The organism is Pseudonocardia wallangbongensis, assembly GCF_054486945.1.
The window spans coordinates 452345-508321 of the sequence record NZ_JBRERS010000005.1 but is presented as its reverse complement, the minus strand read 5'-3'; the positions used below and the strand labels follow the sequence as shown (position 1 = coordinate 508321).

Genomic DNA, 55977 nt, shown 5'->3' with positions numbered 1-55977 from the left:
GCGGCATCCTCGGACATCGCCAGCTCGGCCGGAGTCCGGAGGACCGACAGCGCGGCGTCACGCGGCAGCGCCCACACAGTGTTAGCCGCGACGTGCTGAGACGACAGCAGCGGAACACCACCGAGAAGACGGCGGTGCGGAGCCGTGGGGTCCGGCTGGAGCAGTGGCCGGTTACTTCCGGTCGCCTCCTTCAGGTTCGCCAGACGGAGAACCGTATCAGGGTGACCGACGAACGCAGTCACGATCCGGCCCTGCTGCTCAGCGATCGACATAGCCTCGTTGAACGGATCGATGTTCGCGAAGGCAGTAGATTCGACTACCGTCGAAATCCCCGTCACATCGTTCAGGCCGTTAGGAGCCTCAGTGGAGGCCGGGCTACCGAAGAACGCCTCATCGATCTTCTGAGCAAGGTCACGAACCATGCCAGAGTGGACGATGAACAGAGCCTGCCCGGAGGAGTCGTCGGCAAGCTCGCGAGACATCTTGTTGAGAGCTGCAATCTTAGGTGGCGTAACGCTCACTTCGGTGGTGGTCGGGTCTGAGAGCGCGATATCCGCGCCCTCGGCGGTCCACTCGGCGTTAGGCGTAGCGGTCACGACCGGGACCCGGTACTTGGCCGAGTCAGTGAAGACGTTCGTAGTCACCTCGGGGCGCAGCGCCACCGACGTGTCCTGGAGCGGCTGCCAATAGACCGAACCGTGCTCATCGGGGGTAAGTGCAATGGTGGTGGGGCCACGATTGAAGGCCATAATAGATTTCTCCTGAAATAGAAATGCCCGCTGACCTGATGGTCAACGGGCTAAGCCGATTATTGGGGGAGGGAGCTAGTCCAACGGCTCGTGCGTTGACATCAGCAGAGCCTCAGTCTCGACGGTGCGAACGCCGTACTGATCGATCTCCTGATACGTGACCGTGACTGCACGGCCGTGAGCTGCCTCCAGGGCAGCAACCGCCGCAGGGTCAGGCTCAGACCTCGGGATGATGTCGCGTGGTGCGACACATCCGAACGCGTGCACTACGGCACCGTCCATCGGCTCTGCGTCGTTGAACGGGTTTCGCTGGTACTCGGACAATCTCTATCCCTCCAAAGTGAGTGTGCGGCAACGTGCCGCGTAGCGTGAGGCTTCGAGCCTCAAATGATCGTGTTAGTTAAGCGGTAAGCAGCTCGGCGCGATACCGAGCCTTAGCGCGACTCATCGCGCGGTTGTTAGACGTGCGGGTGCAGTGACGGCACCTCAGGTAGCCGTAGCTGTCTCGGTACGCCCATGCGGCAGTCTCGCGCCTGGCGCGACCACACCTGAACGTTTCCATGGTTGACCTCCAGGGTCGTGACAATGACAGTGACAAACAGTGGTATATAAAAAATACCCCGGGCCTTTGCAGGCCCGGGGTACTCGAACACACCACAGGGAGGCGAACCTCCCAAATCGACCGGGAAAGTGGACCGATCGGAGACTAATATCAGCACGGTAAGAACCTCACGGGGCCAGACTGGGGAACCAGTCCCGTGAGGGAGCAAAACCGTGCAGTGGAGGACACGGGCGCTCTAACCGTGGAGAAGGATAAGCGAGTAGATAGCGGCTTCTACACCCAGTAGTAGGTGTCGTCTGACCCAAATGACGACAGTCCTGTGACGGAGGACACTCGGTCGGGGATCAGCGCTACAGGCGCCGAGAGGGGACTCCAGTGCCCTATGCAGCCACAATATTCTTAGTAGCTACGTTATCGCAGGTAGGGCCTAGGAGGATCGTCGTTAGGGTGAGCGCGCACCGTATCCTCGGTCGCTTAGCTCTCTCCTTCCCCCTCCCCAGGTTTAGAGGTGTCCCAAATGGCAATGTGGGACAGTGGTGTGACCAAGGTAACCCATTCAGACGGACTGGTTCCACTCGGAGGACGAGACGGTGATCCCACCTGCACGGCCCTGGCGTCCCTTGACGAGATCGTTCTTCTCGATGTCTTCCAGGTACTCCGATGCCTGCCAGTACGCAGTAGGCGTCGACGTGACCTTGTCCTGGACGATGTCCATTGCTGCCCAGTACGGCAGCTCGACCTTGTCCGGGTCGAACCGGTGCACTAGAGGCCGCTTCTTGCCGCTAGTTTCGCCGCTGCGGACCTTTCGGGCGTTCCTGCGCCTCTTCGTACCGGCGGCGATGTAGCGGCAGCTCTCAGAGCAGTACAGTGGCCAACGGGCCTTCACGTCCGCCGGCCGACGCTCCACGCAGAACCAGTTGCGGCACCCGGGACGCTGGCACTCACCGGTGTACACGGTCGCGTCGGCGCCGAACCGGTCGCAGACGCCGTGCGTCGTGCGCCACCTCGTGTGTTCGGGCCGGTTGTACCTCGCGAGGATCGCGAACCGCTTCCGTTCCGCGCTCGTCAACGTCGCAGGGTCGATCGTTCTTCGCTTGACGGGGTACTTCCGCATGTCCGGTCTTGGCACGATGACCGGATCGCTCGTCTCAGCTCGTTGCCCTAGCTTATTCTTCGTCAATATCCGTTCTCCCAGTTTGGTTAGGACGATTCGACCTATCCGGAACGTCCTTCTAGTGTTCAGGGGTGAACATCCCCGCCGTGTCCGGCGGCCCCAGAAGGGCCGACGGCCCTTCACCTTCTACGTAGCTACTTCTATGTAGCTACTTCTACTTAGTTACTTATACTTAGTAGGACGTTTTGACCCTACCGATGGGACAGAACGTCCCTACGGTAGGGACGTTTCGACCTATCCGATGGGACGATCTGACCCAACCAGACGTGCAGTCCGTAGGGACAGAACGTCCCTACCAACTCAGTCGGACGGGATCGTCAGGCGGTAGTGGTACGCCCGGCGGGGCAGCGGGTCACCGATCAGGGTCAGAAACCCGGCGGCTTCCAGCTCCGCTACGGCCTTCCTAACGGACTTCGTGCTGGCAAGGTGCATCCACTCCGCCACGGTCGCCTGCGTGGCGTACAGCTCACCCGACTTCCAGCACCGTTGGCAGATGACGAGCCCCGCGAGGAGCGCGTTCGCCGAGAGCTGCTGTCGAGTCGTGTCGTGCAGCGCCTTCCGGTAGTCGGCTTCCCGCTCGGGAGTCCTGGTTGCCTTAACGGCCTGAGGTCTGCTCCGGGGCTCTGCGTCGCGATAACCAAGGTTATCACCCTCGGCATCGTCGTTCAGTGCTTCTACGGCGACCTCAGGCGGCAGTGCGGACGGATCACGCTTACGTCGGTTCACGACTGGCCGAGCATCACTACTGATGCCGGTCACCGTATCGACGTTGCTTGCCAGCACGAGTGCGAACTCGTCCAACAGCCGCCCGGCCGCTGCTGGGTCCTTCCACCTTGGACCGCGAAGTTCGAGACTGTCAGTCCAAGTTTCTAGGCCCGCCTGAGCGATCACCTGCATTGCAATGTCGACCACGCGCGCCGACAGGTCCGCAACGTCGGGATGCCTGTTCACCTTCACTGGCATACGCACCTCGGCTAGGACTTCGGCGACCCTGACGACCTCGGCAGGCACGGTGTGTGGCGCGTACCGCTCGTGCAGCGCCGCGAACCACTCCTCGGCCGTAACGGTCCTAACGGCGGTCATCGGGTGCCCTTCGCGGCAGCTGCGTCAAGCAAGACTTCCCGTAGCGCGGACCGGGACGTGTACACGGTCCCCTTCTGGTCCACATCGGTCGGCATCCCGAGGTCCGCGATCACGCTCGTAAGCCGCCGAAACGGCATATCCGCATCCTTGACCAGGTGCCACAACGGCAACCGGTCCTTCTCGTTAATATCCATTATCCTTCTTTCCCGTTCCCCCCTCGGGTCAGTTCCCGAGGGGTGCTCTTGGGTGCCGGCCTCTCTTCCGGCGCGTTCCTCTCTCGATAGAGCGGGGGTGCACTGTGCACACCCTTGCCTAGTCCGGTAAGCCGAGTTCTCCGATCCGTTCGATAGCGCGGATGTCAGCCTCGGCCGCGATCTCCCGAAACTCGGCATCCGAAATGATGCCCTCTACACTGTTTGCGACTGCGACGTACATGTTTTTCCCCAGGGTCTCCCAGAGGATGAACCCGGGCGTTTCGTAATCGTTCCCTCGGATCGTCGCCTCAGCTGCGAGCGAGAGCAGCTCGGTAACAACTTCACGGTAGCGGTCTTCCACGTCGGCTTTGCCCTTTCTGGCGTCTGCGAGCGGATCGCCGACTAACGGCGATCACTAGGAACTCCGGGTATCGGGCTAAGCCCTAAGCGAGACGCATCGCCGGATCGTCGGCTCCGCTCATCCTCTGTCCCTTGCGGGCGGGGGCTCTGAGCCGGACGACAACAACGTATCGAGACTGGATCATGATTCGCCAGGGAGTGTGATACGGACGACATTGAACAGCCTTGCAGCCAGTTAGGCGCCGTGCTAGCAGCCTTACGCCGGCTTGCGGCTAGTGCTTATTCGATCCGGGCCCTAAGCGGTGACCAGTTGGACCGGAAGTACGCCCCGGTTCTAGCGCGACTAGCTAAGCGCAAGGACTACCGCCAGACCTACCGTTCGGTACGCTGCGAGGATGGTCGCAACCACTCGCCTCCTGCTGGAGGCAGCGCACGGAACCAACGATCCCGCTGTCCTAACGGAGGCTGCTAAGGGCTCCGGGTCGGTCACTACCGACCAGGTCCGGGAGATCGCTAAGGCTAAGCTCGCGGACTACAAGACGGACGAGCTGGACCGAGCCGTTAGCGTGGTCACAGGTGCAGCTAAGGGGATGAACATCCAGGTGCGGTAAGGCGAAAGAAGGCCCCGGTACCCGCTAGGGTCCGGGGCTCTCTCGTTCGTGGCTCTCAGACGTTCTCAGCGTTCGGGACACACTCAACGGCCGTGCTCTCGTGCACGTCCTCTCCGAGGGTCGGGTTTGACGGCCGGGACCTCGGTTCATGATCGGTCGGAACGTACACACCATCCACGAGCACGACCGGCCCGCCGAACTCGTCGGCCATGAACGGAAGATGAACGGGTCCAGCCATAGCGCCGGGCACTGTCCGGCGTAGAATGTCCAGGTTCGTGCCGATCGAAACCGTAACGTCCCCGTCCTCACCCCGGGCCGCGTTCATCCTCATTCCCAACTTTAGCAGAACGGCGCGCTTCTCCTCCGGAGTCTCCGCGGCGGCGAGAGTTTCACCCCATTTTCCGCCAGTAGCTACCAGCTCGTAGCGGGCAGGCTTGTTCGGCATCTCCCGGTAAGCCTTCCGGCGCTCCGTGAGAGCGGCGAGACGAGTCCGGTAATCCGCGACTTCGTCCGGATCATCTTTGTCAACAATCCCGTTATCCCACTCCCAGCGGAGCCCCTTGATCGTCTCCTCTACGTCTTTAAGCTCTGCTCCGGATCCCTCCGCGGGGAAGAAGATTTCCTCCTGTACCGGCTCGTCCCCGATAGTCGCAGTGACGTAATCGAGCGCGAGGGATTCGACCCGCTTAGCCGGGATGTTCTTGCCGGGGCACTTGGGACCACCCTCTACGGGGTGCGTAGCGGCAGAGCAACGCCAGTAGGTCCGTGCTCCCTGAGCCGTGGTCACAAAATACATCTTGCTACCACAGATAGCGCAGAAAATGATATCCAAGAGAAGCTTCTTCTTCCCACTGAAAGAACCTACGGGTTGCTTCCGCGCGTTAGAGAGACGTTGCTGCAACCGGTCGAAAAGCTCTTCGGCGATGATCGGCTCCGCCCGCCTGATCGGACTTCCGTCCTCGCCGCGGACGACACGGCCTTTGTAGACGGTTTCACCGAGCATCGTCCGGGACTTGAACATCTGCAATAGCGTGCCGGAACGCCACTTGCCGTGTGCTCCTCGCGACTTCTGCGGAGTCGGGACGCCACGAGCGTTCATCTCGGCTGCAACCGCGCCGAGAGACTTACCCGACATGTAGATGTCGACAAGTTCCCGAACGAGAGCCGCATTAGCTTCGTGGATCGCGAGCACGTACCCGAGCGGCTTATCCGGATTGGCAGGGTTAGGGATCGGCTCCGTCTTGTAGCCGAACGGGATAGGTCCGCCGCGGAACCGGCCGATCATCCTTAGCTTCTTCTGCGAGGAAACCTGACGATCAACGATCGCTTGTCGCTCTGACGCTGCGGATTCCGCAGTGAACGCGAGCTGAATGTCCGTAAGGAAGTCACGCTTCCGCGTATCGATGTGGTCAACGATCGTGATAATGTACTTGCCGTGATCCTCCATCCAATCAAGGAGTGCTTGCTTCGGCCGCTGTCCACCTCGAGAAATACGGTCCCACTTCCATGCGACCATAGCTTCCCACTCGTTCATCTTTGGCGGCTTAAGCCACGGCCCCAGGTCGGGCGTGTTGAACGGGTCGACCTTCCCCGAAACGTCTACATCCTCCGCGTAGCCGACGACTACCGCGTCATTGTCAGCCGCCCACTTCTCGATATCCTCACGCTGCCGCTCTACCGACGTAGAGGCGTCCGTGTCCCGTGAGAGCCGCACCCGTCCGAGAACCCGTAGCGTCACTGTGTCGTCTCCTCCGTGCCGTGTGAAACCGTACTACGCGGTTGTCGAAGTACACGAAGACGTCGCGGCCCGCGGGCTCGGTGACGCCGGCGGACGCCGCCGTGAACTCACCGACCGGCGCGGCCCCCGCCCGCCACGCCCGCAGCTTGGCCGCCCACGCGTCGAGGGCCTCGGCGGTGTAGCCGCTGGTGTAGAGCTCGGTGTCGCCGTGCAGCCGCACGTAGACGAAGTCCGCGGTCACGTCCTCCAGGTGCGGCCACGTCCCCGCCGTGTCCGCCACCACGAGGCCGACGCCCTGCGCCCGCAGCAACTCCACGAGCTCGGGCCGGCCGAACGACGGGTGGCGCACCTCGAGCGCGTGCCGCAGCGGCCGGTCGGCGTCGGCCTCGGTGTGTGCCCGGCCGTCGAGCCGCTCGTCGTGCCGGGTCGCCAGCTCGGCCGCGGCGCCGGTGCTGCGCGGCAGCATCGCGAGGAAGGGCTCGATGCGCTCGGGGTCGAAGGGCATCCGCGGCGGCAGCTGCCACAGCACCGGGCCGAGCTTCGGGCCGAGCGCCAGCACCCCGGAGGCGAAGAAGTTGGCCAGCGGCGTCCCGACGTCACGCAGCTGCTTCAGGTGGGTGATGAAGCGCCCGCCCTTCACGGAGAACACGAAGCCGTCCGGCGTCTCGGCGGCCCAGGCGCGGTAGGACTCCGGGCGCTGCAGCGAGTAGAACGAGCCGTTGATCTCGATGCTGCTGACCTGGCGCGAGAGGTACTCCAGCTCGCGGCGCTGGGCAAGGCCCCGCGGGTAGAACGTGCCGCGCCACGGCGGGTAGCGCCACCCCGACGTCCCGACCCGGGCCCCGGCCACCCGCACGAGCATTCCAGGGCAGGGGCAGGATGGCCGCGTGGACGCACTGATCGTGACGGGCGCCGCCGGCGCCCTCGGGCACGCCGTGGTGGCGGAGTTCCGGGCCGCCGGCCGCCCGGTGGTGGCCCTGGACCGGCCAGGAGAACGGCTCGACGCGCTCGGCGGGCAGGACGGCGTGCACGCGATCCCGGTCGACCTCGCGAGCCGTGCCGCCGTGCACGCCGCGTTCGCCGAGGTGGACGCGCTGCCCGTCGCCCCGGACGCGCTGGTCGGGCTCGCCGGCGGGTTCGTGCCGGGCTCCCTCGCCGAGGTCGACGAGGAGCAGCTCGACGGCCTGTGGCGCTCCAACTTCGGCTCCGCGCTCTGGGCCGCGCAGGCGGTTGCTCCGCGGCTGGCGGCCCGCGGGGGCGGCGCGATCGTCACGGTCGGGTCGCGCACGGCGATAGCCGGCGCCGCGCCGGTGGCCCACGCCACGAGCAAGGCCGCCGTCGTCCGGCTCACCGCGCTGCTGGCCGAGGAGCTGCGGGCCGACCGCATCCGGGTCAACGCCGTGCTGCCGTCGACGATCGACACCCCCGCCAACCGCACCTGGATGACACCGCGCGACATCGAACGGGCCGTCGCACCGGAGGCGATCGCGAAGGTCATCGCGTTCCTCTGCAGCCCCGACGCCGCCCCGATCAGCGGCGCCGCGATCCCGGTGTACGGCGATGCCTGACCTGCGGACGGCCGTCGGCGCCGTGCTCGACTGGCCGGTCGACCACGTCGCGGCCGCCGTCGTCAACGGGTCCGGGGTGCGCGCCACCGCGGGCGACACCGACCGCACCTTCCCCCTGGCCTCCGTCACCAAGCCCCTCGCGGCGTACGCCCTTCTCGTCGCCGTCGAGGAGGGGGCGGTCGAGTGGGACACACCGGCCGGCCCCGAGGGCTCGACCGTCCGCCACCTCGCCGCCCACGCCTCCGGTCTGTCGTTCACCGACGGCGTGCAGCAGGCGAAGCCGGGCACGAGGCGGATCTACTCCAACGTCGGGTTCGAGGTGCTGGGCGAGACCGTCGCCGAGGCCGCCGGGATGCCGTTCGACCGCTACCTGCACGAGGCGGTGCTCGCCCCGCTCGACATGGCAGGTACGCGCCTCAATGGTTCCCCCGCCGCGGGCGCCGTCTCCACGGCCGCCGACATGGCCCGGTTCGCCACCGAACTGCTGTCCCCCACCCTTGTGCACCCCGACACCCTCGGCGAGGCCACCACCGTCGCCTTCCCCGGCCTCGACGGCATCCTCCCCGGCTACGGGCGGCAGCAGCCCAACGACTGGGGACTCGGGTTCGAGATCCGCGACGGGAAGTCGCCCCACTGGACCGGCGCCCACAGCTCGCCGCGCACCTTCGGCCACTTCGGCCAGTCCGGCACGTTCCTGTGGGTCGACCCCGATGCCCAAGCGGCATGCGTGGTCCTGACGGACCGCGACTTCAGCCGCTGGGCGGTCGAGGCCTGGCCGCCGTACACGGACGGCGTGCTGGCGGCCCTCTAGAACCTCGCGGAGCTCCGATGACCCTGAAGTTCCTGATGATCGCGCGGATTCCGGACGGCGGGCTCCCCGACTTCGACGCCTACGAGGCCGCTGTGCTCCCGCTGCTCGCCGAGCACGGCGGCCGGCTGGATCGCCGACTACGGTCCGCCGACGGTGGGGTGGAGGCACACGTTGTGACGTTCCCCGGTCGTGCGGAGTTCGACGCGTATCGGGCCGACCCTCGACGAGCAGCGGCGGCACCGCTGCTCGAGGCCTCCGCGGCCGTGATCGAGCTGCACGGGGTCAAGGACGTCGGCGGCTGAGAGTTCGCGACGTCGGCAACCATGATCAGCGCACGCGGTTGCACGGCCGCACCGTTGCGGCTTCAACACCGCATGCGGTGATCAGGATCTGTCGTGTCGGTCAAGAACGGGCGCCCTCGTCCGGACCCGCAGTGAGGTAGGGCTGCGCACGCCGGTGCGCCGTGCTCTGCGGGATGCCGGTCAGCCGGGCGATCGCCGGCCAGGAGAGCTGGTGCGTGTCGTGCAAAGCGGCGAGCAGGCGCCCGGACCACTGCAGCGTCTCATCGCGGGTGGCCTCCACCCGTCGCGCAGCGTCGACCAGCTCGTCCTGCGACAGCGCGGACAGATCCCCAGCGAGCAGCCTGGGGAGATCCTCCGCTCGCTCGCCGCTCATCGGCCGGACCCTAGATTGACAACCTTCCCATTAATGGGAAGATGTGACCGTGGTGACCAGGAGCACTGCGCCAGCGAACGTTGTCTACTCCGTCCACACCGCCCGGCCCGGCGAGACCGGGGCCGTCGAGATCGTGTTCACCAGCGAGCAGGAGGCCCGGGCGTACGCGCGGGACCGGTCGCGGGACTGGCGGATCACCTCGGCCAGCGTCACCCGCTTCACGGTGGGCGAGCTCGGCACGAGGTGTCCGGTCGGTTGGTACGTCGACGGGGCGGAGCAGCGGGAGCACTGGAACCGGCAGCTGTACCCGACGGACGGCAACGACCCGGCCACATGATCATCGGTCGGGCAGGTCTGATTGGGGCTTCCAGCGGGCCTGCGGGCCAACTTCACGGCGAGGGCTGACGGCCGCCGATGCAGGTGGGCGAGCAGCGGGTCGACGTGATCGTCGTCATGCCCGGATCCATCGGCTTGATCGGGAATCATCCGCGGGGGTCGCCCGTTGTACAGCTCGTCCGGACCGGGCGACCTGTGTCCCCGGGTCTCAATAATCAAGCGCCTTCACGGAATACCGTTCGGCTGGAGCCGTGTCGTGCCACGCGCCGCGAGGCGACCAGCGCTCGGTCCGGACACCTTCCCGAGCCGGGAACAGAACCCGGCCAGGGATGGTTGCAGGAGATGTCCGACGCCGGGCGACCCGTGTCCCCGGGTCCCAACCATCTGCCGCCCTACGAGGTGTGCCTCGCGCCGTGAGGCGACCGGCGCCCGGCTCGGACAGCTCCCGCCCCTCCGACTTGCCGCGTCCGGTGTTCCCGCCGCCGTCGACGTGGCTGCCCGGGCGGCGCTGCCCCCGACAGCGCCGCCCCCCCACATCCTGAGCTCCACACCTCCGACTGCAAGGGCGGCGAGCGCCATGAAGGGCGACCGGGTAGAGATCGTCATCGACGCCGGGAGCGGCACCACGCGCACCTATGAGATCGACGCCACACGCGCCGGTCGCAAGGTCGGCATCACGCACGGCCGCGGGGTCGTCGAGGTCAGCGAGATCACGCGTGGCGGGAGCACCGTGCGCACGGCCCGCTTCCTCGCCAACCGCGTCCTGGCGCTCGTCGAGCACCCCGCGGCCGACAACCCGGTCGCGGACGAGCTCGTCCCCGCCCTACGCTCGGTCTGACCCTCGACATAGGCAGACTTTCGCACTGATGTCCTCTCCCGCGGCCCGATCCGCTGACGCGCGTCCCGAGCCGGCCGACCCGTCGGGTGAGCCGCGGCGCACCCGACGTCCCCGGCGCCGCAGGCCGCGCGCCCGGAGCGAGGCCCCCGCGGTACCGACGGAGGAGCTGCCTCCCGTCGACGACGCGGAGCTGGACGGGCTCGCCGAACGTGTTCCCGCCCTCTCCCTGCAGGACGCGCATCGCATCGGCCGGCGCCTCGACACGGTGCGCCGCACCCGCGACGCGACCGCGCGGTCCCGTGCCGCGGCGGGGATCAAGGATGCGGTCGAGACCGCCGAGCGGCGGATGGCCGCGCGCCGGGCCGCGGTGCCCACGATCCGCTACCCCGACGCCCTGCCGGTCAGCGCCCGCCGCGACGACATCGCCGCGGCGATCCGCGACCACCAGGTCGTGATCGTCGCCGGGGAGACCGGTTCCGGGAAGACCACGCAGATCCCGAAGATCTGCCTCGAGCTGGGCCGTGGCGTGCACGGGCTGATCGGGCACACCCAGCCGCGCAGGCTGGCGGCGCGCACCGTCGCCTCCCGCATCGCGGAGGAGCTGGGCACGAATCTCGGCGACGCGGTGGGCTGGAAGGTGCGGTTCACCGACCACGTCGGCGAGAACACGCTGGTCAAACTGATGACCGACGGCATCCTGCTCGCCGAGTTGGCGGGCGACAAGATGCTCCGGCAGTACGACACGCTGATCATCGACGAGGCCCACGAGCGCAGCCTCAACATCGACTTCATCCTCGGCTACCTCACCCAGCTGCTTCCCCGCCGCCCCGACCTCAAGGTCGTCATCACCTCGGCCACGATCGACGTGGAACGGTTCGCGAAGCACTTCGACGCGCCCGTCGTCGAGGTGTCCGGGCGCAGCTATCCCGTCGAGGTCCGGTACCGGCCGGTCGTCGACCTCGACGACCCGGACCACGACCCCGACCGCGACCAGGTCGACGCCGTCGGGGACGCCGTGGCCGAGCTGCAGCGCGAGGGCGGCGGCGACATCCTCGTGTTCCTGCCGGGCGAGCGCGAGATCCGCGACACCACCGATGCGCTGGCCAGACGCGGCTTCCGGAACACCGAGCTGCTCCCCCTCTACGCGCGGCTGTCCACGGCCGAACAGCACCGGGTGTTCGCCGCCCATCCGGGGCGCAGGGTCGTGCTCGCCACGAACGTCGCCGAGACGTCGCTGACCGTCCCCGGAGTCCGGTACGTCATCGACACCGGCACCGCCCGCATCTCCCGCTACTCGCGCCGCCTCAAGGTGCAGCGGCTGCCGATCGAGAAGGTCTCGCAGGCCAGCGCCAACCAGCGGGCCGGCCGCTGTGGCCGCGTGGCCGACGGCATCTGCATCCGCCTCTACAGCGAGGACGACTTCGACGCGCGCCCGGAGTTCACCGACCCGGAGATCCTGCGCACCAACCTGGCGTCGGTCGTGCTGCAGATGATCTCGCTCGACCTCGGTGAGCTCACCGAGTTCCCGTTCGTCGAGCGGCCGGACCCGCGGGCCGTCGCCGACGGGATCGGGCTCCTGCAGGAGCTGGGCGCCCTCGACGACCGCAAGCTCACGGCCGTGGGCCGGGCGCTCGCCACGCTGCCGGTGGACCCGCGGCTGGGCCGCATGCTCGTCGAGGCCGATCGCAACGGCTGCCTGCGCGAGGTGCTGGTCATCGCCGCGGCCCTGTCGGTGCAGGACCCGCGCGAGCGCCCGGCCGAGCAGCGCCAGGCCGCCGACGCCAAGCACGCCCGCTTCGCCGGGGAGTGGACCGCGGACGGCTCGACCCTCGACGCCGGCGGCTCGGACTTCCTGTCCTTCGTCAACCTGTGGCGCTACGTCGCCCAGATGCGCGAGGAGCTGACCGGCAACAGGTTCCGGCGGCTCCTGCGGGAGGAGTTCCTGCACTTCCTGCGCATCCGCGAGTGGCAGGACCTGCACTCCCAGCTGCGCCAGGCGGCCCGCAACGCCGGGCTGACCCCGAACGACGTCGACGCGGATCCGGATCGCATCCACATGGCTGTGCTGTCCGGGCTGCTCTCGCAGGTCGGGCTGCGCGACGACGGCCCCGAGCGCGGGGACCGCAGCAAGGACCGGCGGAACACCGGTCGGGAGTTCCTCGGCGCCCGCGGCGCCCGGTTCATGATCTTCCCGGGCTCGCCGCTGGCCAAGAAGCCGCCGCGCTGGGTCATGGCGGCCGAGCTGGTGGAGACGTCCAGGCTGTTCGCGCGCACCGCCGCCCGGATCCAGCCGGAGTGGATCGAGCCCCTGGCCGGGCACCTGGTCAAGCGGACGTACTCCGAACCGCACTGGTCCCGCAAGCGCGGCGCCTCGGTCGCCACCGAGCGCGTCACGCTCTACGGGATCCCGATCGTCACCGGCCGCGCCGTCGACTTCGGGCGGATCGGCCCCGAGACCTCACGTGACCTGTTCATCCGGCACGCCCTCGTCGAGGGCGACTGGGAGACCCGCCACCGCTTCTTCCACGCTAACCGCGAGCTCCTCGAGGACGTCGAGGAGCTGGAGCACCGGGCCCGGCGGCGGGACCTCGTCGTCGACGAGGAGACGCTCGTCGAGTTCTACGAGGAGCGCATCCCGGCGCACGTCGTGTCCGGCCGGCACTTCGACTCGTGGTGGAAGAAGGAGTCGCGCAAGCACCCCGACCTGCTCGACTTCACCGAGGAGATGCTGCGCACCGCGCAGGCGGCCGACGTCGACCGCTCCGCGTACCCGGACCAGCTGGAGGCGGGCGGCCTGTCGCTGCCGCTGTCCTACGCGTTCGAGCCGGGCGCGCACAGCGACGGCATCACCGTGGACGTGCCGGTGGCGGCCCTGCACCAGATCGACCCCACGCCGTTCACGTGGCAGGTGCCGGGCCTGCGCGAGGAGCTGGTCACCGCGCTGATCCGCACGCTGCCGAAGGGCCTGCGCCGGCTGTACTCCCCCGCCCCCGACCACGCCCGCGCGGTGCTCGCGCGCCTGCAGGCCGGCCGGGAACCGCTGCTCGACGGCCTCGAGCGCGAGCTCGGCCGGATGCGGAACGTCGAGATCCCGCGGCAGGCGTGGGAGCTCGACCGGCTGCCCGAGCACCTCACCGTGACGTTCCGGGTGGTGGACGAGGCCGGGCGCGAGGTGGCGAGGGGCACCGACCTGGAGGCCCTGCGGCGGGAGCTGGCGCCGAAGGTCCGGGAGGAGCTTGCCGCCGCGGGCGTCGACATCGAGACCACGGGCGCCACCACCTGGACGTTCGGCCCGCTGCCGCGGGAGCACCCGATCCGGCGTGGCAGCCACACGGTCACCGGCTACCCGGGGCTGATCGACCGGGGCACGAGCGTCGACGTGCGGGTCTTCCCCACCGCGGCCGAGCGCGACCCGGCCCACCACCGCGGCGTCCGCAGGCTCCTGCTGCTGGAGACCCCGACACCGGTGCGGCAGGTGCAGCGCGACCTGGACAACGCCGCGAAGCTCGCGCTCTCCCGCAACCCGCACGGCTCGGTGGCCGCGCTCCTCGACGACTGCGTCACGGCCGCCGCCGACCACCTCATCGCCGCCGCGGGCGGCCCGGCGTGGGACGACCGGTCCTACACCCGGCTCCGGAAGCTCTTCGCCGACCGCCTCGCCCCCACCACGCTGCAGGTGCTGCAGGCCGTGCGCGGGGTGCTCGTGGTCTGGCACCGCGTGCAGGCGCAGCTGTCCGACCTGCGCGCCCCCGTGCTGGCCGCGGGCGTCGCGGACATCACGGCGCAGGTCAACGCGCTGGTCGGCCCGAACTTCGCGACGGCCGCAGGCGCCGCCCGGCTCGCCGACGTCGCGCGCTACCTGCAGGCGGTCGAGCGGCGCATCGAGAAGCTGCGCGCCGACCCGGCCCGCGACGCCGAGTGGACCGCGCAGGTCCGTGAGGTGGCGGACGAGTACGCCGCCGAGCTGGCCGCACTCCCGCCCGGTGTCGAGCCGGGTCCGGAGCTGCGCGAGATCCGCTGGATGATCGAGGAGCTGCGGGTGGGCCTCTACGCCCATCCCATGCGTACCCGCTACCCGGTGTCGATCAAGCGGATCCAGAAGGCCATCGACGACTTGCCCCTGGGCGGAGGGCGAGCAGGTTCATCGCCTTGAAGGAGATCGGCACCCCGTCGTCCTGGTTCAGCAGCTCGACCTGTGTGACGACCATGCCGCGGTCCGGTTTGGAGCGGGACGGCCGCGCGTCGAGCACGGTGGCGCGCACCCGGACGCGGTCGCCGGGGCGAAGCGGCACCTTCCAGCGCAGCTCGTCGACGCCCGGGGACGCGAGGCTCGCGACGCGCGAGAGGTAGTGGTCGGCGAGGAGCCGCATCGCGAGCCCGCCCGAGTGCCACCCGCTGCCGATCAGCCCGCCGAACGGGCCGTGCAGCGCGAAGCCCAGGTCGGTGTGGATCGGCTGGGGATCGAACTGCTCGGCGAAGCGGAGGATCTCGTCCTCCCGCACGTCGAGGTGGCCGTACTCGTACTGGGCACCGGCGACGTAGTCGGAGAACCAGCGGTCCTCGATCGGCGCGGTGAAGTCGGCGGTGCCGAGCGATCGGGTCATGCCCGCATGATCGGCCAAGAAATGTTCAACGTCGACTGAACCGTCCGTGCATTAGCGTTCGGGCGTGGAGTGCGACCTCACCACCGTCGCCCGCGCCATCGCCGACCCGACGCGGTCGGCCATGCTGCTGCGGCTGATGGACGGTCGCCGGCACACCGCGCGCGAGCTCGCCGACGCCACCGGCGTGTCCCCGTCGGCCGCGAGCCCGCACCTGCGCCGGCTGGTCGAGGCCGGGCTCGTGAGCGTCCATGTGATGGGCCGGCAACGGCTGCACGCGCTCGCCTCCCCGCAGGTCGCCACGGCGATCGAAGCCCTCGCCGCGGTCTCCCCGCTGCTGCCGGTCGAGTCGCTGCGCACGGCGCGCACGGGCAGCAGGCTGCAGACGGCCCGCGTCTGTTACAGCCACCTCGGCGGGGCGCTCGCCGTCTCGATCGCGCGCAGGCTGGAGGCGGACGGCGCGCTCGACGATCTCGACCACCCGCTCCTCGTCGCGCTGGGGATCAGGGACCTGTCCGGGTTCCCGGGCCCGCGGGTGCGCGCCTGCACCGACTGGACCGAGCACGAGACGCACCTGGCCGGGCGGCTGGGCAGCGCCCTGCTGGCCGGTCTGCTGGACCGCGACTGGCTGCGCAGGCGCCCCCGCGACCGCGCCCTGAACATCACGGAGACGGGGGCGGCGCGGCTCGCTGCGCTCGGGATCACGATGTGATCGTCGATCGAGTGCACCCTGCGTCGGCGTGGAGGATGCTGCCGAATCGCCGGTGGGGCGGTGCTCGGTGGTCAAGGGCAGATGGTGGCTGGTTGATCTCCGATCACGACCATCAGCCCTTGGTCGGTTGGGCGAGATGACGACCCGCTGCGACCTGGCCGCGGATCATCGTCGACGGCGGGTGACCGCTCCCAGGACATCGATCGATCCATACTTCACGCAACCCTCGATGCGCATCCCACACGCTCGACAGGAAGCGCGCCCCGGATCGAGCGCGCTCGGCATCGGCTCGCCAGCGGCACCCGCACGGAACCGGTGATCCAGAACGGCGACGCGGTGGCACTCGCCACGTTAGGGTGCCGATCATGCGCGAGCCCGATCCGACCAGGCCGTCGCCTCCCGACGACAGCTACCTGCGCTCGCTCACCGCGGCCACCGAGCGCGCCGTCCGCGATGCGGAGCCGATCAGGTCCGAGCACCCGGGAGCGGCGGAGGACGTCCGGGCGGCCGTGCTCGCCGCGGCGCGGGAGCACGGCGACGCCCTCGTCGCGCTCAGCCAGGACCTGCACGCCCACCCCGAAGAGGGATATGCCGAGCACCGGTCGGTGCGGGCGGTGGCGCAGCTGTTGGAGCGGCACGGCCACACCGCCCAGATCGGCGTCGGCGGCCTGGACACCGCGCTGATCGCCACGAGCGGCTCCGACGGCCCGCACATCGGGGTGCTCGCCGAGTACGACGCGCTTCCCGGGATCGGCCACGCGTGCGGGCACAACATCATCTGTTCGACCGCGGTCGGCGGGTTCCTGGCTGCGGCCCGGGTGCGGGGGCGGGTCGGCGGCCGGCTGTCGCTGATCGGGACGCCCGCCGAGGAGGGCGGTGGCGGCAAGGAGAAGCTGGCCCGCGCGGGCGTCTTCGACGACGTCGACGCGGTGATCATGCTCCACCCGTTCACGCACGACATCGCGTTGCACCCGTTCCTCGGCCGCCGCCAGGTCGAGATGGTGTTCCACGGGGTCGCGTCGCACGCCTCCGCGCAGCCGTTCATGGGCCGCAACGCGCTCGACGCGGCCGTGGCGGCCTACCAGGGGATCGCGGCGCTGCGCCAGCACCTGCCCGGCAGCGACCGGTTGCACGGGATCTTCACCGACGGCGGCACCCGGCCGAACGTGGTGCCCGAGCGGGCGGCGCTGCTCTTCTACCTCCGCTCGGCGGCGCCCGAGACGCTGCGGGACCTGGCCGACCGGATGGCGGAGATCGCGCACGGCGCGGCGGCGATGGCCGGTTGCGGCGTCGAGCTGCACTGGGACCCGCTGCCGGCGTACCTGCCGATCCGCTTCAACCAGTCGCTCGCCGCGCGCTGGGCCGTGAACCAGGAGCCGGTGGGGCGCCGGCCGCTGCCGCCCGGTGTGGTGCCCGACTTCCTCACCGGCTCCACCGACCTGGGCAACCTCAGCTACCGGATGCCCGCGATCCACCCGATGATCGCCGTGTCCGAGCCGACCGTCGCCCTGCACACCACCGCGTTCGCGGAGGCCGCCGGCGGCCCGGCGGGCGACCGGGCCGTGCGCGACGGCGCCGTCGGACTCGCGCTCACCGCCGTCGACTACCTGGCCGACCCCGCACTGCGCGAATCCGTCCACGCCGAGTTCGCCGCGGCGGGCGGGCCGCTCGACGTCCCGAGATTCTTCGACTGACCTCAACGAGGAGGCCCCCGCGTGACCACCGCCAGCCCGACCGCCCCGCCCGGCCGCCTCGACCGGGTCCTCGACTGGATCGAGCGCGCCGGCAACCGGCTACCCGAGCCGTTCATGCTGTTCGTGCTGCTCACGCTCGTGGTGGCGGTGCTGTCCTCGGCGATGGCGGCGTTCGGGGTGAGCGTCACCATCCCGGGCGAGAACGAGGTCACGCCGATCCGCGGGGCGTTCAGCGGCGCCGGGCTGGAGTTCTTCTTCACCGGGCTGGCGGACAACTTCATCGGGTTCCCGCCGCTGCGCACGGTTGTCACGATCATGCTGGCGGTGGGGCTCGCCGAGCGGACCGGGATGCTCGCGGCGCTCATCAGGCTCGCGTTCTCGCGCGCACCGCGCTGGCTGCTGCCCTACGCGCTCGGGTTCATCGGCGTCAGCGGCAGCGTCATGGCCGACTCGGCGTTCATCATCATCCCGCCACTCGCCGCCATCGTGTTCAAGGCGGCGGGCCGGCACCCGGTGGCCGGGCTGATCGGCGGGTTCGCCGCCGTCGGCGCGGGCTACTCGACGTCGCTGTTGGTGACGAGCCTGGACGCGCTGCTCGCCGGGATCACCAACGGGGTGGCCGCGACCCTGCCCATCACCGGCACGCCCGTCACGCCGATCTCGAACTACTTCTACAACGCCGTCTCCTCGATCGTGCTGAGCCTGATCGCCGGCCTGATCATCGACCGGGTGGTGGAGCCGGGGCTCGTGCGTTCCGGTTTCCCGGACAAGGAGGTCGAGCAGGACGACCGGCCGGCCACCGGCGCCGCGGACGACCCGACCGCCGAACCGACGAGCGCCACGGTCACCGCCGCCGAACGCCGCGGGATCCGAGCTGCCGGCGTCGCCCTGCTCGTGGTCGTCGCCGGGGTGCTCCTGCTGGTGCTCGTGCCGGACTCCCCGCTGCGCAACGACACCGGTGGCTTCCTGCCGAAGTCGCCGCTGCTGGACTCGGTGGTCACGCTGGTGTTCCTGGCGTTCTTCGTGCCGGCGCTCTTCTACGGCATCTACGCCGGGGTGATCCGGCGCGGCGCGGACGTGCCGCTGCTGATGGGCCGGGCGCTGAAGGACCTCTCCGGGTTCATCGTGCTCGCGTTCATCCTCGGCCAGTTCATCGCGCTGTTCGCGTGGACGAACATCGGTGCCTGGCTGGCGGTCTCCGGGGCCGATCTGCTGCAGACGATCGGGCTCACCGGGTACCCGGCGATCCTCGGGTTCGTGATGCTGGCGTCGCTGCTCAACCTGTTCGTCGTCTCCGGCTCCAGCCTCTGGACGCTGATGGCGAGCGTGTTCGTGCCGCTGTTCCTGCTGCTGGGCTACGAGCCCGGCTTCGTGCAGGGCGCATTCCGCGTGGGTGACGCCGCCACGCAGGTGATGACCCCGCTCAACCCGTACATGATCGTGCTGCTGACGTTCGTGCGGCGCTACCAGCCGGGTGCGGGGCTGGGCACGGTGATCGCGAAGATGGTGCCGTTCGTGGTGCCGTTCTGGGTGGCGTGGGTGCTGATCCTGACCGTGTTCTACGCGTTCGGCATCCCGATGGGCCCGGGCGTCGGCGTGCGGATCGGCGAGTAGCCGAGCCGGGCCGGCCGGCGACACACCAACATCGGCGCCCGCACACGAACTGCAGTTGGTGTGCCGGCACCGAAGTTGGTGTGCGAGCGGTCCGAGCTACTTGGTCGGCGTCACCTGGATCTTGCGGCCGACGCCCTGGCGGAACTGGTCCAGGGCCGCCGGGTACTCCTCGAGCCCCATCCGGTGACTGATCATGACGTCGGGGCGCAGCGCCCCTTCGGCGAAGAGCTCGGCCGCGCGTTCGAAGCTGTGCAGCACGGCCATCGAGCCGACGATCCGGATCTCCTTGTTGTAGATCCGGTACGGCGAGAAGGACGCGGTGGCGTCCTCGTTGGCCACGCCGAACTGTTGGAACGTGCCGCCGGGCGCCACCCGGCCCAGGCCGTCCTCGATGGCGGCGACCACGCCGGTGCAGTCGACGACGATGTCCCAGCCGCGCGGCCGATCGAGCTCGTCGGCGCTGGTGACGGTGGCCGTGCAGCCCAGCTCGCGGGCGGTCTCCAGGCGGGTGGGGTTGAGGTCGACCATGTCGACGCTCGCCGCGCCCGCCCGCTTCGCCAACTCCATCATCATCAGGCCCATCGTGCCGGCGCCGTAGATGAGGTAGTGGTCGCCGAGCTGCGGCTGCAGCACGTCGAACCCCCGCACCGCGCACGACAGCGGCTCGATCAGCGCGGCGTCCGCGGGTGCGACGCTCTCCGGGAGCCGCACGCAGTTGGCCACCGGCGCCACCGCGAACTCGGCCGCCCCGCCCGCCGTGCTCACGCCGATGGCGCCCCAGCGCTCGCAGAGGTTGCCCCGGCCCCGCCGGCAGTAGTGGCACTCGTGGCAGTACAGCGACGGGTCGACGGCCACCTGGTCGCCCACCCGCACCTCGGTGACGTCCGCCCCGACCGCCACGACCTCGCCTGCGAACTCGTGCCCGGGCACGACCGGCAGCGTCGGGGCGAACTCGCCTTCCGCGATGTGCAGGTCGGTGCCGCAGATGCCGCAGCCCGCGACCGCCACCACCACCTCCCGGGAGCCGGGCGCCGGGTCCGGGACCGTCTCCAGGGTCACCGCGTCGGCGCTGATCACGGCGGCCCTCACTTGATCGCCCCCAGTGAGAGTCCCTGGACGAGCTTGTCCTGCGCCGCGAACCCCGCGATCAGCACCGGGAGCGACACCACCACCGACGCCGCGCACACCGTGGCCAGGAACAGCCCCTGGCTGGTGACGAAGCCGGTGAGGAACACGGGCGCCGTCTGCGCCACGGTGGCGGTGAGCACCCGGGCGAACAGCAGCTCGTTCCAGCTGAAGATGAAGCAGATCAGCGACGTGGCCGCGATGCCAGGCAGCACCATCGGCACGACGACCGTGCGCAGGGTGCGCGGGAGGCTGCAGCCGTCGATGGACGCCGCCTCGAGCACCTCCACCGGCACCTCGGCGAGGAACGAGCGCATCATCCACACCGCGATCGGCAGGTTCATCGACGTGTACAGGATGATCAGCAGCCAGATGTTGTCGAGCATCCCGATGCTCTGCGCGATCAGGTAGACGGGCAGCAGGCCCGCCACCACCGGCAGCATCTTCGTGGACAGGAAGAAGAACAGCACGTCCGTCCACTTGCGCACCGGCCGGATCGACAGCGCGTACGCCGCCGGGATGGCGAGCACCAGCACCAGCGCTGTGGACAGCACGCTCGCCGTCAGCGAGTTCAGCAGCGCAGGCCACGGGCTCGTGCCGGTCTGGGCCCCGAAGAAGTTCGCGTAGCCGTCGAACGTGAGCGGCGCGAAGAGCGACGGCGGGTTGGTGGCGGCGTCCGTCTCGCTGTGCAGCGACGTGAGCACCATCCACAGCACCGGCAGCACGAACAGCACGCCGACGACCCACGCGAGCACCGAGAGCAGGGCGCCGGCCGCGTTGCGGGGCCGCGGGTTGACCGGCGGCGCGCTCGTGCGCGTCGCCTCCAGGGTGGCGGTCATCGGGCCCCCTCCTCACGGAACAGCGACGACACGGTGCGCAGCGCGAACGTGGCGATGATGATCGTCCCGATCACGACGACGACGCCCGCCGCCGACGCACGGCCGTAGTCGTGCGCGTTGTAGAAGATCTGGTAGATCGTGTAGGGCAGGTTCGCCGTGCCCAGGCCGCCCGAGGTGATCGTGAAGACCGCGTCGAAGTTCTGCACGATGTAGATCGACCCGAGCAGGGCGCCCAGCTCCAGGTACTGGCGCAGGTGCGGGAGCGTCATGTGCCGGAAGATCTGGCCCGACGTGCAACCATCGATCTTCGCGGCCTCGATCACGTCGAGCGGCTTGCTCTGCAGCCCCGCCAGCAGGATCAGCATCATGAACGGCGTCCACTGCCAGACCAGCGACGCCACGATCGCCGTGAGCGGCATCGTGGAGATCCAGTCCGGCTGCGGGGCGTTCTCACCGAAGATCCAGGTCAGCACGCCGTTGAAGAGGCCGTACTCGGGGTTGTAGAGCGCGTGCTTCCACACGAGTGCCGCGGCGACCGGCACCACGAGGAACGGTGTGATCATCATCGTGCGGACGAACCCACGGCCGCGGAACGCGCGGTCCAGCAGCAGCGCGATGGCGAGGCCGAGCACGAGGCTGACCAGCACCACCGACACCGTGAGAACGATCGTCGTGACGATCGAGTCGCGGGTGGTGACGTCGGTGAGCACCCGCCGGTAGTTGTCGAACCCGGCGAACCCGACCTCGTCCGGGTAGTAGGCGTTCCAGTTCATGAACGAGATGACCAGCGTGCCGACGAACGGCAGCTGCGTCACGATGATCAGGAAGATCAGCGCGGGCAGGAGCGGGGCGCGGCGGGCCCAGTCGCCCGCCCGGCGCAGCGCGGCACCCTCCCCCGCGGACTGCTGAGGGCCAGGTGAAGTGCGCGGTTCCACCGTCGTACTCATCGTTCGCCCTCGCTCTGCTTACCCGCCCCGCCGGCTCCGCCGGCTACCGTCCCCCGAGGCTCGGTCGACGCTTCGCGAATACGCTGTGACATCGATTCGCTCGCAAGCTCGCTCATGACTGCCCCTCCGCCCGGGAGCGGTACCGCTCCGCCACGTCGTCGGCCTGCTGCTGGCCCCGGTCGAGGGCCTCGTCCACCGTCTCCAGCCCGGCGATGGCCGAGCTCACCTCCTGCGACACCTGCGTGCCGAGGTCGGGGAACTCCGGGATGCCGACGAACTGGATGCCGAGTGCGGGCCTCGGCTGCACGCCCGGGTTGCGCGGGTCGGCATTCGCGATCGCGGAGCGGGTCTGCTCGGCGAAGGCGCCCGCCTCGGCCAGGTACTGCGGGTTCTCGTAGGTCGACGCCCGCTTGCCCGCCGGCACGTCCGCCCAGCCGACCTGCTCGCCGACCAGCTGCTCGTACTCCTTGCTCGACGCCCACGAGATGAACTTCCACGCGGCGTCCTTCTTCTCACTGGCCGCCTGGATCCCCCACGCCCAGGCGTACAGCCACCCGGAGTGGTCGGTCTCGACCACCGGCGCGGGCGCGTAACCGATCTTGCCGCGCACCGGCGAGTCGGCGGCCTCCAGCGAGCCGGCTGCCGACGTGGCGTCGTACCACATGGCGGCGTTGCCCTGCACCATGTTGTTCAGGCACTCCGTGAAGCCGGCCTGCGGCGCGCCCGCCTCGCCGTGCTCACGCACGAGATCGACGTAGAACTGCACGGCCTTCGTGAACTCCGGCGAGTTCACACCGGCCTGCCAGTCCTCGGTGAACCAGGTGCCGCCGAACGTGTTGACCACCGTCGTCAGCGGCGCGAAGACCTGACCCCAGCCCGGCTGGCCGCGCAGGCAGATCCCGGCCATGCCGGGCTGCACGCCGTCGATCCGGGCGGCGATGTCGGCGACCTGCGGCCACGTGGGCTTCTCGGGCATCGTGATGCCCGCGGCCTGCAGCACGTCGGCGCGGTACATGAGGAACGAGGACTCGCCGTAGAAGGGCTGGCCGTAGATCTGGCCGTCCGGGCCCTTCAGGGACTCGGCCATCGGCGGGAGGATGTCCGCCTGGTCGAAGCTCGGGTCCGCCGCGATGTAGGAGTCCATCGGCGCGATCCAGTGGCTGCGCGCGTAGATCGGGATCTCGAAGTTGGACAGCGACGCGACGTCGTACTGACCGGCCTGGCTGGAGAACTCCTGGCTGATCTTGTCGCGTACATCGTTCTCGGGCAGCGCCGTGAAGTTGACGGTGATGCCGGTCTCTTGGGTGAAGTGCTCGGCCGTCAACCGCTGCAGATCCACCATCTGCGGGTTGTTGACCATCAGCACGTTGATGCTGTTCGCCCCACCGCCCCCGACGCTGCCGCCCCAGCCCGCGCAGGCGGTGCTCGTCAGCAGTACGACGAGGGAGAGCAGCGCCGTCCGCATGCCCTGTCGCCTCATTGCGTCCCTCCGGCATCGGTGCCCGACTCAGGTGCTCAGATGAGCACAACCCCGATCACACGATCAGAAGTGTGGCAACGACCCACCCTCAACTCAATGGTCCATGGAAGAATGGGCGCAGTTCCGCTCATATGAGCGATGGAGGCGGTAGTGGCGATCGACGGCAGCGCGCGCGGCCCGGCCCAGCTCGTGCTGACGGCGTCGGTCGCGCGCCGGTACTACCTCGACGGCCGGTCCAAGGTCGAGATCGCGCAGGAGTTCGCGCTGAGCCGGTTCAAGGTCGCCCGGCTGCTCGACGACGCGCGCAACAGCGGGCTCGTCCGGATCGAGATCGGCCATCCCGGCTCGGTCGACGTGGAGCTGTCGGACCGGCTCATGTCGGCGCTCGGCCTGCAGCACTGCATCGTCACCGACACCCCCGACGACGTACCCGCCACGATGCGCGCCCACCTGGGCGCCGCCGCAGCCGAACTGCTCACCGAGATCGTCACCCCCGACGACGTGCTGGGCTTGTCCTGGGCGCGCTCCGTGAGCTCGATGGCCAACGCGCTGCAGCGGCTCGCCCCCGTACCCGTGGTGCAGCTCACCGGGGCGCTCGCGCGTCCCGGCGTCGACGACAGCTCGATCGAGGTGGTCCGCGACGTCGCCCGGGTGGCCGGCGGGCCCGCCTACTTCTTCTACGCCCCGATGTCGGTGCCCGACGCCGCCACCGCACAGGCCCTTCGCCGGCAGCCCGAGGTCGCGCAGGCGTTCTCGCGCATCGGCTCGGTCACCCGCGCCGTCGCGGGCGTCGGGGCGTGGGAGCCGGAGCAGTCCACGCTGTTCGACGCCACCAGCGCGGCCGAGCGCCGCGAGCTGGCCGGCCGGGGCGTGTGCGCCGAGATCTCGGGCGTTCTCGTCGACGCCGACGGAAGCCCGGTGCGCTCCGCCCTCACCGAGCGGATGATCGGTATCACGGCCGAGCAGATGCGCGCCGTACCCGAGGTGATCGCGATCGTCTACGGAGGGGCCAAGGTGCGGGCGGTTCTGGCAGCGGTGCGGGGTGGAATGGTGAACAGCCTGGTGACGCACTCGACGCTCGCCGAATCGCTGATCACCGCGGCGGGGACCTGAGTGTGGAGGTGCCACTGCTGGGCGGCACGGCCAACCGCGGGCGCGTCCACCGGGTCGGCAACACCGTCCGCCGCCCGCTGCGCCCCACCAGCAGCGCCACCCACGCGCTCCTGCGGCACCTGGAGGACGTCGGGTTCGACGGGGCGCCGCGCGTGCTCGGCGTCGACGACGCCGGGCGGGAGATGCTCAGCTACGTGCCCGGCCACGCGGTCACCGCGCCGGCACCGGCGTGGGGCCTCACCGACCACGCGCTGCGCAGCGTCGGGCGGCTGCTGCGCCGCTTCCACGACGCCGCGGCGGCGTTCGATCCCGCCCCGTTCCGCTGGTCGCACCGGGCGCCCGCCCCGTTCGACGGCCGCGGTATCGCCCACAACGACCCGAACCTCGACAACGTGATCTTCCGCGCGGGCCAGGCCGTCGCGCTCATCGACTTCGACCTGGCCGGGCCCGGCTCGGCCGTCTGGGACGTCGCGGCCGCCGCGCGGCTGTGGGCGCCGCTGCGCGACCCGGTCGACACCACCGACGCCCGCCGTGGCCGCGAGCTGGAACGCACCCGGATCCTCCTGGACGCGTACGGGCTCGACGACGCGGGCCGGGCGGCCTTCCTCCCCGCGCTGCGTGACTCGCACGCCTGGATGTGCGAGATCGTGCGCCACGGCGCCACCCGCGGCGTACCCGGCTTCGCCGCCTACTGGACCCCTGAGGCCGCCGCCCGCCAGGAGCGGGCGATGGCCTGGGTCGACCGGAACGCCGACGCGATCGAGGAGGCGCTCCGCGCCCAGTGAGCGAGCGCAGCGAGCGAGCCATGGACACAGCGTGGGCCGCGAAGCGGCCGACCGAGCGCAGCGAGGGAGGACGGTGAGCGGTTACGCGTGCCATAGCACTCGTATCCACTCACGACCCGGCAGCAGCCGCGCCGACCTACGCTGCGGGCATGGAGCCCGTGCTCGACCCGCTCTTCGACGAGCTGGCCATCGAGGACCTGCGCAGCCGGCCGGGATCGAAGTGGCGCGTGGACCCCGACGTCATCCCCGCATGGGTGGCCGACATGGACTTCCCGGTCGCGCCGGTGGTCGCCGACGCCATCGAGCACACGGTGCGCCACGGCGACCTCGGCTACCCGCGCTGGGAGGACGGGCACCCGCTGCGCGTCGCGTTCACCGACCGGATGCGCGAGCGCTACGGCTGGGCCGTCGACCCCGCCGACGTGCGCGAGCACACCGACGTCGTGCAGGCCGTGCAGGTCCTGCTGCACCTCGGCACGGCCCCCGGCGACGCGGTCGCGGTGCACACCCCGACCTACCCCCCGTTCCACCACACCGTGGGTGCGATGGGCCGCAAGCGGGTGGACGTGCCGTTCCTCCGGACGTCCGCGGGCTGGGCGGCGAACACCGCGGGCCTCGCCGACGCCGTCGCCGCACACGACTGCCGGGCGCTGCTGCTGGTCAACCCGCACAACCCGACGGGGCGCGTGCTCACCCGCCACGAGCTCGCCGAGATCGCCGCGGTCGCCCGCCGGCACGACCTGCTGGTGATCAGCGACGAGATCCACGCCGAGCTGGCCTTCGCGCCGAACCGGCACGTGCCGTTCGCCTCCCTCGATGCCGACGCCGCGGCCCGCACGGTCACGCTGACCTCCGCGAGCAAGGCGTTCAACCTGGCCGGGCTGCGCTGCTCGGTGGCGCACTTCGGGCCGCAACGCCTGCTCGCCCTCCGGGACGCGGAGCCGACCGAGCTGTACGGCGCTGTCTCCACGCTCGGCGTCGTGGCCGGCGTCGCCGCCTGGCGGGACGGTGCCGACTGGCTCGCCCGGCTGCTGCGCGTGCTGGACCGCAACCGGCGGCGGGTGGCCGCGGCCGTCGCCTCCTGGACCCCGGACCCGGACCCGATGCCGGAGGCCACCTACCTCTACTGGTTCGCCGCCGACGCGCTGGGGCTGGGCGACGAGCCGCTCGACGAGGTGCTCACCCGCGCCCGCGTGCAGCTCGCCGGCGGGCCCGTGTTCGGCGCAGAGGGCCGCCGCTACCTGCGGCTCAACTACGCCACCAGCGCGGCGGTGCTGGAGCAGGTGCTCGGCAGGCTGGGGACGCTCGCCCGATGATCCGCGCAGCAGGATCCCCCGGAGAATGCCCGCACCCCGCAGCGACGCGACCCATGATCGATGCGAGCAGCACACCAGCGGGGATGCCGCGACCGTGATCGACGAGTGCGGTTGCAGAGCCGCACCGGTGCGGCTGGAGAACCGCATGCGCTGATCAAGCCTGGGCAGCACCCCTTGCGAAACAGAGGGGTGACAGCAGGCCCGAGTTGTTCAGGAGGCTCCTACGCCCGGACGCCGACCTGCCCGACCGCCCCGCGCAGGCCGACGCAGCCCACGCACCCGACGCAGCCCACGCAGTCGACGCACCCGACACATGCCACGCAGCGGCGGCAGGCCACGCAGCCCAGGCACGCGATGCACGCGGCCAGCGCGACGCTGAGCAGCGTCAGCACCGAGCCGGCGATCGCGACGCTGCCCGCTGTCGCGACACTGCCGGCCACCGCGGCACTCCCGGACGTCGCGACGCTCCCGGCCACCCCGGCGCTGCCCGCCGTGGCAACGCTGCCGGCCACGGCGACGCTGCCCCCGGTGGCCACGCTTCCCGCCACGGCCACGCTGTTGTCGGTCGCGATGCTCCCGCTGACCGAGAGCTCCTGGTCGCCCATCCGACGCACGCTACCCGGGAATGATCCGGCGCTTGCGCAGGTCGTCGAACAGCCCGAGCAGCATGGCCTCGGTGTCGACGTAGCGGTGGAAGCCGAACCGGCGGGCCTTCGAGGTGTCGGCGAACATGTCGTAGTCCCAGGACAGGACGAAGTCGCCGAACGCCCAGGAGGACACGTCGGCGTACGGGGTCGGGGCGAGCTCGTGCCGGGCGACCATCGCGTCCCACACCGATGACTTGTCCGCCATGACGTCCTGCAGGGACATCGGCAGCGGCGGCGCGAGCTCCAGCCCGAACGCGTCGGCGACGACCGGCCACATCCGGTTCCAGCGGAACAGGTCCCCGTTGGCGATGTTGAACGCCTCGTTCGCGCAGCGCGGATCGGTGGCGGCCCAGACCGTCGCCTCGGCGAGCAGCCCGGCGTCGGTGAGCTCGAGCAGCGCGTCGTAGGCGCCCGGCCTGCCCGGGAAGCGCAACGGCACGCCGAGCTCCTTGCTGATCGACGCGTACACCGCGAGCACGACACCGAGGTTCATCGGGTTGCCCAGCCCGAAACCCGCGACCACCGACGGCCGGATCGCGGACCACGTCCACCCGGCGGCGGCCGCGCGCTCCTCCACGAGCCGCTGCTGGTCGACGTTGAACTCCGGCGGCATGTGCGGCGGGTCGCTCTCCTTGGCCGGCGTCGAGAACGGGCCGAGGTGCGCGCCGTAGACCTTGTAGCCCTGCATCAGGCTGACGTGCTGCAGGTCGGGGAGCTCGGCGTCGAGGACGGTGCGCAGCATCGTGACGTTCGGCTCGACGAGCTCCGACCACGTCGGCCGGTCCTGGTAGGCGGCGTAGAACACGTGCGTGATGCCCGGGTGGGCGCGCAGCGCGTCCCGCACGGAGGCGGGGTCGAACAGGTCGGCGGCCACGTGGCGCACCGGGCCGTCGGCGGGTCCGCCGCGGCGCGACAGGCCGACGACGTCCCAGCCGGGCAGTCCGGCGAGGTGCTCGGCGAGCGTGCCGCCGATGACGCCGCGGGCGCCGACGACGAGTGCGGTTCCGGTCATGGGGTCCTCCTCAGACGGTGGTGGGGGCGCGGCGCCGGTCGAGCGCCACGGAGACGACGGCGACCCCGACGCCGGCGGCGGCCATCGCCGCGCCGACGAGGTTGGCCGCGGGGATTCCGAACCCGGCGCCGATCACGAGGCCGCCGAGCGCGGCGCCGACGGCGTTGCCGAGGTTGAAGGCGCCGATGTTGGCGGCGGACGCCATCGTGCCGGCGCTGCCGGCGGCGTCGATCATCCTCGTCTGCAGGCCGGGTGCGGTCGCGAACGCGGCGGCACCCACCAGGAACAGCGTGATCGCGGCCGGGATCGGCGAGTGCACGGTGACGGTGAAGAGCATCAGGGCGATGGCGAGGGTGGCGATCGTCCCGATGATCGCGGGCATCAGGGCCCGGTCGGCGATCCTGGCGCCGACGAGGTTCCCGACGACCAATCCGGCGCCGAACAGGAGCACCAGCCAGGTGAGCGCGCTCGACGGGAAACCCGCGACGTCGACCATGAGCGGCGCGACGTAGGTGAAGGAGGCGAACACACCCCCGAACCCGAGCGCGGTCATCCCCAGGGCCAACCACACCTGGGGACGGCGGAACGCCGCCAGCTCGGTGCGCAGGTTCGCGGCCGGGTCGGCGGGGCGGTCGGGCACGAGCGCGAGCACGCCGACGGCGCCGGCCACGCCGAGCGCGGCCACCGCCCAGAAGGTGCTGCGCCAGCCGAACGCCTGCCCGAGCAGCGTGCCGAGCGGTACGCCGACGACGTTGGCGAGGGTGATCCCGGTGAACATCATCGCGATCGCGGCGGCCCGGCGCTGCGGCGCGACGAGGCCCGCGGCGACGACCGAGCCGACGCCGAAGAACGCGCCGTGGCACAGCGAGGCGACGACGCGGCTGACCATCATCAACGCGTAGTCGGACGCGAGCGCGGACCCGATGTTGCCGATCACGAACAGGCCCAGCAGCCCGACCAGCACGGGCTTGCGGCGCAGCGGGGTGGCCGCCGCGGAGAGCAGCGGCGCCCCGACGAAGACGCCCAGCGCGTAGCCGGAGACGAGCAGGCCCGCGGCGGGGATGTCCACGTGGAAGTCGGCGGCGATCTCGGGGAGCAGGCCGGTGGGCACGAACTCGGTGGTGCCGATGGCGAATGCGCTGATGGCGAGGGCCAGCAGGGCGAGCGGCATGGTCGGACTTCCTCTGCATGCGATCGAACGCGTGTATCGCGCGTCAGCAACAGTTGCACACGCGGCCTATTGCGGCAAGCAGGTATGGTGGCGCGCACAGAGGAGGTGGCGAGATGGCGATCGCGGACGACGCCGTCGAGGTGCGCGCGCAGGGCTGGCGCACCCTCGCCGCGCTGCACGGGCGGCTGGAGGACGCCCTCGAGAAGGCGCTGCAAACCGAGTTCGACCTGTCGGTCGTCGAGTACACGGTGCTCGACACCCTCGCCCGCCAGGACGGCTGGCACATGCGGATGCAGCAGCTCTCACGCGCCGCCGCGCTCTCCCACAGCGCCACCACCCGGCTCGTCACCCGGCTGGAGAACCGGGGACTGCTCGCGCGGTTCCTGTGCCCCGACGACCGCCGCGGGATCTACAGCCAGATCACCGACCACGGCCGCGACCTGCTCGAACGCGCCCGGCCGATGCACGATGCCACGCTCAAGGAGGCGCTCGACGCCGCCGCGGCCGTCCCCGAGCTCGGCCGGCTCGTCGACGCGCTCCACGGAGCAGCAAGCCAGGAGAAGCCACAGCGGGCCGCAGGCGCCTAACCTCGGCGGATGGTCAGCGTGCGCTACATCGTCGACGACGTGGACGCCGCCGTCGACTTCTACACCACCCACATCGGCTTCGACGTGAAGATGCGGCCGGCTCCCGGCTTCGCGATGCTCTCGCGCGGCGAGCTCACGCTCCTGCTGAACTCACCGGGAGCGGGCGGCGCGGGGCAGACGTTGTCCGACGGCACCGTGCCCGAACCGGGCGGCTGGAACAGGTTCCAGATCGAGGTCGACGACCTCGACGACCTCGTCGCCCGGCTCCGGGAGGCCGGAGCCACCTTCCGCAGCGACATCATCGTCGGCCGGGGCGGGCGCCAGGCCCTCCTGCAGGACCCCGCGGGCAACCTCGTCGAACTCTTCCAGTACTAGCCGAAGGCCCGCTTCCAGGCGCGGTAACCGCCGTCGAGATCGGTGGCGTTGCGCAGCCCGAGGTCCTGCAGCGAGGCGGCGGCGAGGCTGGAGCTGTAGCCCTCCGAGCACACGACGATCCAGGTGACGTCGTGGTCGACCGCCTCCGGGATGCGGGCGTCGGAGGCGGGGTCGAGCCGCCACTCGATGTGGTTGCGCTCGATCACCAGCGCCCCCGGCAGCTCGCCCTCGTCCGCGCGCTGCCAGGCCGGGCGGGTGTCGACGAGGATGGCGCCCTTGCGCGCCATCTCGGCCGCACGCCGCGGATCCGGCCGGTCGAGCCGGGCACGGGCCACCGCGAGCAGCTCGTTCACGCTGGTCATCCCACTCCCTTCATCGGGCCGGCCTCCGACGAACCGGACTCTACGAGGACGCTCCGCGTCCTGCGCAGCCGCGCGCCGGGCTCGACCGTGTAGTACGACATCGCGGTCAGCGGCGGCGAGTAGGCGTGCACCGACACAGCGGGGGTCGGTTCGGTGTTCCCGACGTCGTGCACGTGGCCCAGCGGGAAGCCGAGGGTGCGCCCGGCACGCACCCGCCGCTCGCGCAGGCCGTGCCCCACCCAGCGCTGCTCGACGAGGCTCCCGGACACGACCGTGAGCGCCCCGAGCGAGCCGGCGTGGTCGTGCAGCTCGGCGGTCTGCTCGGCGGCCCAGCTGATCAGCCAGACGTCCCAAGGCACTTCTGATGGATCAATGCCGTCAGGCAGAGATCCATCAGGGAAGGCGCAGTACTGGTCGCTGCGCAGCAGGCGGTACCAGCGCCGTTCCGGGTCGACCTCGACCTCGTGGCGGCCGGCGCGCACATCCTCGGCGACGTCGCGGGTCAAGGCGGTGAGATCGCCCAGAGCAAGGGGCGTGGGGGCGTGCAGCACGGAGGACTCCAGTGGTGACGGTTCGAGCGGACGCGGGAGGTCAGCTCGGGCGACAGCACTGGTCGAACGCGTCCGCGCGACGGGAACCCCAGATCTCTCCGAGGATGGTGGCGGGCGACATTCGCGTATATCAACACACCTCGCGACGCGATTTCCACTTGCTCCCACGGCCCGGGAACCGGCGCCGCAATGTCCGGGCATCCGTGCACTGATCGTTCCCAGATGTGCCCGGGGGCCGCGGGCAGGGCCGAACCCGCGATCTCGCCGCGATCGATCGATCCGAGATGCGCCGGATCGCCCCTACGCGGGCACTCGGCCCGATGTCGAAACGATCAGACAGCCCGAGCACCGCGCTGATGCGCGGCCCGGCGGAGCGCGTCGCGCACCACAGAGGCCATCCACCACGGCCGACCGAGCACCACCGCCGCCCGGAACCGCAACACGATCCAACCGCAGCGGCCCAGGTAGGTGGCCCGGTGCAGGTCGCGCAGGGCCCGGTCGGGATCGAGGTGGTCGCGACCGTCGTACTCGACGGCCACCATCACCTCCGGGTAGGCCATGTCGAGCCGGTACGGACCGACCGGGTGCTGCAGCGTGGGCGGCGGGAGCCCGGCGAAGTGCAGCGCAAGGCGGATGCGCGTCTCCATGGGCGACTCGGCGAGCGCGTTCGACAGCGCGACCACTTCCGGTAGCTGCGCGCTCCCCCGGCTGCCCAGGTGGCGACGGGCCAGGAGCAGGACGTCGGCGGGAACGATCTTTTGCACGAAACCGAGCGCATCCAGCGCGACGACCGCCTCGACCAGCGGCAGCCGGCGCGCCAGATCGTACGCCGTGCGCAGCGGGCCGGTGACGATGCAGCCGGCTGCTTCGGTGACCTCGTCGGGGGCGAGCTCGTCGTGCCGGACGAGCAGGCCCCGGCGCGTCAGGAGTCCGCGGGGCGTGACGATCTCGGCCGGGACATCGACGGGTCCGCACGACGCCCCGAGCAGCTCGGCCGCGGAGAAGCCGCCGAGCGCGCCGCCGCCGTCGAGGAGCAGGTACGCCGCGCGCGTGCGCACCTCGAAGGTGATCTCGACGTCGGCGCGGATGTAGATCCCGGTCAACAGGCGGCGGAAGCGGGGGCCACGCAGGGCCTTGGGCGTGACGAGCCCGGCGAGGACGGCATCGGTTCCGCGGAACGGACGGCGCAGATCGATCGGCATGGCCTGCACTGACGGCGGTCGAGACGGACCGGTTCCACCCGCGGTCGAGATCGTTCCGAGATTGGCCTCAACGCCCGGCTCAGGGCGAATGCGGTCGTCTCGGAACGATCGATCGGTCCGAGATGCGCCGGATGGGCCGGCCAGGGGCGGTCAGGCGGATCTCGGGGCGATCATGCGTGGGCGGCGAGCCAGTCGCGCAGGTCGCCGAGCGGGCCGTCGCGCTCGGGCTCGTTGTAGATCTCGTGCCAGAGCCCCTCGTACCACCGGACGGTGAGGTCGGGTGAGCCGCAGGCGGCCTCCAGGCGGCGGAACCCGGACGGGTCCACGATCGCGTCCAGGGCGCCGTGCTGCATGAGCACGGGCAGGCGCAGGCCGCGGGCCCGCTCCGGGAGCACGTCGAACTGCCCGACCAGCGCGGCGGAGAGCCCGAGCGTGGGGTGACCGTGGTGCACGAGCGGATCGGCCCGGTAAGCCGCGTACACCGCGGGGTCCTTGCTGATCTTCGAGGCGTCGATGCCGGCCGGGCGCAGCGTCGGCGCGACCTTCCCGACGGCCCGCAGCACGCGCACCGCCGCCTTCGGCACCGTGCTGTTGGCGAGCGCGGGGGCGGAGAGCACGATCCCGGCGAGGTCGCCCTGGTGGTCGAGCGCGTAGGCCAGCGCGATCTGGCCGCCCATGCTGTGACCGAGCAGGAACACCGGAAGGCCCGGGTGGCGCGCGACGACGGTGCGGCGGAACGCGTCGAAGTCGGCCAGCCAGTCGGCGTAGCGACGCAGGTGCGCGCGCCGACCGCCGGAACGCCCGTGGCCGCGGTGGTCGAGGCCGTACACGGCCCAGCCCTCCGGAACGAGCGCGTCGACCACGGTGCCGTAGCGCCCGGCGTGCTCACCGAGGCCGTGGGAGAGCAGCACCACCCCGCGCAGGTCGCCGGCCGGGAGCCAGCCCTGCCAGAACAGCTCCACGCCGCCCACGCCGGGCAGCCGACCCTCGATCCTCTGGTGCTCCACGGGCCGCCGTCGTCAGCGCAGGCCACTCATCGCACGGCGTCGCGCAGACGCGGTGACGTCGAATCGCTCGCAAGCTCGCTCATGGCGTCGTCCCGCGCCGGGCCGCCGCCCGCCACCCGAACCGGTTCGAGCGCGACGTCGTGGCGCACATCGGCCTCCTCCGCAACCTCGAGCAGCGCGGCCACCGGCTCGTACCCGGGGGCCGTCACGGACAGCCCGTACTCGCCGGCGCCGATGTCGCCGATCCGGTAGGTGCCCTCCGCGTCGGTGTCGACCGCGTCGACGGCCTCCCCGTCCTGCACGAGCGTGACGCGGGCGCCTGTGACCGGACCGTTCGCGCCGTTGGCGGAGCCCGACACGGACGCCGAACGCGCGATGAGCACGTCGGTCTCGGTGGCCGGGCCGGCCACCGTGATCGCCACGGCACCCGGCTGATGGCCGGCGGCGGTCGAGACGAGCACGTACCCGCCCGGGGCCGGAGCGAGCACCTCGCCCCGCCCCTCCGCGTCGGCGGCACCGGCGGCGACGTCGCCGCCGCGGTCGTCGAGCAGGGTGACCGTGGCCCCGCCCACCACCGTGCCGTCGCGGCGGATCACGCGGTACTGCACGGGCTGCGCGGCGCCCGCCTCGACCGGTGTCTCCGGCTCCTCGGGATGTTCCATGGCGACCACGGGGGTGTTGTCCGGGCGCGCCGCCGGGTCGGCGAACCCGAAGGTCCGCACGAGGGCGAGGTCGGCCGCGGCCTGCTCCGCCGCCTTCTCGTCGGGCGTCTGCCGGCTGCGACGAGGCTCCTCCGATGCGTCCTCGGCTTCCGGGTCGTCCCCTTCGCCCGGGATCTCCTCGTCCGGTTCCGCGGAACCTGCGGCCTCGGCGACCGCCTCGGGCGCGATCCAGACAGCCTGCGGCTGGGCGGCCGGCTCCGCCGGGGCGGGCTCGGACGACGCCGCCGCCTCGGGCTCGGTCCAGTCGGCGGACTGCGGCTGAGCAACCGGCTCCGTCGCCACCAGCTCGGGCGACGCCGCCACCTCCTCGACCGGAGCCTCGGGCTCGGTCCAGACGGCCTGCGGTTGCACCTCGGCAGCCGGAGCTTCCGGCTCCTGCGGCACGTCCGTGCGCGACTCGGGCTCGGCCGGGGCGGGCGCCTCCGGTTCGGCGGGCACCACCGGCGCCGGCTCGGCGGCCTCCACCGGCGCGGCCGGCTCGGCGGCCGGGACGACCCGCAGCGGTGCCGGCGGCGCCGGGGGCTCGCGCCAGGCCTGGCCACCGCCGAGCCCGACGGCCATGCGGGCGCCGCGCTGCCATGGCGCGTTGTCCCCGTCGAGACGGGGTGAGGGCGGATCGGCCGACTCCCGCCGCACCCGGCCCGCAACGGGCGTCGGGCGCGGGGAGGGCGGTACGAATACCGGGGCGGGCGGCTCCGGAGCGGGCGGCGGAGGGGGCGGGGCCTCGGTGGCCGGCGCGGCGACCGGCGCGACCGCCCGCGCGATGCGGGGTTCCGGCGACACGGCGACACGCGGGGCGGCCTGCAGGGCCGTGGAGCCCGACTGCTCCCTGAGCCGGACCAGGTCGGCCACGGTGCGCGGCTGGGCGCCCGTCGCGGCGAACTGCCGTCGCACCCGCGGCGCGAACCGCACGACGAGCAGGATGCACCCCGCGACGACCAGCGCCAGCCCGATCAGAACGAGCGTGTTCATCGGACTTCTCCGCCCGCCCGCTCTGTCATGTCCCGACGCTCTCCGCTCCGCATCCGCCTTCGCCCCGCGGCCCTGCCTTGCGGGAGCCCGCCGCAGGGAACCTAGCACCTGTTCCTGATCTGGGCAGGGAGCGATGGAGAGCGTGTTGCCGCAGGTCACGGGCCGAACTGTGATCACTTGCGCGCCCCGGCATGCTTGCCCCCATCCGGGGAAAGGGAACATGTGGACAGCGAGCTGATCGAACTGGCGGCAGCGCACGGTGTCGCCACGAGCTACCGGGACGGGGACCGGCGCCCGGTCCAGGTGGATCCCGAGGTGGTGGTCCGGGTGCTGGGCCTGCTCGACGTCGACGCGGGCAGCCCGGAAGCGCGGCGCGCCGGCCTGGCCGCGGCGCGGGAGCGGGTGGCGAGCGGACGCCTGCCGGGCACGATCGCCACCCGAACGGACCGGACGCGGACCCTTCCCGAACCCGGCGTGTTGGTCGACGAGGCCGGTGAGCGGCGGGAGGTCGCCGAGATCCCGGCGGGGCTGGGGCCCGGGTGGTACCGGTTGGAGCTCGCGGAGCAGGAGGTCACGGTCGCCGTGGCGCCGCCCGCGCTGCCGCAGCCCGCGCGGGGCTGGGGATGGATGCTGCAGCTCTACGCGCTGCGGTCGGCGGGCTCGTGGGGCATCGGCGACCTCGGTGACCTGCGCGCGTTCACGCAGTGGACCGGCGTCGAGCACGGCGCGGACGCGGTGCTGCTCAACCCGCTGCACGCGATCACCCCCGTGCCTCCGGTGCAGCCGTCGCCCTACACCCCGTCGAGCAGGCGCTTCGGCACCCCGCTCGCGCTGCGGATCACCGACCTCGCGGCGTACACCCGTGCCGACGGGCCGACCCGGGCGGAGGTCGACGCGCTGCGACCGGAGCTCACCGGTGGCCGGATCGAGCACGATCGGGTGTGGGCCGCGAAGCGGGCGGTGCTGGAGCTGCTGTGGCGCAGCGAGGGCCGCCCGGAGCCCCGCGGCGCGGGCCCCGACCTGGAGGAGTTCGCCACCTACTGCGCCCTGGCCGAGCGGTACGGCGCACGCTGGAGCCGGTGGCCGCAGGGCCTGCGCCGGCCGGACGGCCCGGACGTCGCGTCCGCGAAGGCGGACCTCGCCCCGCGGGTCGCGTTCCACGTGTGGGTGCAGCGGCAGGTGCAGGACCAACTCGCGGGGGTGCGGGACGCGGCCCGGGTGGTCGGCGTGCGGGTGGTGCACGACCTCGCCGTGGGCTGCGACCCGGAGGGCGCCGACGGTTGGGCCCTGCAGGACGTGCTCGCGCAGGGCGTCCGGGTGGGTGCTCCCCCGGACGCGTTCAGCCAGCAGGGCCAGGACTGGGGGCTGCCGCCGTGGCGCCCGGACCGGCTCGATGCCACCGGCTACGCGGCGTACCGCGACCTCCTCCGGGCCCTGCTCCGCCAGGCCGACGGGCTGCGCATCGACCACGTCGCCGGGCTGTGGCGGCTGTGGTGGGTGCCGCCCGGCGAGGGCCCGGACCGGGGCACGTACGTGCACTACGACGCCGACGTCATGCTGGCCGTGCTCACGCTCGAGGCCCACCGCGCGGGCGCGCTCGTGATCGGCGAGGACCTCGGCACCGTCGAGCCCGAGGTCACGGAGGGCCTGGCCGGGCAGAACATCCTGGGCTCGTCGGTGCTGTGGTTCACCCGGGACCTCGACGCGCCCGGCAGACCGCTGCTGCCCCCGGGGGAGTGGCCGGAGGAGTCGGTGGCCACCGTCTCGACCCACGACCTCCCGACGGCCACCGGGTTCCTGCGCGGCGAGCACGTGCGGGTGCGCGCGGAGCTCGGGCTGCTCGACGACGTGGCGGCCGAGGAGGCGAAGGCTGCCGCCGAACGGCTGGAGCTGATCGAGCTGCTCCGCGTGCAGGGCCTGGTCGACGGCCCGGAGCCCGGGGAGGACCAGCTGGTCGTCGCGCTCCACGCGCTGCTGGCGCGCAGCCGCTCGCGCATGGTGCTCGTCTCGCCCTACGACGTGGTGGGCGAGGTGCGCCAACCCAACCTGCCCGGCACGATCGACGAGTACCCGAACTGGCGGCAGCCCCTGCCCGTCACGCTCGAGGAGCTGCGCGACGACCCGCGGGTGCGCGTGGTGGTCGACCAGCTCCGCCTGCACCGCGGCAGGCAGGATGACGGACATGTCTGACGAGAACCGCGCCGGCGGCGCCGCCGACCTCCTGTGGACATCCTGGACGTCCGGCGAGCGCATCGCCGCGCTCCCCGACGGCGTCATGCCCCGCGACGACGCCGAGGGGTTCGCCACGCAGCTCGCGCTCGGCGGGCACGCCGGACGCACCTACGGCTGGAAGATCGCGGCGACCACGACCGCGGGCCAGGCGCACATCGGGGTGAGCGGGCCGCTGCCCGGCCCGCTGTTCGAGCGGTTCCGCCACGAACCCGGCGACGTGCTGCCCAGCCACGACATGCACATGCGGGTCATCGAGGCCGAGTTCGCCTACCTCATGGGCTCCGACGTCGCGCCGGACGCGGGACCGGAGGAGATCCTCGCCGCGGTCGCCGGGTTGCACCTGGCCGTCGAGATCCCCGACTCGCGGTTCGCGCGCTACGAGACCGTCGGCGCCCCGCACCTGCTCGCCGACTGCGCCTGCGCCGGCCGGTTCGTGCTCGGCCCGCAGGTGCCCGGGTGGGCCGGGCACGACCTGTCCACATGGGCAACGGCCGTGTGGATCAACGGGGAGCAGGCTGCGACGGGGACCGGCGGCAACGTCCTGGGCGACCCCCGCAACGCGCTCGTCTGGATCGCCGAGGACCTGCGGCGGTACGGCCACGGGCTGCGCGCGGGCGAGCTCGTGACCACCGGCACGACGACCGCCCCGGTGCCGGTCGGACCGGGCGACGAGGTCCGCGCCGGCTTCGGCGAGCTGGGCGAGGTGTCCTTCCGCTTCGCCGGCTGACCCCCGAACACCCCGGCCGGATCCCGCTGGCCGCCCGGGCGCGCGACCGGCCATCATCGGGGAGTGGAGTCGACGCGACTGGACCGCTGGCTGTGGGCGGTCCGGCTGACCAAGACCCGGCCCGACGCCGCAGCAGCCTGCCGGGGCGGGCACGTGCGCGTGAACGACCGCCCCGCGAAGCCGGCCACGCCGGTGCACCCGGGCGACGAGGTGCGGGCCCGAGTGCACGACCGGACCCGGGTGGTCGAGATCGTGCGGGTGATCCAGAAACGGGTGGGCGCCGCCGACGCGGCGACCTGCTACATCGACCACACCCCTGCGCCGCCGCCCGAGGCGGTGGCGCCGGTGGCGCGCCGGGAGCGGGGTGCCGGGCGCCCGACGAAGCGGGAGCGCCGCGTCCTCGACGCGTTCCGTACCGGCGGAACGTCGAGCTAGGAGCGCCCTCCTAGGCCGCCGTCTCCACCCGCACGACGGGCCGCCGGGAGCGCTCGCGCAGGCCCAGCGCCGTCACCGAGACCACCACGACGAGCAGCCCGAGCCACTGGCCGGGCTCCAGGTGGGTGCCGAGCAGCCCAACGCCGATCAGCGTGGCCGTCACCGGGAACGCCAGCTCGGCGAGCGTGGCACGCGCGGCGGCCGTGGACCGCAGGCCGATGTAGTAGAGGGTCAGCCCGAGCAGGCCGGGCACGAGCGCGAGCAGTACGAGCGGGCCGAGCTGCGCGCCCGTCACCGCGACCGGGGCGCCCTGCGCGAGCAGCACCACGGCGCTGGCCGGCAGCCCGATGGCGAACCGCAGCACGGTGACGTCCCGGCTGGCGATGCGCACGCTGACCATGCGCCCGAGCACGGTGCCGACGGCCCACAGCGCCGCGGCGGCCACGGCGAGCAGCGCGGCGGTGACCGCCTGCGGCGCTGCCGACAGCGGATCCGGGAAGGCCATCAGCCACGCCCCGACGAGCGCCGGCACGGCGAACAGCCAGTAGCCCCGGCGCATGCGCTCGCCCAGCAGCAACGCGGCCGCGACCACGGCGATGACCGGCTGCAGCTTCTGCAGGACGAGGGGGGTGACCGGGTCGCCGTAGCGGAACGCCTGGGTGAACAGCGCCGTGGCCACCGCGGAGGCGCCGGCCCCGATCAGGACCAGCGCCAGCCGCTCACGCCCGCTCGCCGCGCGGAACGCCCGCACGGCCGACGGTACGAACGGCAGCAGCACCACGACGATCAGCAGGTGTTCCCAGAACACCACGGTGGCGGCCGGGAGCTGACCGGCGAGGGGTTGCCGCAGCAACCCGTCGGTCCCCCACATGGCAGCCGCGATGGCGATCAACCAGGTCCGGTCGGGGGCGCCCCCACGTCGATCCACGACACCGAACAACGCCATGGCCGCCGGATCCATACCCGGTCCCGTGAACCGCGGAACGGATCGGTTCGCCCCCGGAAGGACGGGGTACACCTGCTGCCATGGCCCCAGCCCCTTGCCGATCTGCGGAAGACAACGGCCCAGACCAGGAGTAGCCGATGACTGCGCTCGCGCGCGGACCGGGCCGGCTGAGAATGCGGCTCGCGGCACAGTCGCTTCCGGAGCGTCTGAGAGACATCCGTGCCCAAGTGGCGAGGTGGGCCGTCCGCCTCGGCCTGCCGTCCGACTCAGTCGACGACATCGTGCTGGCCACGCACGAAGCGCTGTCGAACGTCGCCGATCACGCCTACCCCGATGGAGAAGGTGACGCCGAGCTCGACGCGGCATGCGTGCAGGGCGAGGTGCGGGTGGTGGTGCGCGATCACGGCAGCTGGCGGACGCCGGCGCCCGACCCGGGTTGGCGCGGGCGGGGCCTGGTGCTCATCGCCGGGCTGGCCGAGCACGTCGACGTGCACCACGCCGCGGCCGGCACCAGCATCGCCATGCGCTGGCGCCTTCCCGACCAGGGCAGAAAGACGCGACGGGCGGGAGCCTGATCGGCTCCCGCCCGTCGCGGGGTGTGTCAGATGGTGTGCGTCAGCCGGTGACCGGCAGGGCCGCCTTCACCACGGACGGGGACGGAGCGGTGTCCGCCTTGACGTCGGAGTCGCCACCGTTGCCGGAGTCGTCGCCGTCGTCGTCGTTGCTGTTGTTGTCGCCGTCGCTGTTGTCGCCGTCGTCGCTGCCGTTGGAGTCGTTGTCGCCGTCGACGCTGTCGTTGTCGCCGTCGACGGAACCACCCTCCTGGCAGGTGGCGTTGCCGATGGTGACCTTCTGGAGGTCACCGCCGGTGCCGAGGGCACCGAGCTCGCCGACCAGCCCGCCGACGGTGTCGGTGTTGACGGGCAGGTCCTTGCCCAGCAGCTTGCCGAGGACCGGCAGCGAGGCCTTCTCCGACTCGGACAGCGGCTCGTCCGGGTCAGCGGCCTCCTGGCCGGGCAGCACGGTCAGCTCGATGCCCGTGACCGACAGCGAGCCGTCGGTGTTGCGCTTCTGGTCGTTCAGCGACAGCTTCACCAGCGGCGAGAGGTCGAGGCTCTTGCCGGGCACCGCGGTCTCCGGCAGCTCGTGTCCGAGGACCGAGCCGTTGACGATCTGCAGGCCGCCCTCGCCGCCGTCGCACCAGGTGCGGATGACGTCGGCCTTCAGGATGCCGAGGAGGTTGACCTCCTTGACCACGGTCTCGGCGCGGTTGGACTCGGCCTCCGAGGTCAGCACCCCGACGGCGAAGTCGTCCTCGTACTTGCCGGCGACGTCGCCGATCGACAGGAGCTCGTCGTGGACCAGCGTGCCGTCCGCGGACTTGACCTTGGAGATCGGGTTGATGTCGAGGAGGCCGGACGCCGAGAGCGCGAAGGCGCTGTCGCCGGTCGAGTCGTCGTCCTGTGCGAGCGCGGGAGTCGCGCCGAGCAGCAGGGTCGTCACCGCGGTGACGGCCCCGACCGCTGCCGCACCGGCGAGCTTCTTCGTCTTCACTGTGGTGCTAACCCCTCAATCCTCATCGATGATCACGAGCGTGCCGAGCGGGACCTCGGCGAGTTTCTGCAATGCGTCTTCCGGGACCCGGATGCAGCCGTTGCTGACGGCAGCGCCGAAGGAGCTCGCATCGGGCCAGGCGTGGATCGCGACGGTTCCCGGACCGCCACCGAAGCTGTCCAGCGTCGGGCTGTGCACCCCGAGCGGGAGGAACACCGACGAGTAGGTCTCGTTCGGGTTGCTGAACGCCCCCAGCAGGAACGTGCGGCCCGTCGGTGTCGGGGTCTCGGTCGTGCCGATACCCACCGACCACTCGTCCGCGACCTTGCCGTCGCGCACGAGCTCGAGCTTCTTCGCACCCAGGTGCACCTTGATGGCGTAGGGCGTCATGGCCCGCTCCACGTCGTCGGCGCGGATCCACCCGGAGGTCTGGGACGGCTTGGACGGCAGGAGCACCTGCACCCAGCCGGGCTGCTCGGCGATCACGGGGAGCCAGGTGTCGCCGAACTGCGTGGTCTCCATGCGAGCGACCGGACGCCCGTCGGGGGCGTCGCGCACCGGCGTTTCGCGGACCGGGTGCACGACCAGGCCGTTGGTGATCCCCGTGGGGTCGGGGTCGGCCGGCGCGCCGGTGAGTTCGGTGTAGGTGCTGCTCACCTGGAGATCGCCCGCAGGAACGTCGCCCTCCGCCACCGAGGAGGGGTCGGTGCCCCCGTCGCCGCCGAAGAAGGTGAAGCCCACTACGACGGCGGCCGCGACGACAACACCACCGATCGCCCCGAAGAGGATCCCCCGCCGGGACGGGCCGGGGCCCGTGCCCCGCGACGGCGCCGCCTCAGGCGGCGCGATGTGCTGTGACATGTCACCCAAACAGAGCTGGTCGGACAGGGACGGCCCGGACCGGATGAAGGGAGCGTCGTCCGGTCACAGTCCGCGTAATTGATCAAACGAGGCTCTCCCGTCCGGGTTACTCCGACTTGTCCGAGTGTCTTCTGTTGCGCAGATCACAACGGACCGTGAGTGATCATTTCGCACGGTCGGGACATCCGGTCACGATCGAGCTTGCGCGTACGCCCGATCATGAACGACGGTGGATCCGTGGCACCGACGACGTTCGCAGTGGTGGGAAGTGGCAAGCGAAGCCGGTTCTTTCTCCGCATGGCCGCGGCGGCGCCCGACCGCCTGCGGGCCGTCGGGATCGTCAGCCGGAGGCCGGATCACGTCACCGAGGGGATCCCGGCCTTCCGCACGCTCGACGAGCTGCTCGCGGGCGAGCGCCCCGACTTCGTGGCCGCGGCCGTGCCGTGGCCGCAGATGCCCGACGTGGCCCGCGCCGCCGTCGCGCTCGGCGTGCCGGTGCTCGTCGAGACCCCACCCGCCCCCGACCTGGACGGCCTACGGGCGCTGTGGACGGACGTGGGCGGCAGCGGTCTCGTACAGGTGGCCGAGCAGTACCTGCTGATGCCGGGGCACGCGGCCCGGCTGGCGGCGGTGCGCGCGGGGACCGTCGGGGAGCCGACCGCGGTGCACGTCTGCTCCACGCACCTCTACCACGCGGTCTCGCTCGTGCGGAGGCTGCTGGGCGTGGACATGGAGGACGTCACGGTCAGCGGCCGCGCGTTCGCGGCCCCGCTCGTCGACCCGCTCGGCTTCGACGGGTGGCGGCCGGGCGCCGGCCCCGAGCCGCGGACCAGGACGATCGCCACGCTCGACTTCGGCGACGGCCGCCACGGCCTCTACGACTTCACCGAGAACCAGTGGTGGAACCCCCTGCTCGCCCGGCGGATCGCGGTGCGCGGGACCACGGGCGAGCTCGTCGACGACCGCCTCGTCCGGCTGGCCGAGCCCGAGACGCCCGTCGAGTCGCACCTCGTGTACCGGCGGCTCGGTATCGACCTCAACCTCGAGGGCAACGAGCTCGACCACGTCTCGCTCGACGGCCGCGTGCTGTACCGCAACCCGTTCCGCGGAGCGCGCCTGTCCGAGGACGACATCGGCGTCGCCGCCATCCTCGAGGCCACCGGCGCGTGGGCCCGCGACGAGGCGCCACCGCCGTACCCGCTCGCGCAGGGCTGCCAGGACCACGCGATCTCGCTCGCGATCGGCGAGAGCGCCCGCACGGGGCAGGACGTGCGCGTGGCGAAGGAGGTGTGGGCCTGATGGCGCGGGTACGGGCCGCGGTGCTGCGGTCGCCCGGCGAGCCGCTGCGGGTGGAGGACGTCGATGTGGACGCGCCGCACGCCGACGACGTCCTGGTGCGCGTCGAGGCGGCCGGGGTGTGCCACACCGAGCTGCACTACATGGACGGCGCCATCCCCTGCCCGCTTCCGATCGTGCTCGGCCACGAGGGCAGCGGCGTGGTCGAGGAGGTCGGCACCGGCGTGGACGCCGTCGCGGTGGGCGACCGGGTGGCCTTCACCTGGCGCCCGCGCTGCGGGCACTGCGAGTACTGCGCCACGGGACGCCCGGTGATGTGCGTGTACGGGCGGGTGCAGGCGCGCACCGGGGGGCTGCTCGACGGCACCTCGCGGCTACACCTCGACGGCGGGCCGCTGCACCACTTCCTGGGCGTCTCCTGCTTCGCGGAGCGTGCGGTCGTGTCGCAGCGCGCCGTCGTGAAGGTGCCCGACGGCGTTCCGCCCGCGGTCGCCGCCGTCACCGGATGCGCGGTGATCACCGGGGTGGGCGCGGTCGTCAACGTCGCCGGGCAGGTGGCGGGCAAGCCGCTGGTCGTGATCGGTGCCGGTGGGGTGGGCCTGTCCGCGCTGATGGGGGCCGTGCTCGTCGGCGCGGTCCCGGTCGTCGTCGACGTCGCCGCGGACAAGCTGGAGCTCGCCCGCCGCCTCGGCGCCGCCGACACGCTCGACACCTCCGGCATGTCGCCCGAGGAGGCGGTCGCGGCCGTCCAGGAGCTGACCGGCGGCGGCGCCGAGGTGGCCGTCGACGCGGTGGGGCTGCCGCAGACCCTGCGCCAGGCCTTCGCCGTGCTGCGCCCGGGCGGCACCGCCATCGCCGTCGGCCTCGGCGCGGTGGACGCCACGGCCTCGGTGCCGATCAACGAACTGGTGCAGCAGCAGAAGCGCCTGGTCGGCAGCCTGTACGGCTCGGCGAACCCGCCCGTGGACCTGCCCCGGATCCTCGGCCTGTACCTGGCCGGGCGGCTGCCGCTGGACCTCCTGCTCGGCGAGCGGTATCCGCTCGACCGCGTCGACGACGCCTACCAGGCCCTGCGCGCGGGCGCAGGTGGCCGCGCGGTGGTACTGCCGTCGTGACCGGCTTCGCCACCTACCCCAGCCTGCAGGACGCGGTCGTGCTGATCAGCGGCGGCGCGAGCGGCCTCGGCGCCGAGTTCGTCGCCCAGTTCGCCGCCCAGGGCGCGCGCGTCGCGTTCGTCGACGTGGCGGCCGACGGGGGCGAGAAGCTCGCCGCGGCCGTGGCGGAACGCGGCCACCCGCGGCCGCTCTTCCGCGAGTGCGACATCCGCGATCTCGACGCCTACCGCCGCGCGATCGCCGAGATCGCGGGCGAGCTGGGCGACGTGCAGGTGCTCGTGAACAACGCCGGCAGCGACACCCGCCACGCCGTCGGTGACATCGAGCCCTCGTACTGGGACGAGCGCATGCGCGTGAACCTCGACCACCAGTTCTTCGCGGCGCAGGCGGTGGCCCCCGCGATGCGGACCGCCGGCCGCGGCTCGATCGTCAACATGGGCTCGATCAGCGCCCACGTGGACCTGCTCGACCTCACCGCCTACATGACCGCGAAGGCCGGCGTCGAAGGGCTCACCCGGTCGCTGTCGCGCGAGTTCGGGCCCGACGGCGTGCGGGTCAACTGCGTGCTGCCCGGCTGGATCATGACGCCCCGGCAGCTGGAGAACTGGGTGACCCCGGAGGCCGACGCCCACCGCGCCGCCGCCCAGGCCGTGCCCCAACGCCTCGAGCCCGCCGACGTCGCCAGGCTGGTGCTCTGGCTCGCTGCCGACGACAGCCGGGCCTGCACCGGCCAGCACTGGGTGGTCGACGGCGGCTGGATGCACTCCTGACCTGGTCGGGCTATGCCGGGTGATCAAGGGCGGATGGTCGCTGTTCGATCTTCCGGAGCAACCATCTCCCCTTGATCGACGCGGAGGGTGCGCGATCATCCACCTCGGCGCCGGGTTGTCCACAGATCGACAAGGCTCGGTCACTCCTCACGACCGAGGGCGCACGCTCGATGCATGCGCCGGCCACTTCGCGACATCGCCGCGGCGCAGCACGGCGCGTTCAGCACCGCGCAGGCCATGAGCTGCTACAGCCGCGGCGAGTTGCGCGCGTTGGTCAGCTCGCGTCGCTGGTGCGCAGTGTTCACGGGTAGCTATCGGCTGAGCTCAGCCGAGCCAGGCCCCAGGCTCCGGCTCTCGGCCGCCAGGCTCAGGATCGGGCGGGAGGTGCCGGCCTGCCTGCACACGGCGGCCGAGTTGCACGGCTTCGGCGTGCTCGATGACATCGCCACCCACGTCGCCGTGCGTCCGGACGAGGGCTGCACCCGCCGCGCCGATCTCTGGCCGCACCAACTCGCCCTCGCGGCGGACGACGTCGTCCGGCTCAGGTGCGGGGCGCTCGCCACCGGTGCCGACCGGACGGCCGTAGACCTCGCCCGGACCCTTCCCCGCCTCGACGTCCTGCCCGTGCTCGACGCCGCCCTCGCCGCGGGCGTCTGCACACCCGGATCGTTGGCCGCCGAGCTGGAGCGGCACTCCGGGCTACGCGGTGTGCTGCAGGCGCGGGAGCTGGTGCCGTTGGCTGCTCCCGCTCCGGAGTCGCCGCAGGAGTCCCGGCTGCGCCTGCGCTGCCACGACGCCGGGCTGCCGCCGCCCACCCTCCAGCTCCCGGTCCTCAATTCACGAGGCCGCCCGTGCCGCTGGCTGGACCTGGCCTGGGAGGAGGCGAAGGTCGGCCTCGAGTACGACGGCGAGGACGGGCACGCCGGGCGGCAGAACCTGCGCGGCGACCGTCGCCGCCACAACTTCCTGCAGGACGACGGCTGGGCGATGTTCTATGCCACCGACCTCGACGTGTACCGCGACTTCGCGGACCTGATGCGCAAGGTCGCGACCGCAATCGAGCGCCGAACAGAGCGCGGGCCGTTCCTTCCTGTCGATCAAGGGGAAATGGCGGCTCCGGAAGATCGAACCACGACCATCTCCCCTTGATCACCTCCTCGGAGGGTGGCGGCCGAACCTCAGCGGCGCTGCTCCTCGTCTCGGGGGGTGAGGGCCGAGGCCGGGACGAGCGCGGCCAGGTGCTCCGCCACCACGGCGCCGTAGGCGTCGCAGACGGCGAAGTTGACCCGGCCGAACCAGCGGCCGTCGACCGCGCGGGTCCACCGTTTGAGTAGCCCCGGCACCCTCGCGGTGGCGACGAGGAGGCCGCCCGGCACGGGGTCGGCGATCGGGCCGGGTGAGTCGGGAGGGCCGTAGAGGCGGTCGAGGTGGACCCACACGGGCCGGTCCAGCGGCGGAGGCGGCGTGCTCACGCTCGACGACCACGGCTTGTACAAGGCTTCCCCTTCCAGCGACCACGGACTGGCGGTCGGGGGAAGCGACCACGTGCGCCACCAGGATCGCACGCCGCACCGGCGCTCAGGACACCAGATCCGCCATCCGGTCGACCTGCGCCACGTCGGTGGCCCAGCAGTAGAGGACGACCTCGTCGGCGCCGAGGTCGGCGTAGGCGCGCACCGCGTCCCGCACCCGGTCCGGCGTGGTCAGCAGGCCGCCCAGCATCCGGTCGGCGTTGCCGGTGAAGCCGTAGTAGGCGCCCATGGCAGCACGAGCGGCGTCGGCGACGCCGTCCGGGCCCAGCGCGACGTTCACCTGGCCGACGAGCCGCGGCCGGCCGGGGCGGGCGTGCTCCGCCCAGTCGCGCTCGACCGCGCGGAACAGGTCACCGGCCCAGGACGGCGGGGCGGCGCAGAGCAGCCCGTCCCCGAACCGGGCCACGCGGGCGAGCGCCGCCGGGCGGAACGCGCCGAACAGCAACTCCGGCCCGCCGGGTGAGGCGAGGGCCGGGCCGATGGGTGTTCCTCCGGCCCACAGCTCCCGCATCCGCACGAGCTGTTCGTCGAGCCGGCGGCCGCGTCCGCGCAGGTCGACGCCGGCAGCGGCGTGGTCGTCGGCGCGCCCTCCGACGCCGAGGCCCAGCGTGAAGCGGCCGCCAGACAGCCGGTCGAGTGTGGCCACCTGCTTCGCCAGGAGCGCCGTGCCGCGCAGCGGGGCGAGCAGCACCTCGGTCTGCAACCGGATGCGGTGGGTGACGCCGGCGAGGGCGGCCAGCGTGACGAGCGGCTCCGGGTTGTGCCAGACCAGCCGGTCGAGCAGTCCGAGCGTGCTGAACGGGCCGGCGTCGGCTCGGACGGCCCACTCGCGCAGGGCGTCCGGGTCGTCCACGGGCAGGCCGATACCGATCTTCATGGGGGCTCCGAGGGGTAGGTGTGATCGTCAGCCGCCCCTCCTCGCCCGGGTGGGCGGGTGGTCCCGTTGCTGCGGCGCCGTTCCGTCGGGACCACCGGCGGAGTCGCCGGGAACGCTAGTGGTTCCCGCCGGAGGTATCGGTGCGTATATCGGCGGATCCAGGTTTCCGCTGGGTGCGCCGGCGGGCCGGCCTCGTACCGGGCGTACTCGGCCGGTGCGGCCAGCGGGAAGCTGGGCCGTCGAGATACGTGCCGTACTTCCGGCGGGGACCACTGGCATCGCCTGGACGGAGGCCCGATCGTGATTACGGCGAGATCCGGGTCACATAGGCTCCGGATCTCGCCACGAGCGGCACGGCCGGGAGGCCACCATGCGGATCGGCTCTGCGCTCCTCGTCATCTGGCTGGTCATCGGCGCGTACGCCGCGTACCAGCGGGGTTACTTCTCCGGGGACGGCCAGGTCAACTGCGCCGAGCTCGGCACGGTGCTGGTCACGATCGTCGCGGGGCCGTTGAACTACGGCGGACTGAACCCGCGGATCGACTGCACGATCCCGCAGCCGTCGCCTTAGACATGTCGCCCGACCGGGGGAGCTTCAGGGCGCGATCCGATCTTCGCTCTTAGCATCCCAAGCATGCGGATGTTGATCGGCATGGCCTGCGCGGTGGCGCTGCTGACAGCCGGCTGCTCCGCGCACCCTACGGAGGCGGGCCCGCAAATCACGGCAACCCCGGACGGCGTGAGCATAGCCGTACCCGTCCAGGTGACGGTCGACGGGCTCCCCGCAGGCGATCAGGTCCGCGTCTGGGCGCGCACGTACGACCGGCGGGGCCAGGTGTGGGAGTCGTCCGGCGAGTTCGTCACCGACGGCGTGGGCCAGGTGGACCTCTCGACCGATGCGTCGACGGGCGGCACCTACACCGGTGTCGATCCGCACGGGCTGTTCTGGTCGATGCGCCTGCCCGAGGACGAGCAGGCGCCCTACCCGATGCTGGACGCCGACGACATGGTGGTGCTGCTCGGCGTCGACCAGGCGGGTGCCACCGTGGCGCGCACGACGCTGCGCCGCGTCGTCCGCGAGCCGGCCGGACAGGTTCTGCCCATCGCCGAGGCGGGCCTGGTGGGTGACCTCTACCTGCCGCCGGGCACGGGCATCTGGCCCGGCGTGGTGCTGCTCGGCGGCGCGGAGGGTGGACGACCGGACCCGGCGTACGCCGCCCTGCTCGCGTCGGAGGGCTACGTGGTGTTCGGGCTCGCCTACTTCGGCGTGACCGGCCTGCCGAAGACGCTGACCCGCATCCCGCTCGAGTACGGGCTGGACGCCGCGCGGTGGCTCGCCGAACGGCCGGAGGTCGCCGGGGACCAGGTCGGTGTGGTCGGTACGGGCAAGGGCGCCGAGTACGGGCTGATGCTCGCCACCTCGGAGCCGTCCCGGTTCGCCGCCGTGGTGGCGCACGTGCCGTCGGACGTCGTGTGGCCCGGGGTCACCGTCTCGGCCGCCACGTCCGTGTCCTCGTGGACCCGGGCCGGCGCGGACGTGCCGTTCCTGCGCTGGCCGTACAGCCGCGGGGCGTCGTCCGCGGCACCCGGCCAGGCCGTGAAGTCGGCGGAGACGTACGAACGGGCCGTCGACGCGGCATCGAGCTGGCGGCTGGGGGTCGCCAGCATCCCCGTCGAGCGGATCACCGCCCCGATCCTCTTCACCGCGGGCGACGCGGACGGCATGTGGCCGTCCACTGCACAGGCGCAGCGTGCGCTCGACTCGATCGACGAGACGGGCAACCGCTACGGCGCGAAGCTGCTGGACTTCCCGGGAGCCGGCCACCTCGTCGGCGGCGTGCCGGACCTCCCCACCACCCGCACCGCGCTCGCCTTCGGGCCGGTCACGGTCGAGACGGGCGGGGACCCCGCGACAACGGCGGCCGCCGTGCGGGACACCTTCTCCGCCACGGTGGAACTGTTGCGCAAGACGATGCCCCGCGGCCGCGGGTGACCGCTATCGGCGGCTCGCCCGCCGCTCCGCCTTGCGGACGGCGGCGGCGTACGCCTCGGCGAGCAGGGGCTCGACCTCCTCGAACGTGGCCTCGCCGGGGTTGACGACGCACACCCAGTACTGGGAGCCGTAGTGGGGGTGCGGCATCAGCCGGTCCTCCGTGGCGTGGTCGAATTCGGTGTCGAGCACCCAGTCGTCGTCCCGCTGCCGCGGCGGGTCGCCGAACAGACGGGTGTGGGTCGCCTTCGTGAGCCCGACGCCCCGCCGGTACGCGCCGTCGCGGTCCAGCTTCGAGACCCGGTCGTGGCGGTCGCTGGTGACGACCGTGGCGAACGGCTGCCACGCCCCCTCGGGCGGGTGGCCGGTCGGGTCGTAGGTGAAGAAGGTGTCGCCCTCGCTCTCGACGGCGACGACGTGGTTGAGCTCCTCGCTGATGTACCGGATCACGGATCGGGCATCCGTACCTTCAATCGTGTCATTGAACCGCTATTTGAGACTTTTCAAGCGCTCGACCGCCGCGTGCAGCGTCTCCGGGCGCTTCGGGAAGGCGAAGCGGATCATGCTGCGCCCGGCCACCGCGTTCTCGGGCGTCCAGAACGAGACCGCGGGCACGCACGAGACGCCGATCTCCGTGATGAGCCGGTGGGCGAACGCGACCCCGTCGCCCGCCGGGTCCAGGGGCGACATGTCGCACAGCACGTAGTACGACCCGTCCGGGCGGCGCAGGCCGAACCCGATGTCCTCCAGCGCGCCGCAGAGCAGGTCGCGGCGCTCCAGGTAGCGGGCGGCGACGTCGGCGTAGTAGGCGTCCGGCAGCCCCAGCGCCGCGACGCCGGCGGCCTGCATCGGCGCCGGCGCGGCGATCGTGAGGAAGTCGTGCACCTTGCGGATCGCCGCGGTGAGGTCGGGCGGCGCCACCGTCCAGCCGACGCGCCATCCGGTGACGGCGTACGTCTTGGACAGGGCGTTCACGGTGATCGTCCGGTCCTCGAGCCCCGGCACCAGCGCGGGCGGCACGTACCCGCCTGCGCCGAGGTAGTGGATGTGCTCGTAGATCGAGTCGACGACCAGCACGGCGTCCCAGCGCTGGCACAGCTCCGCCAGGAGCGCCAGCTCGTCCGCGGTGTAGACCTTCCCGGTCGGGTTGTCGGGATGGCAGAGGAACACCGCCTTCGTGCGGGGGCCGAACGCCGCGCGCAGCTCGGCCTCGTCGAAGGTCCAGTCCGGCCCGTGCATCCGCACGGTGCGCGGCACGGCACCGGCGAGGATCGCGTCCGGCTGGTAGTTCTCGTACCAGGGCTCGAACAGCACGACCTCGTCACCCGGGTCGAGCAGCGCGAACGCCACCGCCACCAGTGCCTCGGTGGCCCCGCAGGTGACGCAGAGCTCCGTCTCCGGGTCGATCGTCCAGCCCGGGTAGGTCCGCTCGGTCTTCTCGGCGATCGCCGCGCGCAGCGGCGGCGTGCCGAACGTCATCGGGTACTGGTTGTCGTCGGCCTGGATCGCCGCACACGCCGCGTCCTTGATCTCCTGCGGGCACGGGAAGTCCGGGTAGCCCTGCCCCAGGTTGATCGCGCCGTGCTGGGCGGCCAGCCGGAACGTCTCCCGGATCACCGACTCCGTGAAGAGCCCGGCCTTCGCGCTGGTGCGGATCATCGTGTCCCTCCCGACAGGGACATCAGCTCGCCGCGGGAGCTGATGCCGAGCTTCGGATAGGCCTTGTAGAGGTGGTAGGCCACCGTGCGCGGGCTGAGGATGAGCTGCGCGGCGATGTCGCGGTTGGACAGTCCCTGCGCGGCGAGCTGGGCGATCTGCAGCTCCTGCGGCGTCAGCCCGTTGAAGGCGGGCGACGGTGCGGGCTGCGGCGTCCGCGCCCCGGACGCGCCCAGCTCGGCCCGCGCCCGCGCCGCCCACGGCGTCGACCCGATCTCCTCGAACGTCGCGAGCGCCGCCGAGAGCTGCACCCGGGCGTCGCTCTTGCGCCTGGCCCGGCGCAGCCACTCGCCGTGGAGCAGCGCGGTGCGCGCGTGCTCGAACGGCCGGCTCGCGGTGGCGTGCAGGGCCAGTGCGCGCTCGAAGTGCTGCCCGGCGTCGGCGTCCGGCGCCGTCAGGGCCTGGCAGCGGGCGAGCAGCGCGTCGATCCACGGCCGCCGCAGGATGGCGGCCCAGCGGGTGAGCAGCGCGAGCGGCTCCACCGTGTCCGCGACCCGGCCCAGCCGGACGGCGGCCTCGATCTCGGTCGGCACGCTCCGGACGACCGCGGCGAGGTGCCGGCTCGGGCCGTGCGCCATGCCCTGCAGCCGGTCGAGACAGCCCTGGACGCGGCCGTTCCCGAGATCGAGCAGCGCCAGCCCGGCCTGGGCCCAGGCCATTCCGGAAAGCGCGCTCGCGGGCACCTGCCCGTCGAGGGCCGCGATCTCGGCGTGCTCGCGACACCGGTCCCCGTCGCCCTCCACCGCCGCGAGGTGGGCCAGCGCGCCTGCGGCGTAGCTCACCCAGAGCGGCTGGCCGGTGGCGCGCGCGATCTCGATGGCCTCGCTGCCGCTGACCCACGCCTCGCGGTGCCGGCCGAGCATGACCTGTGCGAGCGTGGCGATGCCCAGCCCACCCGGCAGCGCGTGCACCGTGCCGCGCTCGCGCGCCTCCGCGACCAGCGCGCTCGCGATCTCGACGCACTCCTCGTCCCGCGCCGCGACGAACGCCCGGCTGGCCACCTCGAGGAGCGCCCGCGGACCGGCGGCCGCACCCGCCTCCCGGGCCCGCGACAGCACCGTGTCCAGCGCGGGGAGTCCGGCCGGATCACGGTCCAGCACGAGCGCGGTGGCCCACCGCGCGAGCCAGGCCACGCCCATCAGCGGCCCGTCGGGATCGAGACCCAGCGCGTCGAACCGGTCGACGGTGGCGGCGATCAGCTCCTCGTCGGTGGGCGCCGCCCAGGCCGCGTGGAGGCTCTGCATGAGCATCCAGAAGGCGCCCTCGGGGTCGTCCCCGGCGATCCGCAGTGCGGCGTCGGTGAGCAGGCCGTGCGCGCGGTGCAGCTCGCCCTGCGCGAAGTCGGCGCCCGCCCGCACCGCGGCCAGCCGGGCGAGGACGACCGGATCGGCGACGTCGCGGGCGACCCGCTCCGCATGGCCCCGCGCCCACTCCAGCCGGCCGCCGTGCACCCCCGCCTCGCAGGCCAGCACGATCCGGCGCGTCGCGGCCTCCCGGTCGGCGCTCAACGCCGCCGCGCGCTCGTAGGTGGCCGCCGCGGCGCCGTGCCCACCGCGGGCCTGCGCCCGGTCGGCCGCGTGTTCGAGGTCGGACGCCACCCGCTCGTCGGCGCCGGTGGCGGCGAGCGCGAGGTGCCAGGCCCGCCGGTCGACGTCGTCGGCGTGCGCCTCCGCGAGCGCGGCGTGCACCGCGACCCGCTGCACCAGCGGCGCACCGTGGTAGACGGCCGCGCGGATCAGCGGGTGGCGGAACGCCAGCCCGTCCGCCGTGACGGTCACGAGCCCGCTCGTCTCGGCCGGCTGCAGGTCCGCGGCGCCCAGGCCGAGGGCGCCGGCCGCCCGCAGGAGAACGGGCACGTGGCCGGTGTCGTCGGCCGCGGCCACGAGCAGCATCCGCCCGCTCTCCGGCGGCAGCGCCCTGACCTGGTGGTGGAAGGCGTCGAGGACCCGGCTGGTCAGCGGGATCAGGCCGAGATGGGCGCCCTGCGACGCGATCAGCGGGGGCAGCTCGCGCAGCGCGAGCGGGTTGCCGTGGGTCTCGGAGATGAGCCGTTCCCGCTGGTCGGCGGCCAGCGCGGCGCCGAGGTCGTCGAGCATCGCCGCAGCGCTGTCGGGATCCAGCCCGGCGAGCGGGATCTCGGGGACACCGGCCGCCGCGAACCCGCCGGAGTGCTCGCGCACCGCGAAGAGCACCACCACACCCTCGCGGTCCAGCCGCCGCGCGGCGAACAGCAGCGCCGCAGCGGTGGGCCGGTCCAGCCACTGGGCGTCGTCGACGAGGCAGAGCAGCGGCTGGGTCTCGGCCAGCTGCGCGAGCACCGACAGCACGGCGGCGCCCACCAGGAACCGGTCGCCGCCGTCGGCGTCACCGAGACCGAACGCGCCGGCGAGGGCTCGGCGCTGCGGTCCGGGGAGCGCCTCGAGCGCGTCGGCGGCGGGACGCAGGAGCAGGTGCAGGCCGGCGAAGGGCAGCTCGGCCTCGGACTCGATCCCGGCGCCGCGCAGGACCCGCATTCCGTCGGCCCGCTGCGCCGCGTACTCCAGCAGCGCCGTCTTGCCGATCCCGGGCTCGCCGCGGACGACCAACGCCCCGCTGATGCCCTCCCGCGCCGCGGCGAGGAGGGCGTCGATGCGCTCCTGCTCGGCGCACCGCCCCCGCAGCATGGGGCCACCCTATCCGGGTCAGCCGTCGTCCCGGCCCTGCTCGGCGAGTGCGCGAAGTTCGGCCTTGACGTTGTCGACGTCCCAGCGCGCGTGCTTCCCCTTGGTGACGACCTCGGGCGTGATCAGCCCCTCGTTCCGGTATCGCTGGATCGTCCGCACGCTGAGTCCGAGGGCACGGGCGAGATCGCCCGTGCTGACGGGGCGCGCTGATGGCATGCGTCCACGGTATGCGCTGGTTAGTGGCCTCTGATGACCTCAGGCGCGTGATACTACTGATAAGTATCTATGTGTATCTCTGTCGCGATTCGTCTACCATCAGGCGGCAACCTTCGACACGGAGCTGGGGTGGATCGATTGCAGTGCGAGAACTGCGGGGAGCCGATCAGGTACGAGAAGGCCCGGCCGAAGCCCGCCTGGGTGCACGCCGACAGCGCCGAGCCCCCGTGCGCCGAACCGCCGGGCGGGACCGCGTGGCCCCGCTACCGGGGCATCGACCGCCGCCGCGGCCCCCGCACCCCGTGGGGCAGCGAGGGCGTGTTCTGGCAGGCGGAGGTGCCGGGTGGCGGCTTCGCGTACGGTCGCGCGCCCGACGAGGACAGCGCCCGGCGCGTGATCGGGATCCTGCAGGCCGGCCGCACCGTGTGCCCGGGCTGCTCCGGCCACGGCGCGACCTGTTGCGCGCGCGTACCTGGGCGCGGCGGGCGCGGGGACGCTCACCGAGCTGCGGAGGTGCGAGACGTGCGACGGCCAGGGCTGGCTGCCGGGCACCCGGCCGCCGGCTTGACGAGTACTGATAGCGGTACGGATTCCCGGCGGCGCGCGGATCCCTAGCGTTCCGGTCATCACGAACCGGAAGGAACGCGCCATGCTGCTGGAGAACCGCAACGCCGTCGTCTACGGGGCCGGAGGGTCGATCGGCTCGGCCGTCGCCGCCACGTTCGCCCGCGAGGGCGCCCGCGTCTTCCTCGTCGGACGCACCGCGGAGGGCCTGGAGCGGGTCGCGAAGGAGATCACCGCGGCCGGTGGGCGGGCCGACGTCGCCGTCCTCGACGCCCTCGACGAGCAGGCCGTCGACGACCACGCGAGATCGGTGGTCGAGACGGCGGGCAGCATCGACATCTCGTTCAACCTGGTCGGCGCCGGGGACGTGCAGGGCATCCCGCTGATCGACATGACCACGGCCGACTTCACCCGGCCGGTCATCACGCGCGCCACGGCGAACTTCATCTCGGCGCGGGCGGCGGCCCGGCACATGGTGAAGCAGGGTTCGGGGGTCGTTCTCGCGCTGGACAGCGGCTCCGCGGTCGGCAGCCCGATGATGGGCGGGACGGGCCCGGCCGACGCCGCAACGGACACGCTCGTCCGCAACCTGGCCGCCGAGACCGGGCCGAGCGGCGTCCGCGTCGTCGGGATCTGGACGGCGGGGCTCCCGGAAACGCTCTCCCCGGAGAAGCTAGCCGCGGTCACCGGCGGTCCCGCCATGGACGACGCGGCGTTCCAGGGCCTCCTAGCGCACCTGGACGGGATGCGGATGACCCGCCGCTCCCCCACCCTCGCCCAGGTCGCCGCCACGGCCGCGTTCCTCGCGTCCGACGGTGCGGGAGCGATCACCGGCACGTTCGTCAACGTCACCAGCGGCATGTTCCCGAGCTAGCTTCCTGAGGCCGACGAAGCCGGTGAACGGCCCGACCGGGCGGCGTCGCCGGCGCGGAACGTCCCCTGCGGCCCAC

At 71.8% G+C, this 55977-nt stretch carries 55 protein-coding genes (1 of these 55 running past the window's edge); 26 read left to right on the top strand and 29 right to left on the bottom strand.

What is annotated here, in order from left to right:
* The 4 genes from ACU436_RS21445 to ACU436_RS21430 form a co-directional block, all read right to left on the bottom strand.
* On the bottom strand, positions 1-749 hold the 5' portion of the coding sequence (locus ACU436_RS21445) for a phage major capsid protein (RefSeq protein WP_459027914.1). Its footprint begins 100 nt before the window's first position; 749 of the gene's 849 nt are visible here — the first part of the coding sequence; it begins with the start codon at positions 747-749; its stop codon lies beyond the left edge, outside the window.
* A gap of 1118 nt (positions 750-1867) precedes the next feature.
* Complete coding sequence (locus ACU436_RS21440) at positions 1868-2380, bottom strand: hypothetical protein (RefSeq protein WP_459027912.1); 513 nt, start codon at positions 2378-2380, stop codon at positions 1868-1870.
* Between the two features lie 405 nt (positions 2381-2785).
* Complete coding sequence (locus tag ACU436_RS21435) at positions 2786-3568, bottom strand: hypothetical protein (protein ID WP_459027911.1); 783 nt, start codon at positions 3566-3568, stop codon at positions 2786-2788.
* 312 nt (positions 3569-3880) lie between these two features.
* Positions 3881-4123: a hypothetical protein gene (locus ACU436_RS21430; protein WP_459027909.1), complete on the bottom strand. Its 243-nt coding sequence runs from the start codon at positions 4121-4123 to the stop codon at positions 3881-3883.
* Between the two features lie 394 nt (positions 4124-4517).
* Here ACU436_RS21430 and ACU436_RS21425 point away from each other — a divergent pair, with 394 nt between their 5' ends.
* Positions 4518-4733: a hypothetical protein gene (locus ACU436_RS21425; protein WP_459027907.1), complete on the top strand. Its 216-nt coding sequence runs from the start codon at positions 4518-4520 to the stop codon at positions 4731-4733.
* A 55-nt stretch (positions 4734-4788) separates the two neighbouring features.
* Here the strand turns inward: ACU436_RS21425 and ACU436_RS21420 are convergent, their stop codons facing one another.
* Positions 4789-6471, bottom strand: a complete 1683-nt coding sequence (locus ACU436_RS21420; protein WP_459027905.1) for a recombinase family protein — start codon at positions 6469-6471, stop codon at positions 4789-4791.
* Positions 6395-7333, bottom strand: coding sequence for a DUF72 domain-containing protein (locus tag ACU436_RS21415; RefSeq protein ID WP_459027903.1), 939 nt, complete (start codon positions 7331-7333; stop codon positions 6395-6397). Before ACU436_RS21415 ends, ACU436_RS21420 begins: the two co-directional genes overlap by 77 nt.
* A gap of 25 nt (positions 7334-7358) precedes the next feature.
* On the opposite strand from ACU436_RS21415, the gene ACU436_RS21410 reads away from it, so the two are divergent.
* From ACU436_RS21410 to ACU436_RS21400, 3 genes are read left to right on the top strand one after another with little or no spacing between them, the layout of a single operon-like run.
* Positions 7359-8039, top strand: a complete 681-nt coding sequence (locus ACU436_RS21410; RefSeq protein WP_459027901.1) for an SDR family NAD(P)-dependent oxidoreductase — start codon at positions 7359-7361, stop codon at positions 8037-8039.
* A complete protein-coding gene (locus tag ACU436_RS21405; protein ID WP_459027899.1) occupies positions 8032-8850 on the top strand; it encodes a serine hydrolase domain-containing protein in 819 nt (272 codons plus the stop codon). The genes ACU436_RS21410 and ACU436_RS21405 overlap by 8 nt, the downstream gene beginning before the upstream one ends.
* 17 nt (positions 8851-8867) lie before the next feature.
* Entirely contained in the window at positions 8868-9152 is a 285-nt protein-coding gene (locus ACU436_RS21400; RefSeq protein ID WP_459027897.1) for a hypothetical protein, read from the top strand.
* A gap of 100 nt (positions 9153-9252) precedes the next feature.
* Here ACU436_RS21400 and ACU436_RS21395 read toward each other — a convergent pair whose 3' ends face one another.
* Positions 9253-9525: a helix-turn-helix domain-containing protein gene (locus ACU436_RS21395; RefSeq protein WP_459027895.1), complete on the bottom strand. Its 273-nt coding sequence runs from the start codon at positions 9523-9525 to the stop codon at positions 9253-9255.
* 52 nt (positions 9526-9577) lie between these two features.
* On the opposite strand from ACU436_RS21395, the gene ACU436_RS21390 reads away from it, so the two are divergent.
* The 3 genes from ACU436_RS21390 to hrpA all read left to right on the top strand — a co-directional run bounded on the left by ACU436_RS21390 (position 9578) and on the right by hrpA (position 14852).
* Positions 9578-9862 carry a hypothetical protein gene (locus ACU436_RS21390; RefSeq protein WP_459027893.1) on the top strand — a complete coding sequence of 95 codons (285 nt, stop codon included), beginning with the start codon at positions 9578-9580 and terminating at the stop codon, positions 9860-9862.
* A gap of 576 nt (positions 9863-10438) precedes the next feature.
* On the top strand, positions 10439-10699 hold the full coding sequence (locus tag ACU436_RS21385; protein ID WP_459027891.1) for a hypothetical protein: 261 nt from the start codon (positions 10439-10441) through the stop codon (positions 10697-10699).
* Between the two features lie 28 nt (positions 10700-10727).
* Positions 10728-14852, top strand: coding sequence for an ATP-dependent RNA helicase HrpA (gene hrpA, locus ACU436_RS21380; RefSeq protein WP_459027889.1), 4125 nt, complete (start codon positions 10728-10730; stop codon positions 14850-14852).
* Here hrpA and ACU436_RS21375 read toward each other — a convergent pair.
* The gene (locus tag ACU436_RS21375) at positions 14785-15303 is read right to left on the bottom strand and encodes a MaoC family dehydratase (RefSeq protein WP_459027888.1); all 519 of its coding nucleotides are present in this window, start codon (positions 15301-15303) and stop codon (positions 14785-14787) included. The two genes, hrpA and ACU436_RS21375, sit on opposite strands and share 68 nt — an antisense overlap.
* Before the next feature lie 64 nt (positions 15304-15367).
* On the opposite strand from ACU436_RS21375, the gene ACU436_RS21370 reads away from it, so the two are divergent.
* From ACU436_RS21370 to ACU436_RS21360, 3 genes are all read left to right on the top strand, one after another.
* Positions 15368-16012 (top strand): ArsR/SmtB family transcription factor, encoded by a 645-nt coding sequence (locus tag ACU436_RS21370; protein ID WP_459027886.1) that lies wholly within the window; start codon positions 15368-15370, stop codon positions 16010-16012.
* Positions 16013-16377: 365 nt separating this feature from the next.
* Positions 16378-17706 (top strand): M20 family metallopeptidase, encoded by a 1329-nt coding sequence (locus ACU436_RS21365; RefSeq protein WP_459027884.1) that lies wholly within the window; start codon positions 16378-16380, stop codon positions 17704-17706.
* A gap of 21 nt (positions 17707-17727) precedes the next feature.
* Positions 17728-19320 (top strand): AbgT family transporter, encoded by a 1593-nt coding sequence (locus ACU436_RS21360; RefSeq protein ID WP_459027882.1) that lies wholly within the window; start codon positions 17728-17730, stop codon positions 19318-19320.
* A 96-nt stretch (positions 19321-19416) separates the two neighbouring features.
* Here ACU436_RS21360 and ACU436_RS21355 read toward each other — a convergent pair whose 3' ends face one another.
* The 4 genes from ACU436_RS21355 to ACU436_RS21340 form a co-directional block, all read right to left on the bottom strand.
* A complete protein-coding gene (locus ACU436_RS21355) occupies positions 19417-20409 on the bottom strand; it encodes a zinc-dependent alcohol dehydrogenase family protein (RefSeq protein WP_459027880.1) in 993 nt (330 codons plus the stop codon).
* The gene (locus tag ACU436_RS21350; RefSeq protein WP_459027879.1) at positions 20406-21284 is read right to left on the bottom strand and encodes a carbohydrate ABC transporter permease; all 879 of its coding nucleotides are present in this window, start codon (positions 21282-21284) and stop codon (positions 20406-20408) included. The genes ACU436_RS21355 and ACU436_RS21350 overlap by 4 nt, the downstream gene beginning before the upstream one ends.
* Positions 21281-22231, bottom strand: a complete 951-nt coding sequence (locus ACU436_RS21345; protein WP_459027877.1) for a carbohydrate ABC transporter permease — start codon at positions 22229-22231, stop codon at positions 21281-21283. Before ACU436_RS21345 ends, ACU436_RS21350 begins: the two co-directional genes overlap by 4 nt.
* 112 nt (positions 22232-22343) lie before the next feature.
* The gene (locus tag ACU436_RS21340; protein WP_459027875.1) at positions 22344-23696 is read right to left on the bottom strand and encodes an ABC transporter substrate-binding protein; all 1353 of its coding nucleotides are present in this window, start codon (positions 23694-23696) and stop codon (positions 22344-22346) included.
* A 165-nt stretch (positions 23697-23861) separates the two neighbouring features.
* On the opposite strand from ACU436_RS21340, the gene ACU436_RS21335 reads away from it, so the two are divergent.
* The 3 genes from ACU436_RS21335 to ACU436_RS21325 all read left to right on the top strand — a co-directional run bounded on the left by ACU436_RS21335 (position 23862) and on the right by ACU436_RS21325 (position 26925).
* Positions 23862-24824: a sugar-binding transcriptional regulator gene (locus ACU436_RS21335; protein WP_459027874.1), complete on the top strand. Its 963-nt coding sequence runs from the start codon at positions 23862-23864 to the stop codon at positions 24822-24824.
* Positions 24825-24826: 2 nt separating this feature from the next.
* Positions 24827-25609, top strand: coding sequence for a phosphotransferase (locus tag ACU436_RS21330; RefSeq protein ID WP_459027872.1), 783 nt, complete (start codon positions 24827-24829; stop codon positions 25607-25609).
* 149 nt (positions 25610-25758) lie between these two features.
* Positions 25759-26925 carry a MalY/PatB family protein gene (locus tag ACU436_RS21325; protein WP_459027870.1) on the top strand — a complete coding sequence of 389 codons (1167 nt, stop codon included), beginning with the start codon at positions 25759-25761 and terminating at the stop codon, positions 26923-26925.
* A 221-nt stretch (positions 26926-27146) separates the two neighbouring features.
* On the opposite strand, the gene ACU436_RS21320 is transcribed toward ACU436_RS21325, so the two are convergent.
* From ACU436_RS21320 to ACU436_RS21310, 3 genes are read right to left on the bottom strand one after another with little or no spacing between them, the layout of a single operon-like run.
* A complete protein-coding gene (locus ACU436_RS21320; protein ID WP_459027869.1) occupies positions 27147-27530 on the bottom strand; it encodes a hypothetical protein in 384 nt (127 codons plus the stop codon).
* A 10-nt stretch (positions 27531-27540) separates the two neighbouring features.
* Positions 27541-28584, bottom strand: coding sequence for an SDR family oxidoreductase (locus ACU436_RS21315; RefSeq protein WP_459027867.1), 1044 nt, complete (start codon positions 28582-28584; stop codon positions 27541-27543).
* 10 nt (positions 28585-28594) lie between these two features.
* A complete protein-coding gene (locus tag ACU436_RS21310; protein ID WP_459027865.1) occupies positions 28595-29755 on the bottom strand; it encodes an MFS transporter in 1161 nt (386 codons plus the stop codon).
* Positions 29756-29868: 113 nt separating this feature from the next.
* On the opposite strand from ACU436_RS21310, the gene ACU436_RS21305 reads away from it, so the two are divergent.
* Positions 29869-30342: a MarR family winged helix-turn-helix transcriptional regulator gene (locus ACU436_RS21305; RefSeq protein WP_459027863.1), complete on the top strand. Its 474-nt coding sequence runs from the start codon at positions 29869-29871 to the stop codon at positions 30340-30342.
* 9 nt (positions 30343-30351) lie between these two features.
* Entirely contained in the window at positions 30352-30717 is a 366-nt protein-coding gene (locus tag ACU436_RS21300; protein WP_459027861.1) for a VOC family protein, read from the top strand.
* On the opposite strand, the gene ACU436_RS21295 is transcribed toward ACU436_RS21300, so the two are convergent.
* The 5 genes from ACU436_RS21295 to ACU436_RS21275 form a co-directional block, all read right to left on the bottom strand.
* Entirely contained in the window at positions 30714-31079 is a 366-nt protein-coding gene (locus ACU436_RS21295; protein ID WP_459027859.1) for a rhodanese-like domain-containing protein, read from the bottom strand. The two genes, ACU436_RS21300 and ACU436_RS21295, sit on opposite strands and share 4 nt — an antisense overlap.
* The gene (locus ACU436_RS21290; RefSeq protein ID WP_459027857.1) at positions 31076-31630 is read right to left on the bottom strand and encodes a cysteine dioxygenase; all 555 of its coding nucleotides are present in this window, start codon (positions 31628-31630) and stop codon (positions 31076-31078) included. Before ACU436_RS21290 ends, ACU436_RS21295 begins: the two co-directional genes overlap by 4 nt.
* A 332-nt stretch (positions 31631-31962) precedes the next feature.
* Positions 31963-32832, bottom strand: a complete 870-nt coding sequence (locus ACU436_RS21285; protein WP_459027855.1) for an endonuclease domain-containing protein — start codon at positions 32830-32832, stop codon at positions 31963-31965.
* Positions 32833-33002: 170 nt separating this feature from the next.
* Positions 33003-33839, bottom strand: a complete 837-nt coding sequence (locus ACU436_RS21280; protein WP_459027853.1) for an alpha/beta hydrolase — start codon at positions 33837-33839, stop codon at positions 33003-33005.
* A 26-nt stretch (positions 33840-33865) separates the two neighbouring features.
* Positions 33866-35533, bottom strand: coding sequence for a carboxypeptidase-like regulatory domain-containing protein (locus tag ACU436_RS21275; protein WP_459027851.1), 1668 nt, complete (start codon positions 35531-35533; stop codon positions 33866-33868).
* 222 nt (positions 35534-35755) lie between these two features.
* Between ACU436_RS21275 and malQ the strand changes: the two genes are divergently transcribed.
* The 3 genes from malQ to ACU436_RS21260 all read left to right on the top strand — a co-directional run bounded on the left by malQ (position 35756) and on the right by ACU436_RS21260 (position 38927).
* Positions 35756-37723 carry a 4-alpha-glucanotransferase gene (gene malQ / locus ACU436_RS21270; RefSeq protein ID WP_459027849.1) on the top strand — a complete coding sequence of 656 codons (1968 nt, stop codon included), beginning with the start codon at positions 35756-35758 and terminating at the stop codon, positions 37721-37723.
* Entirely contained in the window at positions 37716-38492 is a 777-nt protein-coding gene (locus ACU436_RS21265) for a 2-keto-4-pentenoate hydratase (RefSeq protein WP_459027847.1), read from the top strand. The genes malQ and ACU436_RS21265 overlap by 8 nt, the downstream gene beginning before the upstream one ends.
* Positions 38493-38555: 63 nt before the next feature.
* The gene (locus ACU436_RS21260) at positions 38556-38927 is read left to right on the top strand and encodes an RNA-binding S4 domain-containing protein (RefSeq protein ID WP_459027846.1); all 372 of its coding nucleotides are present in this window, start codon (positions 38556-38558) and stop codon (positions 38925-38927) included.
* Between the two features lie 10 nt (positions 38928-38937).
* Here the strand turns inward: ACU436_RS21260 and ACU436_RS21255 are convergent, their stop codons facing one another.
* A complete protein-coding gene (locus ACU436_RS21255) occupies positions 38938-39873 on the bottom strand; it encodes a DMT family transporter (RefSeq protein ID WP_459027844.1) in 936 nt (311 codons plus the stop codon).
* A gap of 137 nt (positions 39874-40010) precedes the next feature.
* On the opposite strand from ACU436_RS21255, the gene ACU436_RS21250 reads away from it, so the two are divergent.
* Positions 40011-40448, top strand: coding sequence for an ATP-binding protein (locus ACU436_RS21250; RefSeq protein ID WP_459027842.1), 438 nt, complete (start codon positions 40011-40013; stop codon positions 40446-40448).
* Positions 40449-40488: 40 nt separating this feature from the next.
* Here the strand turns inward: ACU436_RS21250 and ACU436_RS21245 are convergent, their stop codons facing one another.
* Complete coding sequence (locus tag ACU436_RS21245; RefSeq protein ID WP_459027840.1) at positions 40489-41427, bottom strand: choice-of-anchor P family protein; 939 nt, start codon at positions 41425-41427, stop codon at positions 40489-40491.
* Between the two features lie 15 nt (positions 41428-41442).
* Positions 41443-42288 (bottom strand): L,D-transpeptidase, encoded by an 846-nt coding sequence (locus tag ACU436_RS21240; RefSeq protein ID WP_459027838.1) that lies wholly within the window; start codon positions 42286-42288, stop codon positions 41443-41445.
* 219 nt (positions 42289-42507) lie between these two features.
* Between ACU436_RS21240 and ACU436_RS21235 the strand changes: the two genes are divergently transcribed.
* The 4 genes from ACU436_RS21235 (at position 42508) to ACU436_RS21220 (ending at position 46618) form a co-directional block, all read left to right on the top strand.
* Positions 42508-43587 (top strand): Gfo/Idh/MocA family protein, encoded by a 1080-nt coding sequence (locus tag ACU436_RS21235; RefSeq protein ID WP_459027836.1) that lies wholly within the window; start codon positions 42508-42510, stop codon positions 43585-43587.
* A complete protein-coding gene (locus ACU436_RS21230) occupies positions 43587-44699 on the top strand; it encodes an alcohol dehydrogenase catalytic domain-containing protein (RefSeq protein WP_459027834.1) in 1113 nt (370 codons plus the stop codon). Before ACU436_RS21235 ends, ACU436_RS21230 begins: the two co-directional genes overlap by 1 nt.
* A complete protein-coding gene (locus ACU436_RS21225) occupies positions 44696-45469 on the top strand; it encodes an SDR family NAD(P)-dependent oxidoreductase (RefSeq protein ID WP_459027832.1) in 774 nt (257 codons plus the stop codon). Before ACU436_RS21230 ends, ACU436_RS21225 begins: the two co-directional genes overlap by 4 nt.
* Before the next feature lie 174 nt (positions 45470-45643).
* Entirely contained in the window at positions 45644-46618 is a 975-nt protein-coding gene (locus ACU436_RS21220; RefSeq protein WP_459027830.1) for a hypothetical protein, read from the top strand.
* A gap of 29 nt (positions 46619-46647) precedes the next feature.
* Here ACU436_RS21220 and ACU436_RS21215 read toward each other — a convergent pair whose 3' ends face one another.
* Entirely contained in the window at positions 46648-46941 is a 294-nt protein-coding gene (locus tag ACU436_RS21215) for a hypothetical protein (protein ID WP_459027829.1), read from the bottom strand.
* Between the two features lie 106 nt (positions 46942-47047).
* Positions 47048-47878, bottom strand: coding sequence for an LLM class flavin-dependent oxidoreductase (locus tag ACU436_RS21210; protein WP_459027827.1), 831 nt, complete (start codon positions 47876-47878; stop codon positions 47048-47050).
* Positions 47879-48248: 370 nt separating this feature from the next.
* Between ACU436_RS21210 and ACU436_RS21205 the strand changes: the two genes are divergently transcribed.
* Both ACU436_RS21205 and ACU436_RS21200 read left to right on the top strand, forming a co-directional pair.
* Positions 48249-48449 carry a hypothetical protein gene (locus ACU436_RS21205; RefSeq protein WP_459027825.1) on the top strand — a complete coding sequence of 67 codons (201 nt, stop codon included), beginning with the start codon at positions 48249-48251 and terminating at the stop codon, positions 48447-48449.
* A 168-nt stretch (positions 48450-48617) separates the two neighbouring features.
* Complete coding sequence (locus tag ACU436_RS21200; RefSeq protein ID WP_459027824.1) at positions 48618-49871, top strand: acyl-CoA thioesterase/BAAT N-terminal domain-containing protein; 1254 nt, start codon at positions 48618-48620, stop codon at positions 49869-49871.
* Between the two features lie 3 nt (positions 49872-49874).
* On the opposite strand, the gene ACU436_RS21195 is transcribed toward ACU436_RS21200, so the two are convergent.
* Genes ACU436_RS21195 through ACU436_RS21180 form a run of 4 tightly spaced genes read right to left on the bottom strand, consistent with a single transcriptional unit; the run spans position 49875 to position 54463 of the window.
* Entirely contained in the window at positions 49875-50318 is a 444-nt protein-coding gene (locus ACU436_RS21195) for a DUF6194 family protein (protein ID WP_459027822.1), read from the bottom strand.
* Between the two features lie 39 nt (positions 50319-50357).
* Complete coding sequence (locus ACU436_RS21190) at positions 50358-51527, bottom strand: pyridoxal phosphate-dependent aminotransferase (RefSeq protein ID WP_459027820.1); 1170 nt, start codon at positions 51525-51527, stop codon at positions 50358-50360.
* Positions 51524-54247 carry a helix-turn-helix transcriptional regulator gene (locus ACU436_RS21185; RefSeq protein WP_459027818.1) on the bottom strand — a complete coding sequence of 908 codons (2724 nt, stop codon included), beginning with the start codon at positions 54245-54247 and terminating at the stop codon, positions 51524-51526. The genes ACU436_RS21190 and ACU436_RS21185 overlap by 4 nt, the downstream gene beginning before the upstream one ends.
* A gap of 18 nt (positions 54248-54265) precedes the next feature.
* Positions 54266-54463, bottom strand: coding sequence for a MerR family DNA-binding transcriptional regulator (locus ACU436_RS21180; RefSeq protein ID WP_459027816.1), 198 nt, complete (start codon positions 54461-54463; stop codon positions 54266-54268).
* Positions 54464-55112: 649 nt separating this feature from the next.
* Here ACU436_RS21180 and ACU436_RS21175 point away from each other — a divergent pair.
* Positions 55113-55901 (top strand): SDR family NAD(P)-dependent oxidoreductase, encoded by a 789-nt coding sequence (locus tag ACU436_RS21175; protein WP_459027814.1) that lies wholly within the window; start codon positions 55113-55115, stop codon positions 55899-55901.
* Positions 55902-55977: the final 76 nt, after the last annotated feature.

Bases quoted from the DNA above. Each gene is read 5' to 3' on its own strand.
- ACU436_RS21220 (WP_459027830.1), top strand. From the start codon at position 45,644: ATGCGCCGGCCACTTCGCGACATCGCCGCGGCGCAGCACGGCGCGTTC.
- ACU436_RS21385 (WP_459027891.1), top strand. From the start codon at position 10,439: ATGAAGGGCGACCGGGTAGAGATCGTCATCGACGCCGGGAGCGGCACC.
- ACU436_RS21265 (WP_459027847.1), top strand. From the start codon at position 37,716: ATGTCTGACGAGAACCGCGCCGGCGGCGCCGCCGACCTCCTGTGGACA.
- ACU436_RS21305 (WP_459027863.1), top strand. From the start codon at position 29,869: ATGGCGATCGCGGACGACGCCGTCGAGGTGCGCGCGCAGGGCTGGCGC.
- ACU436_RS21230 (WP_459027834.1), top strand. From the start codon at position 43,587: ATGGCGCGGGTACGGGCCGCGGTGCTGCGGTCGCCCGGCGAGCCGCTG.
- ACU436_RS21190 (WP_459027820.1), bottom strand. From the start codon at position 51,527: ATGATCCGCACCAGCGCGAAGGCCGGGCTCTTCACGGAGTCGGTGATC.
- ACU436_RS21395 (WP_459027895.1), bottom strand. From the start codon at position 9,525: ATGAGCGGCGAGCGAGCGGAGGATCTCCCCAGGCTGCTCGCTGGGGAT.
- ACU436_RS21285 (WP_459027855.1), bottom strand. From the start codon at position 32,832: ATGCCGATCGATCTGCGCCGTCCGTTCCGCGGAACCGATGCCGTCCTC.
- ACU436_RS21300 (WP_459027861.1), top strand. From the start codon at position 30,352: ATGGTCAGCGTGCGCTACATCGTCGACGACGTGGACGCCGCCGTCGAC.
- ACU436_RS21375 (WP_459027888.1), bottom strand. From the start codon at position 15,303: ATGACCCGATCGCTCGGCACCGCCGACTTCACCGCGCCGATCGAGGAC.
- ACU436_RS21310 (WP_459027865.1), bottom strand. From the start codon at position 29,755: ATGCCGCTCGCCCTGCTGGCCCTCGCCATCAGCGCATTCGCCATCGGC.
- ACU436_RS21345 (WP_459027877.1), bottom strand. From the start codon at position 22,231: ATGAGTACGACGGTGGAACCGCGCACTTCACCTGGCCCTCAGCAGTCC.
- ACU436_RS21435 (WP_459027911.1), bottom strand. From the start codon at position 3,568: ATGACCGCCGTTAGGACCGTTACGGCCGAGGAGTGGTTCGCGGCGCTG.
- ACU436_RS21175 (WP_459027814.1), top strand. From the start codon at position 55,113: ATGCTGCTGGAGAACCGCAACGCCGTCGTCTACGGGGCCGGAGGGTCG.
- ACU436_RS21315 (WP_459027867.1), bottom strand. From the start codon at position 28,584: ATGACCGGAACCGCACTCGTCGTCGGCGCCCGCGGCGTCATCGGCGGC.
- ACU436_RS21340 (WP_459027875.1), bottom strand. From the start codon at position 23,696: ATGCGGACGGCGCTGCTCTCCCTCGTCGTACTGCTGACGAGCACCGCC.
- ACU436_RS21250 (WP_459027842.1), top strand. From the start codon at position 40,011: ATGACTGCGCTCGCGCGCGGACCGGGCCGGCTGAGAATGCGGCTCGCG.
- ACU436_RS21350 (WP_459027879.1), bottom strand. From the start codon at position 21,284: ATGACCGCCACCCTGGAGGCGACGCGCACGAGCGCGCCGCCGGTCAAC.
- ACU436_RS21365 (WP_459027884.1), top strand. From the start codon at position 16,378: ATGCGCGAGCCCGATCCGACCAGGCCGTCGCCTCCCGACGACAGCTAC.
- ACU436_RS21255 (WP_459027844.1), bottom strand. From the start codon at position 39,873: ATGGCGTTGTTCGGTGTCGTGGATCGACGTGGGGGCGCCCCCGACCGG.
- ACU436_RS21405 (WP_459027899.1), top strand. From the start codon at position 8,032: ATGCCTGACCTGCGGACGGCCGTCGGCGCCGTGCTCGACTGGCCGGTC.
- ACU436_RS21415 (WP_459027903.1), bottom strand. From the start codon at position 7,333: ATGCTCGTGCGGGTGGCCGGGGCCCGGGTCGGGACGTCGGGGTGGCGC.
- ACU436_RS21210 (WP_459027827.1), bottom strand. From the start codon at position 47,878: ATGAAGATCGGTATCGGCCTGCCCGTGGACGACCCGGACGCCCTGCGC.
- ACU436_RS21235 (WP_459027836.1), top strand. From the start codon at position 42,508: ATGAACGACGGTGGATCCGTGGCACCGACGACGTTCGCAGTGGTGGGA.
- ACU436_RS21180 (WP_459027816.1), bottom strand. From the start codon at position 54,463: ATGCCATCAGCGCGCCCCGTCAGCACGGGCGATCTCGCCCGTGCCCTC.
- hrpA (WP_459027889.1), top strand. From the start codon at position 10,728: ATGTCCTCTCCCGCGGCCCGATCCGCTGACGCGCGTCCCGAGCCGGCC.
- ACU436_RS21400 (WP_459027897.1), top strand. From the start codon at position 8,868: ATGACCCTGAAGTTCCTGATGATCGCGCGGATTCCGGACGGCGGGCTC.
- ACU436_RS21275 (WP_459027851.1), bottom strand. From the start codon at position 35,533: ATGAACACGCTCGTTCTGATCGGGCTGGCGCTGGTCGTCGCGGGGTGC.
- ACU436_RS21320 (WP_459027869.1), bottom strand. From the start codon at position 27,530: ATGGGCGACCAGGAGCTCTCGGTCAGCGGGAGCATCGCGACCGACAAC.
- ACU436_RS21205 (WP_459027825.1), top strand. From the start codon at position 48,249: ATGCGGATCGGCTCTGCGCTCCTCGTCATCTGGCTGGTCATCGGCGCG.
- ACU436_RS21185 (WP_459027818.1), bottom strand. From the start codon at position 54,247: ATGCTGCGGGGGCGGTGCGCCGAGCAGGAGCGCATCGACGCCCTCCTC.
- ACU436_RS21425 (WP_459027907.1), top strand. From the start codon at position 4,518: ATGGTCGCAACCACTCGCCTCCTGCTGGAGGCAGCGCACGGAACCAAC.
- ACU436_RS21295 (WP_459027859.1), bottom strand. From the start codon at position 31,079: ATGACCAGCGTGAACGAGCTGCTCGCGGTGGCCCGTGCCCGGCTCGAC.
- ACU436_RS21240 (WP_459027838.1), bottom strand. From the start codon at position 42,288: ATGTCACAGCACATCGCGCCGCCTGAGGCGGCGCCGTCGCGGGGCACG.
- ACU436_RS21325 (WP_459027870.1), top strand. From the start codon at position 25,759: ATGGAGCCCGTGCTCGACCCGCTCTTCGACGAGCTGGCCATCGAGGAC.